At 42.2% G+C, this 41,822-nt stretch carries 35 protein-coding genes and 1 tRNA gene (1 of these 36 only partly in view); 12 read left to right on the forward strand and 24 right to left on the reverse strand.

Translation table 11 applies throughout. The features are described 5' to 3' along the window. Positions 1 to 583 carry the 5' end (the start) of a penicillin acylase family protein gene (locus AAEY87_RS11210; RefSeq protein WP_350657235.1) on the reverse strand. Its footprint begins 1,865 nt before the window's first position, so 583 of the gene's 2,448 nt are visible here — the first part of the coding sequence; the start codon lies at positions 581 to 583; the stop codon falls past the left edge of the window. 558 nt (positions 584 to 1,141) lie between these two features. On the opposite strand from AAEY87_RS11210, the gene AAEY87_RS11215 reads away from it, so the two are divergent. Continuing rightward, positions 1,142 to 2,728, forward strand: coding sequence for a YifB family Mg chelatase-like AAA ATPase (locus AAEY87_RS11215; RefSeq protein ID WP_350657236.1), 1,587 nt, complete (start codon positions 1,142 to 1,144; stop codon positions 2,726 to 2,728). A 13-nt stretch (positions 2,729 to 2,741) separates the two neighbouring features. On the opposite strand, the gene AAEY87_RS11220 is transcribed toward AAEY87_RS11215, so the two are convergent. The 3 genes from AAEY87_RS11220 to AAEY87_RS11230 form a co-directional block, all read right to left on the reverse strand. Further along, positions 2,742 to 4,451, reverse strand: coding sequence for a formate--tetrahydrofolate ligase (locus tag AAEY87_RS11220; protein ID WP_350657238.1), 1,710 nt, complete (start codon positions 4,449 to 4,451; stop codon positions 2,742 to 2,744). Positions 4,452 to 4,551: 100 nt separating this feature from the next. Next, entirely contained in the window at positions 4,552 to 5,229 is a 678-nt protein-coding gene (locus tag AAEY87_RS11225; RefSeq protein WP_350657239.1) for a phosphoglycolate phosphatase, read from the reverse strand. Between the two features lie 130 nt (positions 5,230 to 5,359). After that, positions 5,360 to 5,860 carry a DUF4385 domain-containing protein gene (locus AAEY87_RS11230; protein ID WP_350657240.1) on the reverse strand — a complete coding sequence of 167 codons (501 nt, stop codon included), beginning with the start codon at positions 5,858 to 5,860 and terminating at the stop codon, positions 5,360 to 5,362. A 205-nt stretch (positions 5,861 to 6,065) separates the two neighbouring features. On the opposite strand from AAEY87_RS11230, the gene AAEY87_RS11235 reads away from it, so the two are divergent. Then, a complete protein-coding gene (locus AAEY87_RS11235; protein WP_350657241.1) occupies positions 6,066 to 6,440 on the forward strand; it encodes a hypothetical protein in 375 nt (124 codons plus the stop codon). A 111-nt stretch (positions 6,441 to 6,551) separates the two neighbouring features. On the opposite strand, the gene AAEY87_RS11240 is transcribed toward AAEY87_RS11235, so the two are convergent. Both AAEY87_RS11240 and AAEY87_RS11245 read right to left on the reverse strand, forming a co-directional pair. Next, positions 6,552 to 6,627, reverse strand: a tRNA-Phe gene (locus AAEY87_RS11240). A gap of 122 nt (positions 6,628 to 6,749) precedes the next feature. Beyond that, positions 6,750 to 7,172 (reverse strand): hypothetical protein, encoded by a 423-nt coding sequence (locus AAEY87_RS11245; protein WP_350657242.1) that lies wholly within the window; start codon positions 7,170 to 7,172, stop codon positions 6,750 to 6,752. 376 nt (positions 7,173 to 7,548) lie between these two features. Here AAEY87_RS11245 and hisB point away from each other — a divergent pair, with 376 nt between their 5' ends. The 3 genes from hisB (at position 7,549) to AAEY87_RS11260 (ending at position 9,525) form a co-directional block, all read left to right on the forward strand. Next, positions 7,549 to 8,205 (forward strand): imidazoleglycerol-phosphate dehydratase HisB, encoded by a 657-nt coding sequence (gene hisB, locus AAEY87_RS11250; RefSeq protein ID WP_068329895.1) that lies wholly within the window; start codon positions 7,549 to 7,551, stop codon positions 8,203 to 8,205. After that, entirely contained in the window at positions 8,206 to 8,850 is a 645-nt protein-coding gene (gene hisH / locus AAEY87_RS11255; protein WP_350657243.1) for an imidazole glycerol phosphate synthase subunit HisH, read from the forward strand. Positions 8,851 to 9,135: 285 nt separating this feature from the next. Continuing rightward, entirely contained in the window at positions 9,136 to 9,525 is a 390-nt protein-coding gene (locus tag AAEY87_RS11260) for a hypothetical protein (RefSeq protein ID WP_068038701.1), read from the forward strand. A 49-nt stretch (positions 9,526 to 9,574) separates the two neighbouring features. Here AAEY87_RS11260 and AAEY87_RS11265 read toward each other — a convergent pair whose 3' ends face one another. Next, positions 9,575 to 10,960, reverse strand: coding sequence for a valine--pyruvate transaminase (locus tag AAEY87_RS11265; protein WP_350657244.1), 1,386 nt, complete (start codon positions 10,958 to 10,960; stop codon positions 9,575 to 9,577). A gap of 212 nt (positions 10,961 to 11,172) precedes the next feature. Here AAEY87_RS11265 and AAEY87_RS11270 point away from each other — a divergent pair, with 212 nt between their 5' ends. The 4 genes from AAEY87_RS11270 (at position 11,173) to AAEY87_RS11285 (ending at position 15,592) form a co-directional block, all read left to right on the forward strand. After that, positions 11,173 to 12,120, forward strand: coding sequence for an NAD(P)-dependent oxidoreductase (locus tag AAEY87_RS11270; protein ID WP_350657245.1), 948 nt, complete (start codon positions 11,173 to 11,175; stop codon positions 12,118 to 12,120). A 337-nt stretch (positions 12,121 to 12,457) separates the two neighbouring features. Continuing rightward, positions 12,458 to 13,735: a DNA methyltransferase gene (locus tag AAEY87_RS11275; RefSeq protein WP_350657246.1), complete on the forward strand. Its 1,278-nt coding sequence runs from the start codon at positions 12,458 to 12,460 to the stop codon at positions 13,733 to 13,735. Between the two features lie 8 nt (positions 13,736 to 13,743). After that, complete coding sequence (locus AAEY87_RS11280; protein ID WP_350657247.1) at positions 13,744 to 14,886, forward strand: GmrSD restriction endonuclease domain-containing protein; 1,143 nt, start codon at positions 13,744 to 13,746, stop codon at positions 14,884 to 14,886. Next, positions 14,879 to 15,592, forward strand: coding sequence for an MAE_28990/MAE_18760 family HEPN-like nuclease (locus tag AAEY87_RS11285; protein ID WP_350657248.1), 714 nt, complete (start codon positions 14,879 to 14,881; stop codon positions 15,590 to 15,592). The genes AAEY87_RS11280 and AAEY87_RS11285 overlap by 8 nt, the downstream gene beginning before the upstream one ends. 16 nt (positions 15,593 to 15,608) lie before the next feature. Here the strand turns inward: AAEY87_RS11285 and AAEY87_RS11290 are convergent, their stop codons facing one another. The 13 genes from AAEY87_RS11290 to AAEY87_RS11350 all read right to left on the reverse strand — a co-directional run bounded on the left by AAEY87_RS11290 (position 15,609) and on the right by AAEY87_RS11350 (position 30,593). After that, complete coding sequence (locus tag AAEY87_RS11290; protein ID WP_350657249.1) at positions 15,609 to 18,227, reverse strand: ABC transporter permease; 2,619 nt, start codon at positions 18,225 to 18,227, stop codon at positions 15,609 to 15,611. Continuing rightward, positions 18,205 to 18,951 carry an ABC transporter ATP-binding protein gene (locus tag AAEY87_RS11295; RefSeq protein WP_502945472.1) on the reverse strand — a complete coding sequence of 249 codons (747 nt, stop codon included), beginning with the start codon at positions 18,949 to 18,951 and terminating at the stop codon, positions 18,205 to 18,207. The genes AAEY87_RS11290 and AAEY87_RS11295 overlap by 23 nt, the downstream gene beginning before the upstream one ends. A 69-nt stretch (positions 18,952 to 19,020) precedes the next feature. Next, on the reverse strand, positions 19,021 to 19,851 hold the full coding sequence (locus AAEY87_RS11300) for an arylesterase (RefSeq protein ID WP_350657250.1): 831 nt from the start codon (positions 19,849 to 19,851) through the stop codon (positions 19,021 to 19,023). A gap of 136 nt (positions 19,852 to 19,987) precedes the next feature. Then, positions 19,988 to 21,061 (reverse strand): alpha/beta hydrolase, encoded by a 1,074-nt coding sequence (locus AAEY87_RS11305; protein ID WP_350657252.1) that lies wholly within the window; start codon positions 21,059 to 21,061, stop codon positions 19,988 to 19,990. A 104-nt stretch (positions 21,062 to 21,165) separates the two neighbouring features. Continuing rightward, the gene (locus AAEY87_RS11310) at positions 21,166 to 22,434 is read right to left on the reverse strand and encodes an MFS transporter (RefSeq protein WP_350657253.1); all 1,269 of its coding nucleotides are present in this window, start codon (positions 22,432 to 22,434) and stop codon (positions 21,166 to 21,168) included. 324 nt (positions 22,435 to 22,758) lie between these two features. Then, positions 22,759 to 23,004 carry a (Na+)-NQR maturation NqrM gene (nqrM, locus tag AAEY87_RS11315; RefSeq protein WP_068038672.1) on the reverse strand — a complete coding sequence of 82 codons (246 nt, stop codon included), beginning with the start codon at positions 23,002 to 23,004 and terminating at the stop codon, positions 22,759 to 22,761. 129 nt (positions 23,005 to 23,133) lie between these two features. After that, positions 23,134 to 24,291 (reverse strand): FAD:protein FMN transferase, encoded by a 1,158-nt coding sequence (locus AAEY87_RS11320; RefSeq protein ID WP_350657254.1) that lies wholly within the window; start codon positions 24,289 to 24,291, stop codon positions 23,134 to 23,136. A gap of 130 nt (positions 24,292 to 24,421) precedes the next feature. After that, positions 24,422 to 25,657, reverse strand: coding sequence for an NADH:ubiquinone reductase (Na(+)-transporting) subunit F (gene nqrF, locus AAEY87_RS11325; protein ID WP_068038669.1), 1,236 nt, complete (start codon positions 25,655 to 25,657; stop codon positions 24,422 to 24,424). Positions 25,658 to 25,835: 178 nt separating this feature from the next. After that, on the reverse strand, positions 25,836 to 26,444 hold the full coding sequence (nqrE, locus tag AAEY87_RS11330) for an NADH:ubiquinone reductase (Na(+)-transporting) subunit E (RefSeq protein WP_068038666.1): 609 nt from the start codon (positions 26,442 to 26,444) through the stop codon (positions 25,836 to 25,838). Then, positions 26,444 to 27,115, reverse strand: a complete 672-nt coding sequence (locus AAEY87_RS11335; protein ID WP_068038663.1) for an NADH:ubiquinone reductase (Na(+)-transporting) subunit D — start codon at positions 27,113 to 27,115, stop codon at positions 26,444 to 26,446. Before AAEY87_RS11335 ends, nqrE begins: the two co-directional genes overlap by 1 nt. Before the next feature lies 1 nt (position 27,116). After that, on the reverse strand, positions 27,117 to 28,019 hold the full coding sequence (locus AAEY87_RS11340) for a Na(+)-translocating NADH-quinone reductase subunit C (protein ID WP_350657255.1): 903 nt from the start codon (positions 28,017 to 28,019) through the stop codon (positions 27,117 to 27,119). Beyond that, entirely contained in the window at positions 28,000 to 29,235 is a 1,236-nt protein-coding gene (locus AAEY87_RS11345) for an NADH:ubiquinone reductase (Na(+)-transporting) subunit B (RefSeq protein WP_068038656.1), read from the reverse strand. The genes AAEY87_RS11340 and AAEY87_RS11345 overlap by 20 nt, the downstream gene beginning before the upstream one ends. A gap of 5 nt (positions 29,236 to 29,240) precedes the next feature. Beyond that, the gene (locus AAEY87_RS11350) at positions 29,241 to 30,593 is read right to left on the reverse strand and encodes a Na(+)-translocating NADH-quinone reductase subunit A (RefSeq protein WP_350657256.1); all 1,353 of its coding nucleotides are present in this window, start codon (positions 30,591 to 30,593) and stop codon (positions 29,241 to 29,243) included. A 916-nt stretch (positions 30,594 to 31,509) separates the two neighbouring features. Here AAEY87_RS11350 and hisA point away from each other — a divergent pair. From hisA to AAEY87_RS11365, 3 genes are all read left to right on the forward strand, one after another. Further along, entirely contained in the window at positions 31,510 to 32,247 is a 738-nt protein-coding gene (hisA, locus tag AAEY87_RS11355) for a 1-(5-phosphoribosyl)-5-[(5-phosphoribosylamino)methylideneamino]imidazole-4-carboxamide isomerase (protein ID WP_068038650.1), read from the forward strand. A 71-nt stretch (positions 32,248 to 32,318) separates the two neighbouring features. Further along, on the forward strand, positions 32,319 to 33,980 hold the full coding sequence (locus AAEY87_RS11360; RefSeq protein ID WP_350657257.1) for a mechanosensitive ion channel domain-containing protein: 1,662 nt from the start codon (positions 32,319 to 32,321) through the stop codon (positions 33,978 to 33,980). A gap of 87 nt (positions 33,981 to 34,067) precedes the next feature. Then, on the forward strand, positions 34,068 to 34,358 hold the full coding sequence (locus tag AAEY87_RS11365; RefSeq protein WP_350657258.1) for a hypothetical protein: 291 nt from the start codon (positions 34,068 to 34,070) through the stop codon (positions 34,356 to 34,358). A gap of 86 nt (positions 34,359 to 34,444) precedes the next feature. On the opposite strand, the gene rnr is transcribed toward AAEY87_RS11365, so the two are convergent. The 4 genes from rnr to thrS all read right to left on the reverse strand — a co-directional run bounded on the left by rnr (position 34,445) and on the right by thrS (position 40,879). Next, entirely contained in the window at positions 34,445 to 36,712 is a 2,268-nt protein-coding gene (gene rnr, locus AAEY87_RS11370) for a ribonuclease R (RefSeq protein WP_350657259.1), read from the reverse strand. A gap of 125 nt (positions 36,713 to 36,837) precedes the next feature. Beyond that, positions 36,838 to 38,082 carry a toxic anion resistance protein gene (locus AAEY87_RS11375; protein WP_350657260.1) on the reverse strand — a complete coding sequence of 415 codons (1,245 nt, stop codon included), beginning with the start codon at positions 38,080 to 38,082 and terminating at the stop codon, positions 36,838 to 36,840. 335 nt (positions 38,083 to 38,417) lie between these two features. Further along, positions 38,418 to 38,921: a translation initiation factor IF-3 gene (gene infC, locus AAEY87_RS11380; RefSeq protein WP_068038635.1), complete on the reverse strand. Its 504-nt coding sequence runs from the start codon at positions 38,919 to 38,921 to the stop codon at positions 38,418 to 38,420. Positions 38,922 to 38,944: 23 nt separating this feature from the next. Further along, the gene (gene thrS, locus AAEY87_RS11385; RefSeq protein WP_350657261.1) at positions 38,945 to 40,879 is read right to left on the reverse strand and encodes a threonine--tRNA ligase; all 1,935 of its coding nucleotides are present in this window, start codon (positions 40,877 to 40,879) and stop codon (positions 38,945 to 38,947) included. Between the last annotated feature and the right edge of the window lie 943 nt (positions 40,880 to 41,822).

Raw genomic sequence — 41,822 nt, forward strand, 5'->3', positions numbered from 1 at the left:
CTGGTGGCGCTGCTGCAACGATTGGACCCACAAAGTTAGATAATCCACCGCGCAAGTTGGCTTTACCATAAAGAGCTAGCAAATCATCGACACTGATTTCACGTACCCATTTAGCTCCGGCACAATCAGGGTCAAGATTAGCCACGCCTTTATCGCGTAAATAGCGACTATAGCCAGCAGCATAGCCTTTGACAGCGTCGATAACTTCTGGGTCTTGAGCCGCTAAGAATTCAGCACGTCGGGTTTGGGAGTTATACCACGTATAAAAGATGTCACTAGCGACGTTACCGTCATCTTCTAGATAAAGCATACTCTGACCATTAGCAATCACAATTTCACGCGCCAACGAGCAGATATTATCTTCAGCAAAAGCATAGCCTACACCGTAGCCTAGACCTTTATAATTCTTAGCAGTGATATGTGGTATGCCGAATTCAGTACGCTGGATATCTGCTGAATACGTCACAGAAGGAGTGTAAGAGTTATCATCGTCATCTCCGAAACAGCCGGACAATCCTAATAATACTGCTACCGTCAATAGCGTGAGTGTGCATACACGCTGATTAAGCACTTTGATGCTCATAAGCTTACCCATCCATGGTTAATTGGTGTTATGTAAAGCTGTGGCAAAAGCTAACCATTAAGCTTTACATGATCAATAAATTCCTTTTATTGCCAATAATGCTCTTGCTGGTCTTCGATATTTCAGGTTGAGGTTGAGGTTGAGGTTGAGGTTGAGGTTCAGGTTTTAGAATGTCCTTATATCAGTACCAACAGTCATAAGAAGTTATCAATGAAGTGTAAGCCGTAAGTCTTTGTTAAATAAGATTAAGCATAAGAGCACTCGTTTATCATATACCAACTTTAATTGTCTTTGCTAGCAAATTAATGAAGCTATTAAGGTATAAATTTTCTATCGTTTGGCTTATATCTAGAAGCGAGCTTCTTTTTTAAAGTGTTGAACAACAAAAACTTAGACTGCTATCGCGCATTTTATAGACTAGCTAATGAATTATCTTAATTCCAAACTCGTAATTTCAGACCATTGCAACTTGATACGTTTATAAACAATAAAACACGACATTTGCGCGTTGATAAATAATGCTCTATTATCAATAGCTCTCTATATTAGGAAACGCTGATGTCGTTTGCCCAAGTCTATACCCGTTCAGTCGTCGGTTTGCATGCCCCAAAGGTCATCATTGAAGTTCATTTATCACAAGGCTTGCCAGCGTTAACGATTGTGGGTCTACCAGAAGCTGCCGTACGCGAGAGCAAAGATAGAGTGCGCTCAGCGATTCTTAATTCGGGATTTCAGTTTCCCAATCGCCGTCTGACGATTAATTTAGCACCAGCAGACCTGCCCAAAGATGGCGCTAGGCTGGATTTGCCTATTGCCATTGGTATTTTGGCAGCCAGCGATCAATTGGATCCAGAAGTACTATCAGGGTTTGAGTTTATCGGTGAGCTTGCGTTAAATGGAAATCTACGGCAGGTGACAGGTAGCTTGGCTGTCGCTCGAGCGATAAAAGCGGAAGCGTTAGCCTTAAAAACGTCAAAAGTATCGAAGGCGTCAAAAAATAATAAATCACAACTGAATGAGCAGCTGCAAGAACCACAAGCAGCGCAGTTAATCGTACCGATAGATAATGGTGCTGAGGCTAGCCGTGTCGAGGGGATAGAGATATTAGCAGCGGATAGTCTAAAAGCCGTTTGTGATCATTTGCAATCACTGACCAATCCAAATGCTAATTATGAGTGTTTAGAGGTCGTTCAGCCCAGTCCGGCACAGCAGCATACAGGATATAAAGTAGATTTGGCGGATGTAAAAGGTCAGCATCATGCTAGGCGAGCATTAGAGATTGCCGCTGCAGGTGGTCACTCTCTGTTATTTACAGGGCCACCTGGTTCGGGCAAGACGTTGATGGCATCGCGGCTACCGACTATCCTGCCTGATTTAAGTGACGAGGACGCGTTAGAGGTTGCCAGTACCTATTCAGTGGCAGATAGTGATTACGATTATGGTACGCGCCCATTTAGACAAGTGCATCACACCATCTCAGCCGTGGCACTGGTCGGTGGTGGTTCTCGCCCCAAACCTGGTGAGATTACCCTTGCGAATAAGGGCGTTTTATTTCTCGATGAATTGCCTGAATTTGATCGTACCGTGTTAGAAGTATTACGCCAGCCGTTAGAAGCGAAGCAAATCACCATTAGCCGTGCCAACTCGCAAATGACCTTTCCAGCAAATTTTCAATTGGTGGCGGCGATGAATCCTTGCCCTTGCGGCTATGATGGCGATACATCAGGCCGTTGTCGTTGCCGACCTGAACAGATTAAGCGCTATCAAGACAAACTATCAGGCCCGCTACTTGATCGTATTGATTTGCATATTACTGTGCCAGCGTTACCGATTGCAGACTTGCAAAATGCTCAGGCTGGCGAAACATCTGAGCAGGTACGCACTCGAGTAGCTGTTGCTCATAAGCATCAATTAAAGCGCCAACAGAAAGTAAATAACGAGCTTAGCCCTAGCGAGATTGACAAGTATATTCAGTTGGGCGAGGGTGAACAGCAATTACTACAGCTCGCTCAGCAACGCCTAAATTTATCTGCCCGAGGCTACCATAGAGTATTACGAGTCGCACGCACTATCGCAGATCTTGCCGATAGTATCGACATTACTAGCGCCCATGTGTCTGAGGCGCTGAGTTATCGTAGCAAATAATTTATTGTTGAATTCAAAAAAGCCCAGTAATATTACCATTTTCGTCTAAATCAATATGCTCCGCTGAAGGGCGTTTGGGTAAGCCGGGCATTTTCATAATAGGGCCACAAATCACCACGATAAAACCTGCGCCAGAGGATATGCTGATATCGCGCACATGAATATTAAAACCCGTAGGCCGCCCCAGTAATTTGGCATTATCACTAAGCGAATACTGGGTTTTGGCGATACAAACTGGCATCTTATCGAGATTGAGTTCTTCTAGGCGGCGTATTTTGGACTGAGCTGCGCTGCTGATATCAATATCATCGGCCCCATAGATTCGCTGCGCAATCGTGCGAATTTTATCCGCAATACTGTTGTCACTGTCATAAGCTAAACGAAATTGGCTGGGTTTATGACTGTTGTCATTGAGCAAATTAAGCAGAGAATTTGCTAATTCTTCACCGCCAGCGCCGCCTTTCTCCCATACTTGCGTTAAGGCAACTTCCACGCCTTTTTCTAGGCAAGCTTGCCGTACCAACTCAACCTCAGCGTCGGTATCACTGACAAACTGGTTAATGGCGACGACTACGGGCAGTCCATAGACTTCTTGCATATTTTCGATATGCTTCATTAGATTTGGCAGGCCTTGCTCAAGCGCTGCTAAGTTTTCAGTGGTTAGATTGTCTTTAGCCACGCCCCCATTGTATTTTAACGCTCGAATGGTAGCGACGATAACGGCCGCATCAGGTTTCAATCCTGACAATCGACACTTGATATCACAGAACTTTTGCGCACCAAGGTCGGCACCAAAACCCGCCTCAGTAAGCGTATAGTCTGCCAAATGCATGGCAACGCGGGTTGCAATAACGGAGTTACAGCCGTGGGCGATATTGGCAAATGGACCGCCGTGGACGATGGCAGGCGTACCCTCAATCGTTTGGACTAAATTGGGTTTAATGGCTTCTTTTAACAGTACCGCCATTGCACCATGAGCATTGAGGTTTTTGGCGTAGATTGGCTGTTTGTCTTTGTTATAAGCTATTAAGATATTACCTAGGCGCTGTTTTAAATCGTTTAAGTCTGTCGCCAAGCACAAGATAGCCATCACTTCAGAGGCGACAGTAATATCAAAACCATCCTCACGCATCACGCCATCTGTGGTCTTGCCGATACCGCTGATAATATTGCGCAGTTGACGATCATTCATATCTACCGCACGACGCCAGAATACTTGCTTTGGGTCGATATTCAGCTCGTTACCTTGATAGATATGGTTGTCTAATAGCGCTGCCAGCAGGTTATTTGCCGCCCCAATCGCATGAAAGTCACCGGTAAAATGCAGGTTGATATCTTCCATAGGTAGTACTTGCGCGTAACCGCCGCCAGCTGCACCGCCTTTAATCCCAAATACCGGGCCGATGGATGGCTCACGTATGGCAACCACCGTTCTCTCACCGCTGTTTTGTTGCTTGTGTATGAGGTTCAGAGCATCAGCCAAGCCGATGGTGACCGTGGTTTTGCCTTCGCCAGCAGGTGTTGGGTTAATAGCAGTGACCAGTATCAACTTGCTCTGCTTATTTTTAACTGGCATGGCAAACACATCGGCTGGATTTATTTTTGCCTTAAAATGTCCGTAAGGTTCGATATGTGGAGCTGATAAACCAAGTTTTTGTGCAATGTCATTGATGGGCTGTAAGGTAACATTTTGGGCGATGGCAATATCGCTAGGTACGGTCATATCAAAGGTCTCGTCGCAGAATGCAAGTGCGTAGGGTAAAGGGTTATTTGCTTATCAATTAATTATTCTAGTTCTATTAAAAGGCCAATCTTCTAAAATATTAAGCCTTTAAGAGGTATTTAACCAAGGCAGCAAAGTCATCAAATGCTTCGGTAGGGTTTAGATCTCGAATGTCTTGCCCATAGTTATAACCATAAGACAATCCAAGTGTGTTCATACTGGCGTTTTGTCCAGCTAATATATCGTTTCTTGAATCACCAATCATGACCGCTTGGTCTGGGGTGACATCTAACGCCTCACAGACATGCAGTAGAGGAGCGGGATCTGGTTTTTTAACGGGCAGACTATCACCGCCTAAGACTTCTACAAATAAATCCTGCCAGCCAAAGGATTGCAGGATTTTGGGGACGAAACGAATGGGTTTATTGGTCACTAATGCCAACGTATAGCCCGCTGCTTTGAGTTTTTTTAGTCCGCTGTCTACATCTGGGTAGGCAACGGTTTTGCTGCCACTAATATTGTTATAGGCATCAAAAAATACTTGCTCGGCGTGATCGGCTTCCTCGACCGTTAATTCACCTTCTAAGACCTCTATCTTACCCACCAATGCGCGCTCGACCAGCATCCTTGAGCCATTGCCGACCCAGTTGCGTATGGTGTCGAGAGAGTAGGTTTCTTTACCAAGCGTGGTTAACATAGTGTTAGTCGCATCAGCCAAATCTGGCACACTATCAATTAAGGTACCATCGAAGTCAAAAATTAAAAGTTGCTTATCCATTATTCCTCGCTACCTAGAAGTATTGCATTCGTTTTTTAAGTTATTAGATTTAAAGTTTAGGTTTTTATCCTGTATTACCATAGCACAACAAACCGTTAAAACTAACTGTTACTAGTGTTTTTAATATCTACTATTCAACCTCTTTATAGCGCTCACGATGCTCCTTTTTCATCTTTAGATAGGTTTCATTTTCACGGCACATATCCCATTTTCGTTTAAAAATACGGGCAGATTCTGCTTTAATCGGATCTTCCTCTTGCCGTGGTAATTCTTCGCGCCCATGGGCCCCGCTTTGGCCTTTTTTATCATCAGGCACTGGTCCCTTATACTTTTTGCCGCCTTTATGATTGGCGTAACGGCGGGCGCGGGTATAACCCATTTGAATAAATTTGCGCGCCATATCTGCACCGACAAAGTCATCGTCAGCCAGATAATCTAAAAACATCTGATAAATAGTCTCGCTACTTTCTGTCGCAATATCAGGCGTGGCAAAGCGCCAGTGCGGCAGGATTTCGGACTTATAAGGTTCTACCAATAATACGCCTTGTTCACCGCGACCGACGCGGTAAAGCTCAGGCTGTGCGCGCAAGTCTAAATTTTTATAATCCAAATCATAATCAAACTCTCTCATAGCTTGTCCCTATTAGTAATCATCTAGTATCAATATTGGTAAAATTCAGCTGTCAAATTTATCATTATCAATACTATCGAGTATACTGAGCGCAGCCGTCTAAAAAACAGCACAAAAATGTTATGCAACCGTGACAGTAAGCGTTTAGCATGAGAAGAGTCATTAGTAGAATCAATTATTGAGCAGGTCTGAGTAGGTAGATGTCATGACAGTGAATAAAAAGACTATAAATAAAATCAGCTTAGCTGGCTCGACTTTTACGATGTCATTAACAAGCGTGCTCATGATATCAGCGCTGCTACTCACAAGTGTGCTAAGCACTAATGCGGCTCATAGCGCATGGTTTGAGCGTTTGATTCCGCAAGGTGAGACCTATACGGTGCGCGAGATAGATCGTGATTTGGCATTCGTGATTGATGGTTTCATCTATGATGCCCGTACTTCTTGTTTTTTAGCAGTGGGCGATCGAGTGATATTTTTTGAAGGGCGTCACGGTATTGATTACCGCGCGACGATTTATGATTTGGATTCGCGTGAGCGTTGTAATCTGCTATTACGCGGTCGGCTGTATCAAGAGTAGTGTCTTACTATGGACTGACTATCTAACTTACTATATAAAAGGCCATAAAAATTAAGCATAAAAAAAGCCCCAAACATTACTGTTCGGGGCTTTTTAGAATTCTTAAACGAATGGTGGCTCGAGGCAGGTTCGAACTGCCGACACACGGATTTTCAATCCGTTGCTCTACCGACTGAGCTATCGAGCCGTCTTCGTTGAGGCGCTATTAAACTAAATATAGGCGTTACTGTCAAGTGGTTTTTGCATAATAGGCGATAAAAAGGCATAAATAGTCAAATATAAGCTCAATCCAAGGTTTTAACCTTAGGATTAATCCTTAACACGCAGTAGCTCATATTCGCTCATGATACGGTGAATATCCGCATCAACAGGGACAAATTCACGTACACCTTTTTTCACTTCGGCATCATAAACCAATTTAATAAACTTGGCATCGATGGCGCGTTTTCGATTTTCTGCATGCACGGTAAGATACTGCAAGCGCTTGGCATCAGTTTGCCCATCATCAAAGCAGGCAACGGTGGCGATAGGCTTATCATTAAACATACCGACGTAAAGATACTGACCACGCTTAAAACCTTGCTCGATGATGTTTAATACTTCTGCACCATCAGGCTGCGCATCATCGCTATCATACAAGGCATGCAGGCGCTCAGATAACTCATTCTCACGTGCAGGTTTCTTAATGAGTGGGGCATCCAAGCTATTGATGGCAATCGCTTCTAAAGGCATAGTTGGTTCCTAGTAAGTTGATATAGCATGGCGTTGTAGAATCAGTACGGGTAATGATTGATAAAACTGAATTCACTATTTTAGCAGAATGACATGATTTTGTGCGTGGTTTACTGCTTGGTCGTGGCAGTAGTGGTTAGGGTTTGCTATGATGAGGCTAGGCAGTGTTTCTTATACATGAAGCTAATGCATAAAAGTTATGTAATCAACTTAGGTAAGAAACCTATGTAAGCAACCGAATAACTGGGCATTTTACCTAGACACTACCCCCTCTTTTGGATTTTTCCGTTATTATCTGATTTAGATACGAATGACAATTTATTGGGCGCTTTTTCGTCCTATTTTATTGACCGCTTTTCATTGATAGAGAGTAGACATGACCGCCAATTCAACAACGACATCTGAGCAAAATCCATCTTCAAATCTTAACCTACATGGTCGCCCTGAACGTATCGCCACCGTCGAGCGTATTACTGCAGAGACGCAAGTTACCTGTACCGTTAATCTTGATGGTACGGGTCAAGGCACTGTAGACACTGGTGTGCCATTCTTGGATCACATGATTGATCAAATCAAGCGTCACGGTTTGTTTGACTTAGACATCAAATGTACGGGCGATACCTTTATCGATGATCACCATAGCGTGGAAGATACCGGTATCACGCTTGGTCAAGCCTTTAATAAAGCTTTAGGCGATAAGAAAGGCATCCGTCGTTATGGGCATTTTTATGCGCCACTTGATGAAGCTTTAACGCGCGCAGTCGTTGATCTGTCAGGTCGTCCTGGTTTGCATATGGACATTCCTTTTACCCGTTCACACGTGGGTAAGTTCGATGTCGATTTATTTAGTGAGTTCTTCTACGGCTTCGTCAATCACTCTTGGATGACGGTGCATTTGGATAATCTCAAAGGCAAAAACAGCCATCACCAAATCGAATCTACTTTTAAAGCCTTTGCTCGTGCGCTGCGTATGGCGTGTGAATATGATGAGCGTGCGTTGAATACGCTACCGTCGACCAAAGAGGCGTTCTAGATGAGTAGAGCTACAAAGATTGCACTATTAGATTATGGCATGGGTAATTTGCACTCAGCTGGCAAAGCACTATCAGCGGTAGGTGCAGAAGTCTCTATCACCAATGACCCAAAAGTCGTCGCTGCTGCCGACAAAATCGTTTTCCCTGGTGTCGGTGCCATGCGCGATTGCATGATTGGTATGCACGATGCTGGCATTGATGAGGTTGTGCGTCAGGCGATATTTAATAAGCCTGTCATGGCCATCTGTGTTGGAATGCAGGCGTTATTTGAACAAACTGCTGAGAATGGCGGTACGGATTGTTTGGGTATCTTGAATGGTACGGTAAAAGCCTTTGACCCGACGTGGACGGATGAGCAGGGCGCCACGATTAAAGTACCGCACATGGGCTGGAATACCATTAGCGGTATGGATTTTGACCATCCATTGTGGAATGGCATAGGCGACAACGCGCACTTTTACTTTGTGCACAGCTATTACTGCGCGCCTGCCGATAGCACGCAAGTGGCTGCTGTTTGTGACTATGGTCAGCCGTTTTGTGCCAGTGTTATTCAAGACAACTTATTTGCCACCCAGTTCCATCCAGAAAAAAGCCACACCGCTGGCTTGCAACTGTTAAAGAACTTCGTTGAGTGGGATGTGTAGCCAATCCCGCCTTACGCTTGTATCTGCCTAGACGCTGGCGTGCAGACTTATAGGTCTGGTAGCGTTCCATCTAAAACCGAGCGACCACTCCCAGACCTAGTCCGCAACGCCATCGTCGTTAGCAGGATACCGCTATAGTCGGGGCTAGCGGCAATATCGTGACCTTGCGACTATGTGTCGTAGTTTTGCCAATTTTCTCTTTGCTACCTAGCATCACTATTAAAAATGCTATTCAGCATCAGCATTATCGGTTAGTCTAGGGCATCTTAAATTTGGAACAACCCAGTGGACTTTACTGCCTTTAAAATCGATATCATTGAAATAACCGGACTGGCCAAAGATGCTCTGCATATCTATGTTGGCGTCGGCGTTTATTTGCTATGCCTGCTTGTGCTGCTGCCCATCATCAAAAAGCAAGGTATTAGGTCATTCATGGCGTTAATCGTGGTGACTGGCATTGCTTTATTGGGTGAGTATTTAGACAACCTCCATATTATTAGGCCAAGAGGTTTTTCTGCATTAGGAATGATAGACATAAAGGCAAGTATCCGTGATCTTATCAATACTTGCTTGGTACCCTATGTGCTTCATGCATTGAATAAGTGGACGACAATCTTTCATCCAACCAATAAACCTCAATCCATGACTAAACGGCACAAAAAAACGGACTACTAATGAGTCCGTTTTTTATTTCTATAATTAACCATTCCTACGATAAAGTGCTTTAAGAATTCTTATTTGCAGCCTCATCATAAAGCTCACGCACCACTTCACCAATCACTGCAATACCATCAGTGAGCGTCTGCTCGTCGGCAGCGATACTCATACGAATACATTCGTGCGCGTGCTGATAGTCGCTAACATCGACACCAGGGAAGAAGAACTGACTTGGTACGACGAGCGTGCCTTTTTCTTTGAGGCGTTCGTACAGCTCAAGCGTGGTAATCGGCAAGTCTTTAAACCATAGCCAAAAGAATATCGCACCCTCTGGCTTATGAATCATCAAAGGATAATCACCCAGCGCTTCTTTCAAAAGTCTCACAGCCAGTTTTGCTTGCTGCTGATAAAACGGCTTGATGTCGTTGTCCGATAGCTGCTTGATACGGTCGTTTTCTACCAATGGCTTGGCAATGGCTGCACCAAAGCGGGTAGGGGCTAGATTGACCACCGCATTCATGGCGCTTACCGCTGCGATCACTTTAGGGGCCGCAACGATGATGCCAGTACGTACGCCGGGTAAGCCAATCTTGGACAGGCTAAAGCAAAGAATCGTATTATCATCCCAGTTTAAATGCGCATCTGAATAAATGATATTAGGGAACGGCATGCCGTAAGCATTATCGATAATCAGCGGTACATCGTAGCGTTTGGCAATCTCGGCTAAATGATTCATTTCCTCATCAGTCAACACGTTACCGGTTGGGTTGGTCGGACGTGAACAGCAAATCGCGCCAATACGACCTTCCTTCAAAGCGGGCAAGTTCTCTAACGCCTCAAAGTCCACCCGATATTTAAAGAAGCCTTCTTCGCCATCATGAGTGACTTCGTCGATATGCGGCAACACCGACATAAAGTGCTGACCATCTACGTGCACGTCACTATAGCCAATATATTCAGGGGCGAGTGGTAGCAGGATAGATTTGTCTACTGATTGGCTGTCTTTATCTTGATTGTGCTCATCAAGCTTATTATCACTAAAGGCCCCGCCGAATAGATTGAACAAATAAAAGAAAGCATTCTGTGAACCATTGGTCAGTGCAATATTGTCCGCGCTCAAGTTCCAATCATAATGGCGATTAAAGAAGTCGACCAACGCATCAATAAACGCCGCGTCACCTTGTGGATTTGAGTAGTTACTCATGCTATTAAGCGCAGTGTTGTCCGAGTGCTTCTCTTTTACGCTGGCGTCTTGTTCGGCATTGAGGATATCTTGCCCAAGCGCTTGATAGGTCTGCAAAAACACTTCATTGACCGCATCGATACGCGCAGGGTTACCACCACCAAGCATATTGACGGGCTTGTCGCTTTTTAGTGCATCGCCCAGATCGTCCATCAATTGTGAGATGCCAGTGGTTTGGGTGAACTTTTGACCAAATTTTGAGAATTTCATAAGGTTACCGTGAGGTGTAGGAGGTTATTAATTGGTAAAGTGGCGCTAGTATATCAAATGACGGCGACGAGGTGAGTAAACAACCTTGCTTGATGCAGACCTTAATACACAAGAGCTTGTCCGATGTCTAACAAACGCTAACACATCCTCAGCTGTAACCCTTATATAGTAAGTTTTAAATAAAAGAGCTATTACTAAAAAAGGAGTACCCCATGAAAGCCGTATTACTCGAGGAAAAAAGATTTGCTGCCGACCTAGAGCGACCTACCCCCAAAAAAATAACGGACTACGTCGCCTTTGAAGAAACTCCACAAGACAATAAAACCATCATTGAGCGCTGTCAAGATGCCGACATCATGATTAATGGCTCCCTACGTATCGAGCGTGAAGTGATTGAGGCGCTACCCAATCTCAAACTCATCCAGCTCCTCTCTGTCGGCTCCAACCATATTGACAAACAAGCCTGCGAAGACAATGACGTCAAAGTCCTCAACGCACCAGATTTTGCCAGCGCCACCGTCGCCGAGCACACCATGATGCTACTACTCAGCGCCATGCGTGCCAGTATCCATTATCACAACAAAGTTAAAAGTGGCGAATGGAAGGAGAAAGGCCGAGCCGACATTATCGATGCTGAGGCCATTGACCTCGAGGGCTTAACCATTGGTATGATTGGTATCGGTGACATTGGTAAGCGGATCACTAAGCTTGCCAAAGCCTATGACATGAACGTCCTATGGGCAGAGCGCCAAGGTCGCAAGCCTCGTAATGACGACTACACCGACTTTGAAACCGTACTGAGCAAGTCCGATGTCATCACCATACATTGCCCGCTCACCGAGGAAACCAAACATCTCATTAACCAAGACACCCTAAGCAAAATGAGCAAAAAACCGCTACTGGTCAACGTCGCACGTGGCAAGATTGTCGATAGCGAGGCCTTAGCTAGCGCAGTCAAACAGGAGCAAATACTCGGCTATGCTACTGATGTCTTTGAACAAGAACCTGCCGGCGAAAATGATCCGATTGTGCAGCTTGCCAATGAAGGTCATCCTCGCATCATTCTAACCCCGCATATGGGTGCAGGCAGCCGCGCCTCGCAAGTCAAACTATGGAAGATAATCACTCGCCAAATCAATGACTTTATTGAAAATAGTTAGAATTAAAATAACTGAGATGTGAGTTGAGAGGGTTTTGGTTTGAGGCTTTGAGACTTGGGTTTTGGAGCTAATCCTGCTTTTTGCTTGTAGTTGGCAGTCTGCGGCGCACAGCACCTAGGCACAGTAGCGTTCCAACGTCCGAGCGACCACTCCTGTGCGAGGTGCTGTAAGCGCCACAGCCCACAAAGCTACCGCTGCAATCAGGGCTAAACCGCTCCCCAAAGTGGTTATTAGTAGTTGAGAAAATCGTTTCTTTTAATAATTCATTTTAATCTTACAATTTGAAAGTCAATATCGTTTATACTAATATCAACACTCACTAGATTTTGATTCAAAAATGTATAACCTTCCTTCGCCTAAGTTAAATAAAAAAGAACAAACCAATGGGACATCTTTATATCCCTATTACGCTGGTTTTTCGTATGACTTTGTCGACGCTTCAATCCAAATGTTTAAAAAAGACAATATGCTGGTTCTAGATCCATGGACAGGTACAGGTTTAACTAATAGAGTAGCTCATGGATTAGGTATTTCATCTATAGGTTTAGACATAAACCCAGCAATGGCAACGGTTGCTAAAGCGAATTTAATAATTAACAACTATTCTTTGTCTATAAAACCAATATGCTCAGAAATCATTAATAAGGTTAGAAATAAAAGAGCAGTTGAATTATATAGTGAAATTGACCCTTTATTACAATGGTTTGACTATAAGAGTGTGAAAATATTACGTATGTTGGACTACGCAATATATAAACTCTTAGTTAATGAGAGAAATAGAGAAAGTATTACAATTGACATCAACAAACTTTCAGATATCGCTAGTTTCTTCTATATAGCAATTTTCAAAATCACAAAAAATTTAATAAAAATAAAGTATCCAACGTCGAACCCATCATGGATTAAAACTCCAAAAAAGAATGATGAGAAAATAAGTATTTCTAAGAATAAAATATTGGATTTATTTAATGTAGAGGTTGATAAACAAATATTTTTAGTAGGTCAACGCAAGTATATACCACAGAGTGTCTCAACCGAATTTAGAGTGTGCAACTCTCAAGATATTTCAATTGATTGTAGTGAAATAGATTTAATAGTCACGTCTCCTCCTTACTGTACTAGGATAGACTATGCTGTTCTAACTAAGCCAGAGTTGGCTGTTTTGGGTTTTGAAAGCACGTACTTCAAAAATCTCAGAAATGAAATGATAGGAACTACAGCAATTGACGACTCAAACCATGATATCAGCTTTAGCTGGGGCGAATCCTGCTATAAATTCTTAAGGCAAATGTCAGAACACCCTTCCGTTGCTTCTAAGTCTTACTATTTAAAAAACCATATCCAGTACTTTTCTAGCATGGAAGAGTCAATTAAAGAAATAAATAGAGTATTAAAAGCTGATGGTGATGCAATACTTGTAGTTCAAGACTCTTATTATAAAGACCTTCATAATAACTTACCTTTATTTATTGAAGAGATAGCATTTAATTCAGGTTTAAGACTGGAAGGTAAAGTGGATTTTGAAGCTCGATCACTTTCTAATATCAATAGTAAATCATTAAATTACAGAAGTAGAAAGCCTATCTACGAATCTGTTCTCCACTTTAAGAAATAGGATAAGTTATGACTAATGACTTAGTAAGTATAATTGAATCTAATATAAGAAGTATTCATACCTCTCAGTATGACTTGTCATTCAATGAGCTGGCAGATATGTATGAAAGTGGAGAGTTAAATATTAATCCTGATTTTCAACGTTTATTCCGTTGGTCTAATGCTAAGCAATCACGTTTTATTGAATCCTTAGTTCTTGAAATGCCTATACCTCCTATTTATGTTACTGAAACTGATGAAAAGCAGTACGATCTAATTGATGGCCTACAACGCATATCTAGTTATTTACATTTTCGAGGTACACTACGCAATGCTGAACACTTGGATATTAAAGAAGGTGATAGGTTAGAACTTACAGATTGTGATATTGTCAGTGAGCTAGATGGTAAAACTTTCGATGACTTACCTAGCTCGTTACAAATACGAATTAAGCGTAGCTTTATTCGTATGCAAATTATTAGAAAAGACAGTGATCCCATGTTCCGTTATCATATGTTTAAGCGTTTGAATACCGGTGGCGAAATTTTGGAGCCACAGGAAGTAAGAAACTGTACAATTAGAATTCTAGATATAGCTTTCCCTGATTTTTTAAGAAAACTATCTGAAGAAAAATACTTTAAAAGTGTAACAGATAATATATCGGACTCAAAATCAAGAAATGCTTATCGAGAAGAGCTGATTTTAAAGTTTTTTGCATTTAAAAATAATAGTAATAATTATGTAAAGAATATAGGCGATTTTCTAGATGATTATATGGAAAGTGTAGCCTTACCTGAAAAAGAAAAAAATCATGTTGATTTTAATTATAGCGAAGAAGAGGTGGTATTTAAAAAAGTTTTTAAAATTTTAAGTTTATCGATGGGAGAGCAAGCATTCTCTTCGAACAATAAGGCTAGAGATGGTTTGCAAAACAACTTTAGAAGCTATCATTATGAAGTATTTCCTCAAGCAATTATCCCATTAGTTGATGTAATTGATACAGATAATGCTGAACACATCAGGCTTGTTAAAGAAGTAATTATAACAATAAAGTTAGATCCGGATTTTATTTCAATGACTACTGGCGGTGGTAAGAATACCAAAAATGCGTTAGACGATCGCATTAGATTTGCTAGTAATAAACTATCTGAAATAGAGTTTGAAAATGATTAATTTAAACGATGTGTTAACTGAAATAGAAACAGATTTAGCTTGGCGAGAAGAAGAGTTAAGACACTTTGAAAATCGTATCTCATCAGATGAAAACATAGATGAGCAAGAAAAAACAATTGAGACTAAACCTCTAGTTTTATTTCTTTACGCGCATTTTGAAGGACATGCTAAGTTAATGTTTACTGTTTATGTTAATGCATTAAATAGCTGTAACCTTAACTGTAAAGATGTAGTATTTCCTTTGATAGCAAGTAGTTTACATTCTGAATTTGGTGCTTTAAAAAACCCTGATAAGAAAAATCCTCTTTTCCCAAAGGAACATGAACCTATCTTTAAAGAGCTAGGACGTAGGGTAGAGTTTTTTGAGAATCTAGAACAGATTTTAACTACATCATTAAAATTAAAAGTTGATAATATAGTTGATACTGAGTCAAATTTGAAACCAGACGTACTTAAAAAAATATTTTTCAGATTGGGTTTCGATGTAGTAAATATTGATGATAGAGAGTTTAGTGAAATTAATAGATTGCTTCAATTAAGAAACAACTTCGCTCATGGAAGCCGTTTCGAAGGAATATCATATAATGAATATATAGAGATAAAATCTATTATTTGGAAAGTACTTAGAGAAATTAAAAATTTAGTTATAGATTATATAAGTAATGATAAATTTCACCGACAACATAATCTTACTTTACCTGTGTAGCTTTAGTCTCAAACCACTAAATCATCGCCCTTACTCTCGCCATAATCCCGCGTCCAATCACCAATCTGACATAAATAATAGCAATACCAAATAACAAGGCAACCAAAGCTGCACCGCCAATGCCTAAGCTCATCCACGGCACACTAAAGCGTAGGTTAAACCATTGGGTAATCGCAGCCCATGCGCCAACGCTGGCGATAACGACCGCAAATGTCGCCGCACTAATCCCAAGCACCCCAAGCTCTAAGATATTGAGCATATATAAGTCGCGCTTTTGCATCCCTAATAGCCTGAACGAAGCGCTCTCCGTCATGCGATCTTGCGAGGTAGAGAGAAGCGAGCTAATCAACACCATGACGCCCGTCAGCAATGCCAGTAGCGTAAAGACATAGACCAAGCGGCTCATTTGTACCACCAGTTCTTGGACTTGTTCAGCGATTGCCGTACCGTCGATGGTAGTGACGGCAGGGAATTCGCGTACCAGTTTACCTTGCAGCTCTGGGATAGCATCTTCTGCCACATGCGCGGTGGCAAATTGGATTTGCGGAGCAGCAGATAGCACCGATGGCTCAAATAAGAAATAAAAATATGGGCTTGGGCCACGCTCGTAACGTGAGCGAATACTGGTAATCTGACCAACGATTTCGATACCTTGGATATTAAAACGAACCTGATCGCCCATGCCGACATTGAGCATGCCTGCCGCGGTATCTAAAATAGACAGTGGCGCAATCTGTGGCGTCTGACCTTGTTGACCATCAGCTTCGATAGCCTCGATAGGCGAGTACAGCTCGTTATCTTTGACCGCATCAGTAATAAACTCAGTGTCCATCACCGTATCTGCGTAGCTTAAATTAAAGACGCGAGTAGGCTCATCAAAGCCATCCGCAGGTTCGATATCTTGCGCAGGTACATCATTTGCAGTCACCACGCGGGCGCGAATGACAGGATAGTAGCTCACTGGCGCACCGATTAACGCATCAATATCTTCATGTTGATCGCTTTGTACATCTAATAAAAATAAATTGGGTGCATCTTCAGGATACGCATTAATAAACTGGGCATTGATACTATGATTGAGCGTGGTGATGAGCGTGAGAACAGCCACTGATAGCGATAGGGTGACAAAAAACAGCGCAGATTGGTTTCCTTTACGCGCAAGGTTATGAATAGCAATACGCTTCATCCAACTGATATCAGTATTCATCGCCAATTTGGTCAGCAGCCATAGCCAAGCGCGTGCCAATAGCCAAAATATCGCCACAAAGGCAATTAGACCAGCAAGTAGCTGCGCGCCAAATGTTAATGAGCCAACTTCATAAGCAAAAAACGCATACAGTCCTACCAGCATCAGACCGTACCATAATAGGGGTAGGCGTCGATACCAAGGCAGGTTTTGTGATTGCTGGCTAGCACCTTGATTGAGTAAGGTTGCAGGCTTAGTAGTGCTGAGAGTGCTTAAGCCACGCTGGGCAATCAGTAAGGTCAGTACTAGAGCGATTATGATGGTTTTGATTATACTGACAGGGTTGATGGCTAGGCCAACGTCTGCTGGCAGGATGGCAATAAGATACGGCTGACCAATTTGCAGTAAGCCGAAACTCAGTATACTCGCTGCAATACAGGCGATAACAGTGGTTGCTATCAGTAGCTGATAATAGCTACGTTTGAGAGATTTGAGAGGCTCACCTAAGGCCAAGCGAATCGCATTATTGGACTGCTGCTTGGTCACAAAAGCCGTGATGACCCCATACATCGCCACCGCAGATAATAGCAATACCGCAATGACGAGTAACTTTAAAAACATCAACACATTGTCAGAGATGCGCGATATTTGCGTGTCCTCTGAATCGATATCAGACAGCCTAATATCAGGGTAGCTGGTCAAGGTTTGCTCTAATTGCTCACGTAGCGGCTCTATGGTTTCAGCGTCTCCTGCCATCTCAATGCGATAACGCACGCGGCTACGTTGACCGAGTAAGTTGGTTGCCTTCAGTGCGTCTGCTTGCATGAGGACATGCCCGCCAAAGTCAAAGGCACTGAGCGGACGATCCGGCTCTTTGGTCAGCACATCGCTGATCGTAAATTGCCCTTCGCCAATGGTAATGCTATCGCCAACATCGGCATTGATACCTTGTAGGACTTCTGGCGCGACGACTACGGTGTCAGGCTTGAGCTGTTGCCATAAGGGTTTGCCCGAAGCCGTTTCTGCTGTTCCGTATAGCGGATAAGCCGGCGTGATACCTTTAACGCGCACCAGTAAGGTTTGCTCGTCGGTAACTACCATAGAGCTGAACTGATGATCGTAGACGATTTGGTTGTCAGGCAGGGTTTGAACTTGCTTTAAAATATCCGCTGGCCACTCTTGATTGCTCTCAAGTATCAGATCACCACCGATTAGCGCGCGCTGATTGTCTGTGATATAGCTATCAACAGACTGCTGGATAGAATCAAGAGTGAGGTAGGTGGCAAGCGATAGCGTGAGCGTTAATAAAAACAGCACCGGATATACCCAGCGCCGCCACCAACTGCGACTTAACGCTTGTGCGCCTAGATTGCGAGTGAAAAGCTGGCTTATCATGCCACCAGAATAATTTGACTCTTTATCCATGTTATCCATTAATTTTCGACCCATCTATCATACCGTCATGCATAGTAATGACTCGATCCGCCATTTCGGCAAGCGCAGGATCGTGAGTCACGACGACGAGTGCCGAACCCGTCTGCTGGCGTAAATCTAATAGCAGGTTCATTACTTGATCAGCATTTTGCTCATCTAGATTACCTGTCGGCTCATCAGCAAATACAATCTTTGGCTGCGATACCAATGCTCGAGCCACCGCCGTGCGCTGTTGCTCGCCGCCTGATAGTTGATTGGGCAGACTGTGACGTCTATGACCCAGATCGACGGCTTCAATCAATTCGTTGACGCGTGCTTTATTCGGACGTCGAGCGATATCAAGCGGGAACGCAATATTTTCCGCCACTGTCAAAGTTGGCAGTAGGTGAAACGACTGAAAGACAAAGCCCATATCACGTTGACGAATGACCGCCAGCGCATCTTCATCAAGACTGCTTAACGTCTGTCCAGCCAGCTCAACCGAGCCGCTATCGGGATAATCTAGCGCTGCCAGCAAACCAAGCAAAGTTGATTTTCCTGAGCCTGATTTACCCATAATCACTACAAACTCGCCAGCATCAACATGAATACTAACGTCCTTGATAATAGACAGTGATTGTTCCCCGACTTGCACGGTTTTATTGAGATGCGAGGCGGTTAATAGCGCTTGCTGTGCAGAATTTGGTATAGATTCTGATATTGGTGTTGACGATGGTGCAGTCGGATTTGATAAGGTCATTACAGGGTCTCAGTTGACGTAGTGTCTGTTACTTTCGCTGGCTTGTTAGAGTTTTCTGAATCAGTCGAATCAGTTGCTTTCATTCTCTACCATTGCTTCTTCTACAAGGGCTTCAAGCTTAGGTTCTAAGATTGGCAGGATATTATCATTAACGATAATCGTATAGCCATCTTTGGTTGGATGAATAGCATCAGCTTGGTTGAGCTCAGGGTCACCGCCCACACCATCTAAAAAGAAAGGAATCAGCGTGACGTTCATATCTTTAGCGACGCGGGGATAAATCGCGGCAAACGAGTCTACATAGTCAGAGCCAAGATTGTCATAAATCTGCATGCCGCCCAAGATGACTTCACTGCCATTGTCTTGCAAGCGTTTAACGGCAGTACGGATATTGTCTTCAACCGTTGCCACGTCAATACCACGGATAGCATCGTTCGCACCGATGGTCAAAATGGTAATATCAGGCTTGGTTTGTGCGACCCAGTCCAAACGATTGACCAAGCCCGTACTGGTCTCACCGCTAAGTCCTGAATTGACGACTTTGACATTCTCATAGCCCATTTCTTTGAGCGTTGCTTCTAATTGGGCAGGGTAATTGTCATCAGGGTCTACGCCTAAGCCTTCGGTCAGAGAGTCGCCAAGTGCTAAAATAGTAATAGGTTGTTCAATCGCCACGACGTTATCTTGTTCAGTCGCTGTTTCACGTGAAACTTCGTTAGTGACATTATTGAGGGCTTCTGTTTGAGAAGCATCTGTTACAGGCTCGTTCGCGTTAGCACTAGTAGTATCAGCATTATCAGTTGGACTACAAGCTACCAGTGCTAAGCTGGTCAATAGCGCTAAGCTAAGTTTCTTTGATAAAAATTTAGATAAATAAGGCTTTATTAAAGGCAATGACATAGTGATTCCGTTACATATTTATTGGCATTATTTGCTTTATATTAGGGCAGGCTTAATATTCACAAGTAGCTGATACTATGATCAAAAAACACCTTAACAACTTTGATAGCGGCTGACTGTCTGAGATTGGTTAGCGTTATTCAGAACTTTTGCTACCCAAAAACTCAGATATGGCCTGATAAGTTTGTTTACAGATATCAGGATTAAGATTTTCCATATTTAGGTAAGCATGAATGACTTTGTCAAAAGTGATGTGCTGCGTGTCAACACCAGCTTCGCTAAGTTTGGCGGCATAAGCAACGCCTTCATCATATAACGGGTCGACCGCTGCATTAATGATAAGGGCAGGGGGTTGATGCGCCAGCTCATCTGAGCTGGCAAATAGAGCGGACTTTGCCTGTCTGTCTTCATCGTGTTGAAAGTTATGTTGAAAATACTGGTCAAAATACCAACTGATACGCGCTTGACTGAGCAGATAACCATTGGCGTATTTTTCAATAGAGGGGCAGCTCATAGTAAAGTCAACACTAGGATATATAAGTACTTGCGCATTGATATCATTTATTATGCCTGACTCTATTATTCTAGGGTCGCGTAGCAGATTGGTGACTAATGCCCCACCATGACTGTCTCCTGCTACTACTAGCTCATTCGTGCTAATGTGACGGCGGGCGAGTAGTTCAGGCAATCCAAGCAAAGCGGTACAAGCATCGTTTTGAGCACAAGGGTAGGGGTTTTCTGGCGCAAGGCGGTATTCTGGGGCAACAATAATGTGACCTGTATGCTTCGCTAAACGGCATAGAATTTGATGGTAAACAGAGACGCTACCCGCTGTACCACCGCCACCATGAAAGTACAGCATCACGGGTGGTGGTGTTTGCTCAGTCTGCTCTATTGAAGCATCAGGCAAGCTAGGATAAAAAAGGCGCACTGGTACATGATAAGTAGGCACATCATAAGCATCGTTAGTTGACGCATCACATTCAATGATGTCATCGACTATTAGCGCCACATTCACGGCTTCGGTGACAAAGGTATGAGTTAAATTTGCTAGGCCATCTCTGGCATTGATGGCGTTAGGGATACTGCCTGTATTAATAAAGGCAGGCAGCAGCTGCTGGTTTAATATACTTAGATAGTTGGCAACAGCAGGTAATAAATCGACTTTGCTTTCAGCGTCAGCTTTATTTTGTTTGATAGAGTTGCTCATTTTCATTCCTTTGAGTTTATCAGTATTAAAGCGCGTTTGATAAGTGACAAGTCGGCATTGTTAGTGGTTGCTGATAGCTAAACACACATCAAACACTTTTTAAGCTAAGCAGGGCGACCATCAACCATCACCGGACGACTTACCATCCAAGCAATCACAACGTTTATAATCATCAAGATTAGCATAATAAAAAGCGGCAAATCCCAGCTGCCAGTCGCTTCATGTAGCCAACCAGTCCCTAATGGACCAAAAAACGCAATTAAATAACCGACGAATTGAGCCATGCCAGACAGCTCGCTAGACTGGTTGGTCGTATAAGTCCGTAGCGAGAACAACATCATGCTTAAAGTAAAAATCGCTGAGCAACCAATGCCCATTAAGCCTGACCATAACCATGCAAGGTCAGTAGATAAGTAGCTTACCCCTATGATACCAATGACGTTTAACACAGCAGCAAATACCGCCAACGCTTGAATAGGACGCCCCCGGTTTACCAGCCAAGTTAAGCTTAAGATAGCGATCGGTGCCATAAATTGAAATACCGAACCCATTTGTCCGGCTTTAACGGCTGATAGTCCTTGGCTTACCCAAATAGATGGCAAGAAACTGGCAACGGTATAGAACAGCAGTGACTGCAAACCCATAAAGACTGCAATTTGCCAAGCAAAAGGCGTGCGCCACATGGATATCTCTGAAGATCCTAACTTAGGCAGGTCAACCGCTTGATGATTAGACGAGCCGAGACGCAGACGTAAAAATACCCAAAGTACAATAGCAAATATGCCTAAAAACGACCAACCACCAAGCGCCCACTGCCAACCTACCTGCTCAGATAGCGGTAATACGACTCCTGCTACTATGCCAGCCGACACCGTCATCGTTAAACTAAATAAACCAGTTATCAATGGAATATGTTTCGGCGTACGTTGTTTAATAACGGGTGCCGCCAAAGTGTTAGCAAAGCCGATGGCTAAAGTTAGTAATAATGTACCACTCAAAAAGCCAATCCACGTAGGAACGACGGAACGCAGCACCATACCAAAGGTGAGTAGTGCAACCATCACAATGAGCGTGTTCTCAAGACCAAAGCGCTTACCAATCGCTGGTGCGATAAGCGCGCCCACTGCAAAAGTCAGCATGGGCACTGCACCTAGCCAACCAATCTGAGTCTCAGAAATGTTGAGCGCATCTTGTACTACTGGCGCAATAGAGCCAAGCGCAACAATCGGCGCCCGCATATTGGTGGCAAGTAAAATTATGGCACATAATACGAGCCAAAAAGTAAAGCGTGAGGAGGGCAGCTTAAATGACTGCGAGTTTGGAGAGGTAGACATAGCAGCACGACTATTAGAGTAAGAAAAAGGACACGTCATTAAACAGCGCCGATAGAGTCGTCGCTTGCAAATAACACCATAGAAAACGCACCTAAACGGTGATTGATATAATAAATCAGAACTAGAAAGTACTTGCAGAGCGCAAGAAATACAAGCTTGCTACCCTATTGAATAGGGCAAACGTAGTATATGAGTAGTGACTTTGAAAAGCTGACTATTTTGAAAGCTGACTATAAAGAGCTATTTATAAATAATTGCACAGCACAACTAAAAATAGCGCCAATCCATTTCAAAGGACTAGACGCTATTATAGGAACAGATGTTAGGTAAATACTACCAGCGTATGGTAACTAGCGCAGGCGTTTATACAGATTTACCTAATTGAGCGGCTTTTAACGCATTTTCTTGCTGTTCAGCGATGATTGAGTCACATTTATTAGGATCATTACCACAGAATGAGCAGTTTTCATCGCCCATCAATTTAGCAACACCGCCACAAGATCCTCTAAGCGGCTTTTTCTTGACCATATAGCCAATACCCATAAATACAAAGAACAATATAAATACGGTAAAGGTGATGGCAAGCATGGGAAGCAATTGACTAAACATAGAGGAAACCTCGTTTTTTAAAAATAGAGGTGCTATCTTTATTTATAGAGATAACACCTTAATAGTATAGCAAATTTTTGCACTGTCCGTTTACTCTTCGAGTATGCTTTAAAGCATAATGATTAGAGACTAAGGCTGTTTATCAGCACGTAATGCTTGCATCGCAGGCGTCTGTACTACTTGCCAATCATCGAGACTATCTACCGAATCGTTCGGTTGTACTCCATCAGCTAATATCACAAATAGTGCGGCTAGATTTTGCTCTTCAGCGACATTCAATGCCTTTTTATAAGGCATAGCAGTAAGTGCCGTTGCCCATGCATCAGCTAGCGCAACTGAGTCTGCCGCAACAGTTACCGAAGGTGCACCACCAACGATAGGTTTTCCAGTAGTAGGGTCAATCGTATGGCTATAGTGCTTGCCATCGAATATCACTGAATTACGGTAGTTGCCTGAAGTCGCTAGATGCAACTGGTTGTTGGTTTTTATAGGTTGACGAATAGCAGTGATAGTCTGGCGCTCGCTCACAGTACTACCCTCAATAGGGGCATCAATGGCGATTTGCCAAGGCTGTTGTTGATTGCTAACGCCAGCAGTCGCAATTTCACCACCAATCTCAACCATATAATTACGAATTTGATAACGATCTCTGAGTACATCAGCGATGACATCGACGCCGTAACCCTTCGCTACTGCCGAAAAGTCCAAACCAATACCATCTTTAGTTTTGTAAATCGTTTGATCTTGTTTTACGACGCCATCAAAGTCTACCAAGGTACTTGCTTGTGCAATAGCCTCTGCACTAGGTGGGCTTTGTAAGCGTTCAACAGTCATGGTGCTACCAAACCCCCAAGTATTGATAAGAGGCATAACGGTAGGATCAAATGCTCCACCGGATTCGGTATAGACTTGTCGCGAGACGTCGAGCACGCGACTAAAATCGGCATCAATGATGATAGGCGTGTCTTTACCTAACTTATTGAATTTAGAGATAGTAGAATCAGCTTGGTACGTTGACATACTGTCATTGATCTGTTGCAAGCGCTCGTTAATAGCCGCTTGGATATCTGCTTCATCAACATTTTCTGGCAACTGGTAACTGATATGATAGCTTGTGCCCATCGTTTCACCGATCAAATAATTATAATCAGGCGTTTGTTGACAGGCTGTTAAACCAGCTAGGCTAAGTGCTGCAGCAGCAAATAATACAGTATTACCTGCTGTCCTTCGTTCATCCTGAGGCTTAGTTGTAGGTAAGCTTATGTAGGATTTATCTTTAGTTAACATGGTGGATTTATCCAACAGCAAAAATGGATTAAAAAAAAGAGCGCCACTATTGACGCTCTTTTTTATGCATTTCATAGTGACCGTCAAAATAAGCATAAGTCAAAATAAACAAGTATTTTAACTATTAAGCTTAACCGCCAAAGTCATCAAGCATGATGTTTTCATCTTCAACACCAAGGCTGTGTAGCATATCGATGACGGCAGCATTCATCATTGGTGGCCCACACATGTAGTATTCACAGTCTTCTGGGTTTGGATGGTCTTTTAGATACTCTTCTAACAAGACATTATGAATAAAGCCAGTATAGCCGTTCCAATTGTCTTCAGGAAGTGGATCAGATAAGGCCACATGCCACTCAAAGTTATCAAACTCTTCTTCTAGTTGATCGTAATCTTCAACATAGAACATCTCACGAATAGAGCGCGCACCGTACCAAAAGCTGATCTTACGATCAGAATTTAAGCGTTTAAGCTGATCGAAGATATGCGAGCGCATTGGAGCCATACCAGCACCACCACCAACGAAGATCATCTCAGCTTCAGTATCTTTAGCAAAAAACTCACCGTAAGGGCCTGATACCGTAACTTTATCGCCAGGCTTTAAGCTAAACGTCCAAGAAGACATTTTGCCTGGTGGAATACCGTCAGGACCACGTGGAGGTGGACTTGCGATACGAATATTAAACTTGATGAGGCCTTTTTCTTCAGGATAGTTGGCCATTGAGTAAGCACGAATGACCGGCTCATCAACTTTTGAGACATATTTGAAGATACCAAATTTTTCCCAATCTTCTCTATATTCCTCATCAACATCAAAGTCTTTATAATGTACTTCATGCGGTGGCGCTTCTAGCTGTACATAACCACCGGCGCGGAAGTTAACTTCTTCGCCATCTGGAATTTTCAGCACCAACTCTTTAATAAAGGTTGCAACGTTATCGTTCGAGATAACCTCACATTCCCATTTTTGTACATCAAAGAATTCAGGATCAATCTCGATTTTCATATCTTGCTTGACAGCTACCTGACAAGCCAAGCGCATATGATTACGGATTTCACCTTGAGTAAAATAGCCTTCTTCGGTGGGTAAAATAGAACCACCACCTTCAATAACACGGCAGCGACATTGAGCACACGTACCACCGCCACCACATGCTGAAGATAAAAATATACCTTCGCTGGCAAGAGTTTGTAGTAGTTTACCGCCTGCTGGAGTCACAACATCATTATCGGGATTATCATTGATATGAATAGTAACATCGCCTGAACTGACCAGTCTTGAGCGTGCTGCCAAAATAATGGCAACAAGGCCCATGATGATCAAGGTAAACATAGCAACGCCACCAATCGCCGTAGCATAATCCATGATATGTATCCTTAATCTATGGGGTAGGGGTGCGGGAGTATGAATTTATCACTCTACCCGAACGCCTACCGAATAAATGAATTAAATAGGTCAAATAGCTAAATAGGGTTTTAAGCTAGAGCATCCGCTAATTCATGAATTAAACAATCAATTAATTAGCGGCACTAAGCTTAGCGGTTTAAATGGACATACCACCGAACGACATAAAGCCGAGCGACATAAGGCCAACCGTAATAAAGGTAATACCAAGACCACGCAGCGGTGCTGGAATGTCTGAATATTTAAGCTTTTCACGAATACCTGCTAATGCGGTGATAGCAATTGCCCAACCAAAACCTGCACCTACGCCATATACCACAGACTCACTAAAGTTATAGTCGCGCTCTACCATAAACAGTACGCCACCTAAAATGGCACAGTTTACAGTAATTAGCGGTAAGAACACGCCAAGAGCGTTGTATAAACTTGGCACAAACTTGTCCAAGAACATCTCTAATATCTGTACGGTAGCTGCAATGAGACCAATATAACTTAGTAGACCTAGGAAGCTAAGATCAATATTAGGGAAGCCTGCCCATGCCAGCGCACCATCTTTTAGGATGAACTGGAACAATAGATTGTTCAATGGCACAGTAATGGCCATTACTACAATGACAGCAACCCCAAGACCGATAGCTGTGGAGACTTTTTTGGACACTGCCAAAAAGGTACACATGCCTAAGAAATAGGCAAGCGCCATATTCTCAATAAAAACTGAGGTTATAAATAAACTAATATAATGTCCCATTAGTGACCGCCTCCGTGTGCCATACCTTTAGACTGCGGCTTCATTACAAACTCTGCTTCTTCAACCTGTTCTGGTTTCCAAATACGGACAATGGCAATGAATAAACCAATAATAAAGAACGCTGATGGCGGTAGTAGTAATAGACCGTTTGGTAAATACCAACCACCGTCAGTTACTGGTTGTAGGATAGTGATACCGAACCACGTTCCTGAACCTAAGAGCTCACGGATAGTAGCGACGAATAGCAGTACCGCAGAGTAGCCAAGACCGTTACCAATACCGTCTAAAAAGCTTGGTACTGGTGGATTACTCATGGCAAATGCTTCTGCACGGCCCATGACGATACAGTTAGTAATAATCAAACCAACGAATACCGATAGTCCTTTACTGACATCGTAAGCAACTGCTTTTAGCACCTGATCGACCAAGATAACCAATGAGGCGATAATCGTCATCTGTACAATAATACGAATACTTGATGGGATTTGCTTACGAATAATTGAGATAAAGAAACTTGAAAAAGCCGTTACCAATGTCAATGCCACACACATGACTAAGGCATTGGACATACTCGTCGTTACCGCCAACGCCGAACAGATACCTAATATCTGTAGGGCGATGGGGTTATTATCAAAAATAGGCGAGGTTAAAATACTTTTTGTGTCAGCCATGTTATGCCTCCTTGCCGTTTGCTACTGATAGCGCTGCTGCCAGTTCGGTTGTAGGTTGAGCTGCCTTGTTATCTGATTTGGCTTGTGTATCAGCTTTATCAATTGTTTGACCGCTCTCTTCGCGCAGCGCATCTAGGTAAGGTTTATAGCCTTGCTCACCTAACCAAAACTGAATCATGTTGCTTACACCGCGACCAGTAAGTGTTGCACCGCTGATACCATCTACCCAGTTTTCTTTTGGGTTACCAGCTTTGGTCACACCAGTAGCAACATCACCATTTTCATCATATGAATGGATACCGCTCCACTTTGCGCGCCACTCTGGCTCTTCGATACGAGCGCCTAGACCTGGGGTTTCTTTATGCTCATAAAAGCTAATACCTTTAATGGTATTCATATCGCTTTCAAGCGTTAAGAAACCGTAGATAGTGCCCCATAATCCATAACCTTGAATCGGTAGGACTACCATTTCAGGTTGACCTGCGTCATCATTTTTAACATAGACTTTTGCGTATTTAGGCTTACGGCCAATACCAGCAGGATCGTTGCTACCTAAGTCTTCACTCAAAGCTTTATTCTTAGTTGCTTGACTAGCATCATAAGCATTGCGATCAGGAATACCCGCTACTTTCAAAGCGTCATCATCGAGATAGTTACCTTTGTTTAAATCAACAATCTCGACTTCAAAATCTTTAAAGCGTTCAGCAACGTCTGCAGCGGTGTCAGATTCAGCATCATACATACCGGCTGCTACTAGGATGTTTTTATTACGATCTAAGCGTGCATTTTCAACTTGCATTGGTTTAAGACCAACTGCAACTGCTGAAACCAATACTGAACACACCAAGCATAGCGTCAATGCCACACTGATGGTTTTTGTATTATTACTTTTGGGCTTGGACATAACGAACCCTCCGAGCTGTTTGGCGTTTGATGTTTGCTTGGGTCACAAAGTAATCAAACAATGGAGCAAATAAGTTAGCAAATAGAATGGCCAGCATGATGCCTTCTGGGAAGGCTGGATTGACTACTCGAATCAGTACCGTCATAAAGCCAATCAAAATACCATAAGCCCAGCGGCCGTTATTAGTATGTGCAGCTGAAACGGGATCAGTTGCCATAAAGACAGCACCAAACGCAAAGCCACCAATAACTAGATGCCAATAAAATGGTAGGTTCATCATCAGATTGTCTTCAGAGCCAATCATATTAAAGACAAGAGAGGTGGCGATAAGACCAACCACACAGCCTGCCATAATGCGCCATGATGCAATGCGCGTCCAAAGTAGAACGGCCGCACCCATCAAAATTGCAAGCGTAGATACTTCACCGATACTGCCTTGCATATTACCTAAGAACGCATCACCCCAAGTGATCGCATTGCCATAGACATCAACGAAGTCCTGAGGAGTCACACCAAGTGCTGCAAGGCCAAGTGGAGTTGCGCCTGAGAAACCATCGACTGCTGTCCATATTGAGTCACCAGACATATAGGCTGGATAAGCGAAGTATAAAAACGCACGACCTGATAGAGCAGGGTTAAGAAAGTTTTTACCAGTACCGCCGAAAACTTCTTTAGCAACGACTACACCGAAGATGATACCTAAAGCAACTTGCCATAATGGAATATCTGGTGGCAAAATCAGTGCATACAGTACTGAGGTCACAAAGAAACCTTCGTTTACTTCATGCCCACGCACTACGGCAAATATAATCTCACAGAGAATACCAACACCAAAGGTGACGATATAAATCGGTAAAAATTGCATTGCCCCGTAGACTAAGCTTGCCCAGATACTATCTGGATTATAGCCAGCCATGCCAGTGATTATGGTACGCCAGCCCTCAGGTTGCAAACCCAATTGAGCGATGGCGGTTAACGCTTGATGACCGACGTTGTACATACCCCAAAACATTGCTGGGAAGGTACATAGCCATACGGTAATCATAATGCGCTTCAGGTCAATACCGTCACGTACGTGTGATGAGGCATAAGTTGTTGAGCCTGGTTGACGTAAAAACGTATCAAACATCTCAAAGATAGCGTAGTACTTTTCGTGTTTGCCACCTTTGGTGAAAGACGGCTCCATACGATCGAACATATTGTGTAAAAATTTCATCGTGGTTAGCCCTCCAGCTCAATGCGCGTTAAGTTATCACGCAAAATATCACCGAATTCATATTTGCCAGGAGATACGAAGGTGCATAATGCTAAATCTTCTTCGTCTAGTTCAAGTACGCCTAAATCAACCGCAGTGATAATATCTTCAACGATTAAAGCACGTAATAGCTGGGTCGGCAGATAATCTTGCGGCATGACCTCTTCATAAACCCCGATAGGTACCATTGCTCGCGGTGAGCCATTGCTCGTCGTGGTAAAGTTATACTTCTTGCCACCAAAAAATTGCGAGATATAAATAGGAAGTTTAGAGAAGCGATTTGCACCCGGACTAAAGAAGTGAAACGCTGGGCGCTCACGACCCTCAGATAGCACACTGATCTGATTGTGAAAACGACCAAGGTAGGCCACATTAGTAAACAACCTGCGACCAGACAGAACTGAACCTGAAATAATACGGTTCTCGCCAGCAGCCAATTGACCTTTGGTCAATGCTGTAATATCAGCACCGCGCTCAGTTGCCACTAAATGCGAAGATTTGACCGCAGGGCCAGCTAAGCTTAGCAGACGACGCGTATATAAACGACCAGTGGTAAAGAGTTTGCCAATAGCAATTACGTCTTGATAGCCAATCGTCCAGACGGTCACACCGCGACTAATTGGATGCAAAAAGTGAATATGCGTACCAGCAAGACCTGCTGGATGTTTACCCGCAAAGCTATGATACTCAGTAACATTGTTTGTCGCCGTATGTGGCACTGGTGCTATATTGGCTTCAGAATGATGACAAACGAAAGTCTTGGGACTCAGCGTTGATAAAACAGCAAGGCCGTCATTAAACGCTTGTGTCTGTTCATTAATCAGTAGCATCGGGTCAAACGCTAGTGGATTGGTATCCATAGCGGTGACAAAGATAGCATGCGGACGAGCGCCGATATCAGGCGCGCGGCTATAAGGACGCGTACGAAATGCAGTCCACTCACCAGAAGCAAGCAATTGAGTTTCAACAGCTTCAGAGTCTAAGTCAGCAAGTTGCTGGGAGTCATAGCGCTGAAACTCTACTTCTTCACCGTTTGGGTCAACCTCAATTACAAGACTTTCAAAGACACGACGTTCGCCACGTTTAATGGCGATGACTTTACCAGCAGCAGGGGCAGTATAAATAACGCCCACTCGTTTTTTGTCTTCAAAAACGGGTTGACCCTTAGCTACGATGTCACCTTCTGTGACATTCATCGTAGGCTTCATACCTACGTAATCGTAACCAACGAGTGCCACATGTGCTGGTCTGTGCTCTGATATCTCGCGGGAGGGCTCACCTGTGATGGGCAAATCCAAACCTTTCTTGATGGTAATCATAAGCGAAAACTTAGTCCATAGTCTAAAACGATACCAGACGTCCTGTTTGGTACGACGGCAGTATTAGCAAAAGCTTAATTAAAAGCTATCAATCAGCAGCCCTAAAGCAAAGCTGTGATTGAACGCCTTAAACGTAAAGCTTAAGTATTACTGCAAGTAAGAGTATTAACGCTGACCTTAGACTCCTTAACAACACGTTAACGTCTTATTCGAATTACCAATATGGCGACCGGCTACCAAGATGCATGATAAATCTATCAAATTAAAGTAAACCTCCAAAGCTAGTCGCTTAGAGTGAGCACTTTAATTCAAAGATAGGCTTACCATGCGTTTTATTAAAATTTGAAACATTGTAATACTAGTATCATATAGATGAGTTCTAGGATGGTCACAAGACCGTTAGACTCAATATATGATAATCTGATCAAAAACAAACCAATTAAACGATTAGCATACAACTTCAAACCATGCCAATCTACTCGTTACTGGTTTATCGGAATAACAGACAAGGTTATGGTCAACATTTCACCGATTTGTTGTCTGTACTTTGTCATACCTTTATAGTCGAACATTATCAAGCTATCTGTAGATGCTCGTCATGCGTGGCTAAGATATAGAAACAAATACAAATTTACCTAGGATTATACGCTAAATTAACCTAAAATTGCCAGTTAGTAATTGAATTTATCTAATTGTAGTGCCGAATTTAAAGGCTGAAACTTATAGTTATCAATAATTAATTTTAGCCAAACGATGACTAGAATTCTAACTAAAAACACAAACTTAAGTTGTATCTAATCTGTTGAATATAAATATTCAGTTGAGTGCATACTTTATATTATTTTCTTAACATTTTTCAATTATTGTTGTTTCTGTTTTACTTTTTTTAATAAAATATTTTTATAAGGAATGCTGTATGTGTGCTGCGCCTGTGATTATTCCAGCTATCGATCTCAAAGATGGCAAATGTGTACGCTTAAAACAAGGCCGTATGGAGGATGATACGGTATTTTCTGATGACCCCGTAGCGGTAGCAGGTCGCTGGGTTAAAGAGGGAGCAAGGCGTCTGCATTTGGTTGACCTTAATGGCGCATTTGATGGTGTACCCGTACATAAGCGCGTGGTTCATGATATTGCTAAAGCTTATCCCAAACTACCTATTCAATTAGGCGGCGGGGTACGCAATCTGCATACTATTGAGCAATATATCACTGCAGGCCTTACTCATATTATTATCGGTACAAAAGCGGTTGAAGATCCTGATTTCGTTACTGAGGCTTGTCGCGAGTTTGCAGGACACATTATCGTTGGTATTGATGCCAAAGACGGTATGGTAGCCACTCATGGCTGGGCAAATGTCACCGATACTAAAGCAACTGAGCTTGCCAAACGTTTTGCTGATGTTGGTGTATCGTCAATCGTCTATACCGATATAGCTCGTGATGGCATGATGCAAGGCGTCAATGTTGAACAAACGGTCAATTTGGCACGTGAGGGTGGTTTGCCAGTGATCGCTTCAGGCGGTGTCACTGATATGCAAGATATTAAACTGTTAAAGCCTTATGGTGATTGTATTGAAGGTATCATTACAGGGCGCGCCATTTATGAAGGTACACTAGATCTTGGCGAGGCTCAAAGTTATCTAGACAGTTGATAGTCTATTAATATAGTTGCCTATGTTTATCATATAGGCAATTATAGTTGATACATTAATAAAGGATACTTATGATAGCTTTTTTTGACCATCTATCTATACATAAATATTTGCAAGTCCTAGGTCGGCTATTATTATCAATTATTATTTTTTATGGCTTGCCTGCTCATGCCGTTGGTGAAGAGTTGGAAAGCATTGCAGCAGTATCAAATGTAGATAGCAATACTTCTATAAGCGCAGAAGAAGAACCTGCTACAGCGCCTAAACCAGAAAGTAACGTGTTAGAGAGCATAGAAGATGGTGGTAGCGCGTTACCTACTGCACCAACGCCGATAGAGGCACCGCCAGTTATTAGTGGTGAGAGCACCAATAATGCTCAAATTGAAACCACACCTACCCCGCAAAAAGACAATGACATTCGTCAGCGTATTAGCGGTATTTTCTCCGAGATTGATGGCTTACAGACAGTCAATGTCAGTGTTACCCAAGGTGTTGTCACTTTAACAGGGGAAACCCCGAACGAGAAAAAAGCCCAGCAAGCGATTAACCTTACCAATCGCTTAACGGATGTAGTGACGGTTGAAGATAAGATTAATCGTACGCTCGATGTACAAGATAATGTTTCAACAGTATATCAAGGCCTCAAAACTCAAGGTACAAATTTAGTCAAAGCTTTACCGTTATTATTGGTAGGCATTGTTATATTTGGCATTGTGGCTTGGTTTGGCAGTTGGTTGTCCAAACGTCAAGGAATATGGCAGCGTTTGACTCCCAATCCCTTTGTAGCCGAACTGTTATCCCAAACGATTAAAGTGATTTTTATTGTTTTTGGTCTAATTTTGGCGTTGAGCTTGATAGGTGCAGAGACTATTTTAGGCACGCTACTTGGCGGTGCAGGGGTGATTGGTATTGCTGTTGGTTTCGCAGTAAAGGATTCTATTGAGAATTATATTGCCTCTCTCATGCTAAGTATTCGTCAGCCATTTCGTGCTCGTGATCAAGTAAAAATCAACGAGCATGAGGGTATTGTAGTGCGCTTGACCTCACGGGCAACTATTCTAATGACGTTAGACGGTAATCAGTTACGTATTCCGAATGCCGAAGTTTTTAAAGGAATTATTTTAAACTATACTAAAAATCCTGAGCGCCGTTTTACCTTCGAACTAGGTGTTGATGCCAATGATGATCCATTAGCGGCAATTAAAGTTGGACTAGACGCGATAAGCACATTAAGTTTTGTCTTAGATAAACCTAAAGCTATCGCTGTCATCACTCATGTTGGTGATTCTAATATCGTTCTTGAGTTTCAAGTTTGGGTGGATCAGTCAGAGACTGACTTTGCTAAAGCACGTAGTATTGCTATTCGTGAAACTAAGCATGCTCTAGAAAACCAAGGCTTCAGCCTACCTGAACCTATTTATCGACTACGTTTTAACAATAAATTAGAAAAAGCATTTGAGCATATGCAAAATGGTAAAGGTATAGACAGTTCTGAGCTGACTGTAACGCCCATGACTTCTGTACCAGAGAATGAGCAGAGTAGTGAAAATTCAGCAGATGATAAAGATAAAAAACAGGCTAAAGCGCGCGCTAAGCAAATCCTGAATGGAGATAATGTTGATGACGTGTTTGATGCTCGTCCTGATGAAAAACTGATGGAAAAAGTTGAACAAGAAATTGCGGAAAGTTCTAATGAAACGGATTTATTAGACAAAAATAGTCCGCAAGAATAATCTTTATCGTAAGGTATAAAAGTTAGGCATAATAAATGCATTGTAAGATGACAAACTTAGCAATATCACGAGAAGTAAGTCATGCAGATGAAACATTTAATTATCCTAGCACTGATAGGTATTGTCATTTTACTAGGTTTCAATATCATCAATGGTAATCGCCATGAGCAAAATAGAGCAGTAGCACTAAGTAATGCCACGCCTATCCATACTACAGCTACAACTATGTCTAATGATAAGCTATCTAATTCAGCAAATATTGCAAGCCAGCCTTTGGGGAAGCAGCCCAAAGCTATCATGGATAATGCAACTAGCCAAATAAATCAAGCACAGCAAGTCGAGCAAGAGCGCTTCGAGCAAATGAGTAATGCTCAGTAATCTGCTTGAAGTAGATGAATTAAAAGCAAAAAAAAAGGCTAAAGATAACTTTAGCCTTTTTTTGACTTTAAGATTTAAACATCAACTTAGCTCTTTTTGCCCGAACCTTTAGTGTTCCTGCTACTGCTTTTCTTAGCTGAGCTTCTCTTAGGCTGGCCTTTCTTTGTTTGATTCATCTCACTAGACTGCAACTTAGCTTTTAAATCAAAGTCAATTTGGAGCAAATCCATATTGACACCAGCGACTTTTACTTTGACCAAATCACCAAGTCCAAACAAAGTGCCTTTGTCTTTGCCGATAAGCTGCTGCTGCTGCTCATCATAGACAAAGAAATCATCACCGACATTTGAGATATGTACTAGACCATCGATATATAGATCAGTCAACGTCACAAATAGGCCAAAGCTAGTCACTGTAGTAACGACACCATCAAATTCTTCGCCTACATGATCTTTCATGTAATGACATTTAAGCCAAGATTCTACAAAACGTGAAGCCTTTTCAGCACGGCGTTCGGTATCTGAAGTCTGCGTACCTGCACCATCAAGAGAGAAGTCCATGACGGGATGCTGACTATTAGTTACTTTCGCTTTAATGGCACGGTGTAGCATCAAGTCAGGATAGCGGCGAATCGGTGAAGTGAAATGGCTATATTCATCATATGCCAAACCAAAGTGACCGATGTTATCAGGTGCGTAGTTGGCCTGCATCATCGAGCGTAGTAACATGCTGTGGATACTAACCGCATCAGGACGATCTTTCGTGGCTTCAATAATGCGTTGATAATCCGCTTGCGTTGGGCTTTCTTCTGGAAAGCTTAAACCAAAGTTTTTTGCGTATTCATGAACACGCATTGATTTTTCGCCATCAGGCTTATCGTGATTACGATATAGTACAGGTAGCTCGTTTTTCAATGCAAAGTTTGCCGCACAGGTATTGGCAAGTAACATGCACTCTTCGATGAGCTTATGAGCATCGCCACGAGTACGTGGCAAGATAGCCGCGATACCGCCTTTCTCATTAAACTTAATATAAGTCTCAACAGTTTCAAATTCCATCGCATGACGTTCTTCGCGCTTTTTAATGAGCAAGTCATATAACTGATGTAGCGTATCGACAGATTTTTTGACATCTTTATTATCTGTCAATGATTTTGGAATGCTGTCATCTTTTGGATTGGCAAAATAATCATTGACTTGGTTATAAGTTAAACGTGCTTGTGAATGCATGACCCCAGGATAGAATTCGTAACCTGTCACCTTGCCAGCACGCGATATTTTGATATCGGCAACCATACATAATCGATCAACTGAAGGGTTAAGCGAACACAAGCCGTTCGACAGTACTTCAGGCAACATTGGGATGACGCGATGCGGGAAATAAACTGAAGTACCACGTTCATAAGCATCTTGATCAAGTGGAGAGTTTGGCGTCACATAATGGCTAACATCAGCAATAGCGACCAGTACGCGATAGTTACCGCCAGAGCGTTTTTCAGCGAACACGGCATCATCAAAGTCACGCGCATCTTCACCATCAATAGTTACTAACGGCAAATCACGTAAGTCAGTACGACCCTTTAAGTCTTTTTTACTAGGCTCTCGGTAGTCGTTAGCTTGCTTAAGTGCCGCTTCGCTAAATTCAGACGGAATATCGTAATTAAGTAGAGTCGTCTCAATGATCAGCTCACGATCATTATCATCGCTAAGTACTTCGGTGATCTTACCAGTAGCAAACTCATGCTGATTAGGCCAGTCAATGACATCAACTTTAACCGGATCGCCTTTCTTAGCACCTAACTCTTGTATGTTATCTTCGGTGACTGTAATCGGCTGATGATTGTTAGGACTGCCAAGCTCAACACAGTAGCCATCTTCATCACGAGCAAGCGTACCGATAAAATGGTTTTGATGACGTTCGGTTACATCAACAATACGGCCCTCAGTACGACCACGGTTGTCTGTCGACGTACCAATAGCATTGACCGTATCACCGTTGAACACCCAACGCATTTGCTTTTCGTGCAGGAACAAATCTGGCATATCTGCCAACACGACAAAGCCAAAACCTTTTGGGTGAGCAGATACTGTACCAGTGACAACATCTTGCTGCGTGACTGTACGAAAGCGATAAGGACGCCCTTCGCGGTTAACTTGGCCATCACGAGCCATTGCTTTTAGACGATTACCCAACGCATCAAATTGATCAGGATCATTGATATCGAAAGCTTTTGCCAACTGCTGATGTGTCGCTTCACCGTGTTCAGCGATCGTGTGTAATATCAGCTCACGACTAGGGATAGGATTATCGTATTTTTGTGCCTCGCTTGAGGCGTTTGGATCATTCCAACTCATAAATTACCGTATCTATTTTTAAAATTATTAATAATGGCTATCTTAACACGAACAACAGATTAATATCTTGCGTCAATGATGTTATGTGTATTTGACAGCATGCTTTTACTGGACAAACTGCTGTATCAAATATCGATATCAGTAGCACCAGATTTGTTTGTAATCTTTTTACTATCTATTTCTTTTGAAACTTCAAGCACAGTGGTTTGGTTAGATTTGTCCAAATATTTTTGCGCTTTATCCACTTCAGTTGTCAAAGTATTAACGGTTTGCTTCATATTTTCTAGTGCTTCAATTTTATAATTACTAATCATATCCATCGTATCGTAGACATTATTGAAAGCATTTTGTAGTTTATCAAGCTCAATAGTGCTACTGGTCGCTTGTTCATGAATTTCACCAGATTGGCGTTTAAGCATAGCCGAGGTAGACTCAATCAGACTACTAGTCGTTTTATTTAACGCTGTAATTTGATCTAGGACTAGCTTTTGATTTGTCATAGCTTGTGCAACGACTACTGCAGTACGCAATGCCGAAATGGTAGTAGTGGTAGCGCGATCAACCCCTTTAATAAGCTCTAAGTTATTTTTGCGAATGGTATCTAACGCTAAATAGCCTTGTACGTTAACAGCCAGCTGAGTCAAAAAATCAGTATTTTTTTGGCGTACATAAAATAGCATTTCTTCTTTAATGATACGTGCTTTTTCAGGGTCAGTAGCTTCTAGAGCATAGACCTTCTGCTCTAACTGTTCGTCAATCTTTTTACCAACATAGATATACTGACGAATAGATTGCATCAAATCCCACATATTGACTTTTTCTTGCTCAATCATGGCATTGTCTTTGAGTAGCTCGTCTTTACCATTGTATAGACTGGTCACCACTGCATTGATATGTGATTGCGCCGATTCATATTGGCGGAAATAATCTTGTACTTTATTGCCAAATGGAATGAGACCGAATAGTTTGCGTGAGCTGGTCAGCTCTTTTTTACTCGGATCCAAATCTTCTACAATACCGCGTAATTCAGTAAGAGATTTGGCAATCGGTGAGTTATCAAACAAGCTATCGTTGATACTCTTGGCAGGAAGTTCCAGCATCCGATTAGATACTTGTGCAGATTCACGGATTTCCTTAGTGCCCAAGTTATGAATGGATTGCAAGTTTTGCTGAAAGTCAGGACCATGCACTGGGTTGGTAATGACATGATCAACGAAAGCATCGACTTTGGCATCAAGCTCTGGAATTTGGCTCTCATCCAACTTAACCATCTGATCTGATTCACTTTTTTCTATTTCTTTTACAGGAGCTGGAGGAGTCAGAGAGATACTTGGCGTATTCGTATTTTCTGGAGGTGTTAGTTCTTGCATAAGTTTTCCTATAGATAAGTAATAGATCAAATATTTTGGATTACTAAATAATTTTGATTATTGTCCATTATTCTAATTCAAACAGCAATTATAGGAGCTGAGAGTCTATTAATTGAATTATAGTTATTAAGTTGTTGTTAATAGAAAATGCGGAATAGATTTTAAGATTACCGTGTAACCAAAGAGTCGTGAAGGCTGATTTTGTAAAACTATGTGGTAATTAGAATAATAAATTTATGACAAACAATAGTAAAAAACCATCAATATCCCGCAGCATATTGATGGTCAAAAATAAAGACAAGTAAATATGGCAAGCTTAAATATTCGCTGTCTAATTATCTTTTCTTGGTAGGCCCAAGCAGCATACCCATTTGTCGACCTTCCATTTTTGGATGTTGTTCGACGTTTGAGATATCGGCAGTATCTTCAATGATACGTTCAAGTTGCTTACGACCAATGTCTTGATGCGCCATTTCGCGACCACGAAAGCGAATACTAACTTTAACTTTGTCTTGGTCTTCCAAAAAGCTAACGATTTTTTTCAGTTTTACCTGATAATCAGCTTCTTCAGTACTAGGACGCAGTTTCATCTCTTTAAGCTGAGTTTGCTTTTGGTTTTTCTTGGCCTCTTTCGCTTTTTGCTTCTGATCATAAAGGAAATGCTTATAATCCATGATCTTACATACTGGCGGCTTGGCATCCGGCACTAATTCAACTAAGTCTAGATTTTCATCACGTGCCGCTTTCATAGCGGTATCGATATCGACCACGCCCATTTGTTCGCCGTCTTCTCTGACAAGACGAACTTCCTTAACACTGATATCTTCATTGGTGTTCAGACGGTTTGACTGTTTAATAGGTATTACTCCTGATCTGTTTTTTGATTCTGACGGCCTTTTTCGGCAACGACAGTCTGTACTAATTTGATGAATTCAGGAACAGTCATCACGCCTAGGTTTTCACCTTCGCGGGTTCGGACATTGACGCTGCCTGATTCAACTTCTTTATCCCCTAATACTAGCATATAGGGAATACGTTCTAATGTTTTCTCTCGTATCTTAAATCCAATCTTTTCGTTACGCAAGTCGCTAACTGCACGTAAACCTGCATTTTTTAGCTCATTAACAACATTTTTACAACTTTCTGCCTGTTTATCGGTAATATTCATAACAACTACTTGTTGCGGGGCAAGCCAAACAGGCATCCATCCAGCGTAGTTTTCGATAAGTATACCAATAAAGCGCTCAAACGAACCTAAGATTGCACGGTGCAACATAATAGGTACTTCGCGCTCATTTTGCTCATTAACAAATTCAGCATCGAGACGTTCAGGCATATTAGGATCGACCTGAATAGTACCGCACTGCCATACGCGACCTAAACTATCTTTAAGACTAAATTCAATCTTAGGACCATAAAATGCCCCTTCGCCCGGTAGATAATCCCAGTCAAGACCTGAGCTATCAAGAGCATCAGCTAAGGCTTTTTCAGCGAAGTCCCATGACTCATCGCTACCAACCCGTTTTTCAGGACGAGTTGAAAGCTTCATGATGATGTTATCAAAACCAAAGTCTTCATAAACGGCAAGGGTTAGCTTAATAAAGTCTGCTACTTCTTGCTGAATTTGTGCTTGGGTACAGAAGATATGCGCATCATCTTGTGTAAAGCCGCGTACACGCATCAAACCATGTAGTGAGCCTGATGGTTCGTTACGGTGACATGAGCCAAACTCAGCCATACGTAATGGTAGGTCACGATAAGACTTTAAACCTTGGTTAAATACTTGCACATGACACGGACAGTTCATCGGTTTTACCGCATAATCACGGTTTTCACTCGATGTAGTGAACATGTTGGTCGCATAGTTGCCCCAATGTCCAGAACGCTCCCATAAACTACGATCAACGATTTGCGGCGTTTTGATTTCTTCATAGCCGTTATCATATTGTACTTTACGCATATATTGCTCAAGTACTTGATAAATCGTCCATCCATTAGCATGCCAAAATACCATGCCTGGGGCTTGTTCTTGCATATGAAATAGATTTAACGCTTTACCGATCTTACGATGGTCACGTTTTTCTGCTTCTTCGATACGTTGGATATATGCTTTTAGCTGTTTTTTGTCTGCCCAAGCAGTACCATAAATACGTTGTAGCTGTTCATTCTTAGCATCACCGCGCCAATAGGCGCCTGACATTTTAGTCAGTTTAAATACTTTTAAGAAACGTGTATTAGGTACGTGAGGACCACGACACATATCCACATACTCTTGATGATGATACAAGCCAAAGGCTTCTTCACCTGGCATATCATTAATTAATTTGAGCTTATAATCCTCACCACGTTCTTCGAATATCTTTATTACTTCAGCACGTGGCGTTATTTTCTTGATGACATCATAATCTTGCTTAATAAGCTCCATCATGCGTTTTTCAATTTTTTCCATATGCTCAGGTGTAAACGGCGTCTCACTATAGATATCATAATAAAAACCATCATCTATGACAGGGCCAATGACCATTTTAACGTCAGGGTAGAGCTGTTTAACAGCGTGACCTAACAAGTGAGCACATGAATGACGAATAATATCGACACCGTCATCGTCTTTTGGGGTAATAATCTCAACCTTAGCATCAAAGACGATAGGATCGTAAGCATCAACTAGATGACCATCTACACGTCCAGCGACCGTGGCCTTAGCAAGACCCGCCCCAATGCTTTGTGCCACTTCCATGACTGTAGTATTGCCTTCGAAGTTTTTGACGCTTCCATCGGGTAAAGTAATCGCTACCATAATCTATTCACCTGTTTTTGAGTCCGTTGGCAGTGATGATTGCAACTATCAATCATATGACCGTGAGACCACATAAATTATATACGTTAAACGTGATACGTTAAGAGATATAGGCATTATTCGAACACGTTTAGCTCATATATAGCTGTTTGGTTGTTTATCCAACCTACTAATACAGCTAATACATAAAAAAAACGCAGCAACATGCCCTTTAAATACGGTTAACTGACAGTGCAAGACAAGTAATGCCATTAGGGCAACTACTATAACAAAAACCATCTATAAACACTAGGCGGCAAGGGTTAGAGAGATAGTTCACCTAGACTATAGGAAATATAATATCTAATGAAGACATTGTTGAACACATGACAAACAGATAATGGCTATATTATAAGATAAGGCTAATCGAATAACCTATGCATTTATAAACTACCTATGTCTCTTACTTCTCACTATATATAGTTCTACTTCTATTATAAGCAGCATCTATATATAGTCACTGTCTATAATATCAATAGTGTCGATAGATAAGTCGATACAGACTAAAGAAAGATGCATATCAAAAAAGTTAAAGATAATAGGTCATAGGAATTATAAAAGTACTCCAAACCGTATGATCTAGTAGTCTACCTAGATCTAAATAGCGATTCTTAGTATATTATACAGGCATTAGAAAATACCTTTCATTGTAACCTATTGAAAAACATCTGTTATTTTATATTTCCTAGAATTAATCTAAAAAGCTTAGAAAAAGCGGTTGACACCCAGCTCAAACTGTCTATAATACGCCCCACAGCAAGGGAATAGCAGCGAAATTAGTAAGAAGGTTTACTACTAACGAAGCGACTATCTTACTGAAGAACTTAAAATAAAAGCTTGACAAATCAAATCATTATGATATGATAGTCGGCTCGCTAGATAGGTTAAGCCATAACGGTTTAAG

This window comes from Psychrobacter sp. S1-30-MNA-CIBAN-0213 (genome assembly GCF_040309845.1).
In the GTDB taxonomy this organism is placed as follows: Bacteria; Pseudomonadota; Gammaproteobacteria; order Pseudomonadales; family Moraxellaceae; genus Psychrobacter.

Excerpts from the sequence above, each read along its gene's own strand:
- AAEY87_RS11340 (WP_350657255.1), bottom strand. The coding sequence starts at position 28,019 with ATGTCCAAGCCCAAAAGTAATAATACAAAAACCATCAGTGTGGCATTG.
- AAEY87_RS11305 (WP_350657252.1), bottom strand. The coding sequence starts at position 21,061 with ATGAGCAACTCTATCAAACAAAATAAAGCTGACGCTGAAAGCAAAGTC.
- rnr (WP_350657259.1), bottom strand. The coding sequence starts at position 36,712 with ATGAGTTGGAATGATCCAAACGCCTCAAGCGAGGCACAAAAATACGAT.
- nqrE (WP_068038666.1), bottom strand. The coding sequence starts at position 26,444 with ATGGGACATTATATTAGTTTATTTATAACCTCAGTTTTTATTGAGAAT.
- AAEY87_RS11245 (WP_350657242.1), bottom strand. The coding sequence starts at position 7,172 with ATGCCTTTAGAAGCGATTGCCATCAATAGCTTGGATGCCCCACTCATT.
- AAEY87_RS11320 (WP_350657254.1), bottom strand. The coding sequence starts at position 24,291 with ATGTTAACTAAAGATAAATCCTACATAAGCTTACCTACAACTAAGCCT.
- nqrM (WP_068038672.1), bottom strand. The coding sequence starts at position 23,004 with ATGTTTAGTCAATTGCTTCCCATGCTTGCCATCACCTTTACCGTATTT.
- hisB (WP_068329895.1), top strand. The coding sequence starts at position 7,549 with ATGACCGCCAATTCAACAACGACATCTGAGCAAAATCCATCTTCAAAT.
- AAEY87_RS11230 (WP_350657240.1), bottom strand. The coding sequence starts at position 5,860 with ATGAGAGAGTTTGATTATGATTTGGATTATAAAAATTTAGACTTGCGC.
- AAEY87_RS11275 (WP_350657246.1), top strand. The coding sequence starts at position 12,458 with ATGTATAACCTTCCTTCGCCTAAGTTAAATAAAAAAGAACAAACCAAT.
- AAEY87_RS11350 (WP_350657256.1), bottom strand. The coding sequence starts at position 30,593 with ATGATTACCATCAAGAAAGGTTTGGATTTGCCCATCACAGGTGAGCCC.
- AAEY87_RS11360 (WP_350657257.1), top strand. The coding sequence starts at position 32,319 with ATGATAGCTTTTTTTGACCATCTATCTATACATAAATATTTGCAAGTC.
- AAEY87_RS11235 (WP_350657241.1), top strand. The coding sequence starts at position 6,066 with ATGACAGTGAATAAAAAGACTATAAATAAAATCAGCTTAGCTGGCTCG.
- AAEY87_RS11335 (WP_068038663.1), bottom strand. The coding sequence starts at position 27,115 with ATGGCTGACACAAAAAGTATTTTAACCTCGCCTATTTTTGATAATAAC.
- AAEY87_RS11310 (WP_350657253.1), bottom strand. The coding sequence starts at position 22,434 with ATGACGTGTCCTTTTTCTTACTCTAATAGTCGTGCTGCTATGTCTACC.
- thrS (WP_350657261.1), bottom strand. The coding sequence starts at position 40,879 with ATGGTAGCGATTACTTTACCCGATGGAAGCGTCAAAAACTTCGAAGGC.
- AAEY87_RS11365 (WP_350657258.1), top strand. The coding sequence starts at position 34,068 with ATGAAACATTTAATTATCCTAGCACTGATAGGTATTGTCATTTTACTA.
- hisH (WP_350657243.1), top strand. The coding sequence starts at position 8,206 with ATGAGTAGAGCTACAAAGATTGCACTATTAGATTATGGCATGGGTAAT.
- AAEY87_RS11225 (WP_350657239.1), bottom strand. The coding sequence starts at position 5,229 with ATGGATAAGCAACTTTTAATTTTTGACTTCGATGGTACCTTAATTGAT.
- AAEY87_RS11265 (WP_350657244.1), bottom strand. The coding sequence starts at position 10,960 with ATGAAATTCTCAAAATTTGGTCAAAAGTTCACCCAAACCACTGGCATC.
- AAEY87_RS11280 (WP_350657247.1), top strand. The coding sequence starts at position 13,744 with ATGACTAATGACTTAGTAAGTATAATTGAATCTAATATAAGAAGTATT.
- AAEY87_RS11285 (WP_350657248.1), top strand. The coding sequence starts at position 14,879 with ATGATTAATTTAAACGATGTGTTAACTGAAATAGAAACAGATTTAGCT.
- AAEY87_RS11220 (WP_350657238.1), bottom strand. The coding sequence starts at position 4,451 with ATGACCGTACCTAGCGATATTGCCATCGCCCAAAATGTTACCTTACAG.
- AAEY87_RS11295 (WP_502945472.1), bottom strand. The coding sequence starts at position 18,951 with ATGACCTTATCAAATCCGACTGCACCATCGTCAACACCAATATCAGAA.
- nqrF (WP_068038669.1), bottom strand. The coding sequence starts at position 25,657 with ATGGATTATGCTACGGCGATTGGTGGCGTTGCTATGTTTACCTTGATC.
- AAEY87_RS11290 (WP_350657249.1), bottom strand. The coding sequence starts at position 18,227 with ATGGGTCGAAAATTAATGGATAACATGGATAAAGAGTCAAATTATTCT.
- AAEY87_RS11375 (WP_350657260.1), bottom strand. The coding sequence starts at position 38,082 with ATGCAAGAACTAACACCTCCAGAAAATACGAATACGCCAAGTATCTCT.
- AAEY87_RS11215 (WP_350657236.1), top strand. The coding sequence starts at position 1,142 with ATGTCGTTTGCCCAAGTCTATACCCGTTCAGTCGTCGGTTTGCATGCC.
- hisA (WP_068038650.1), top strand. The coding sequence starts at position 31,510 with ATGTGTGCTGCGCCTGTGATTATTCCAGCTATCGATCTCAAAGATGGC.
- AAEY87_RS11345 (WP_068038656.1), bottom strand. The coding sequence starts at position 29,235 with ATGAAATTTTTACACAATATGTTCGATCGTATGGAGCCGTCTTTCACC.
- AAEY87_RS11300 (WP_350657250.1), bottom strand. The coding sequence starts at position 19,851 with ATGTCATTGCCTTTAATAAAGCCTTATTTATCTAAATTTTTATCAAAG.
- AAEY87_RS11270 (WP_350657245.1), top strand. The coding sequence starts at position 11,173 with ATGAAAGCCGTATTACTCGAGGAAAAAAGATTTGCTGCCGACCTAGAG.